The organism is Clostridium sp. Marseille-P3244, from assembly GCF_900120155.1.
Lineage (GTDB): Bacteria > Bacillota > Clostridia > Lachnospirales > Lachnospiraceae > Mediterraneibacter.
In genome coordinates, this window is the sequence record NZ_LT635549.1 from 1093186 (window position 1) to 1150716 (window position 57531).

Annotated in this window: 55 protein-coding genes, 2 tRNA genes, 1 other RNA gene, 2 pseudogenes and 1 riboswitch (2 of these 61 cut by a window edge); of the genes and pseudogenes, 41 read left to right on the forward strand and 19 right to left on the reverse strand. The window is 51.4% G+C overall.

All coding sequences use genetic code 11. The features are described from left to right. The 17 genes and pseudogenes from BQ7367_RS06930 to purD form a co-directional block, all read left to right on the forward strand. A protein-coding gene (locus tag BQ7367_RS06930; protein ID WP_072524777.1) for a translation factor GTPase family protein crosses the window boundary here: on the forward strand, positions 1-67 show its final stretch. The gene continues 2747 nt to the left of window position 1, outside the view; 67 of the gene's 2814 nt are visible here — the last part of the coding sequence; the start codon falls outside the window, past its left edge; it ends in the stop codon at positions 65-67. An 80-nt stretch (positions 68-147) separates the two neighbouring features. After that, positions 148-795 (forward strand): ECF transporter S component, encoded by a 648-nt coding sequence (locus BQ7367_RS06935; RefSeq protein WP_072524778.1) that lies wholly within the window; start codon positions 148-150, stop codon positions 793-795. Positions 796-875: 80 nt separating this feature from the next. Next, on the forward strand, positions 876-1454 hold the full coding sequence (locus tag BQ7367_RS06940) for a CD225/dispanin family protein (RefSeq protein WP_072526124.1): 579 nt from the start codon (positions 876-878) through the stop codon (positions 1452-1454). A 71-nt stretch (positions 1455-1525) separates the two neighbouring features. Next, on the forward strand, positions 1526-1930 hold the full coding sequence (locus tag BQ7367_RS06945; protein WP_235837566.1) for a DUF2752 domain-containing protein: 405 nt from the start codon (positions 1526-1528) through the stop codon (positions 1928-1930). A gap of 93 nt (positions 1931-2023) precedes the next feature. Beyond that, positions 2024-2950, forward strand: coding sequence for an orotidine-5'-phosphate decarboxylase (gene pyrF / locus BQ7367_RS06950; protein WP_072524780.1), 927 nt, complete (start codon positions 2024-2026; stop codon positions 2948-2950). 116 nt (positions 2951-3066) lie between these two features. Next, entirely contained in the window at positions 3067-3852 is a 786-nt protein-coding gene (locus BQ7367_RS06955; protein ID WP_072524781.1) for a dihydroorotate dehydrogenase electron transfer subunit, read from the forward strand. Then, a complete protein-coding gene (locus BQ7367_RS06960) occupies positions 3852-4754 on the forward strand; it encodes a dihydroorotate dehydrogenase (protein WP_072524782.1) in 903 nt (300 codons plus the stop codon). The genes BQ7367_RS06955 and BQ7367_RS06960 overlap by 1 nt, the downstream gene beginning before the upstream one ends. 4 nt (positions 4755-4758) lie before the next feature. Then, positions 4759-4914 (forward strand): annotated as a pseudogene (locus tag BQ7367_RS06965) (kinase to dihydroxyacetone kinase); the annotation flags it as partial. A 132-nt stretch (positions 4915-5046) separates the two neighbouring features. Next, positions 5047-5727, forward strand: coding sequence for an orotate phosphoribosyltransferase (gene pyrE / locus BQ7367_RS06970; protein WP_072524783.1), 681 nt, complete (start codon positions 5047-5049; stop codon positions 5725-5727). Positions 5728-5739: 12 nt separating this feature from the next. Continuing rightward, positions 5740-5889 carry a hypothetical protein gene (locus BQ7367_RS14585; RefSeq protein ID WP_200786715.1) on the forward strand — a complete coding sequence of 50 codons (150 nt, stop codon included), beginning with the start codon at positions 5740-5742 and terminating at the stop codon, positions 5887-5889. 189 nt (positions 5890-6078) lie between these two features. Then, complete coding sequence (locus BQ7367_RS06975) at positions 6079-6555, forward strand: VanZ family protein (protein ID WP_072524784.1); 477 nt, start codon at positions 6079-6081, stop codon at positions 6553-6555. Beyond that, positions 6530-6889: a DUF6142 family protein gene (locus tag BQ7367_RS06980; protein ID WP_072524785.1), complete on the forward strand. Its 360-nt coding sequence runs from the start codon at positions 6530-6532 to the stop codon at positions 6887-6889. Before BQ7367_RS06975 ends, BQ7367_RS06980 begins: the two co-directional genes overlap by 26 nt. Beyond that, positions 6889-8982, forward strand: a complete 2094-nt coding sequence (locus BQ7367_RS06985; protein ID WP_072524786.1) for an aminopeptidase — start codon at positions 6889-6891, stop codon at positions 8980-8982. The genes BQ7367_RS06980 and BQ7367_RS06985 overlap by 1 nt, the downstream gene beginning before the upstream one ends. Positions 8983-9034: 52 nt before the next feature. Continuing rightward, positions 9035-9544, forward strand: a complete 510-nt coding sequence (gene purE, locus BQ7367_RS06990; RefSeq protein ID WP_072524787.1) for a 5-(carboxyamino)imidazole ribonucleotide mutase — start codon at positions 9035-9037, stop codon at positions 9542-9544. Between the two features lie 61 nt (positions 9545-9605). Beyond that, a complete protein-coding gene (gene purM, locus BQ7367_RS06995; protein ID WP_072524788.1) occupies positions 9606-10631 on the forward strand; it encodes a phosphoribosylformylglycinamidine cyclo-ligase in 1026 nt (341 codons plus the stop codon). Then, a complete protein-coding gene (purN, locus tag BQ7367_RS07000) occupies positions 10625-11251 on the forward strand; it encodes a phosphoribosylglycinamide formyltransferase (RefSeq protein WP_072524789.1) in 627 nt (208 codons plus the stop codon). The genes purM and purN overlap by 7 nt, the downstream gene beginning before the upstream one ends. Positions 11252-11298: 47 nt before the next feature. Further along, positions 11299-12570, forward strand: coding sequence for a phosphoribosylamine--glycine ligase (gene purD, locus BQ7367_RS07005; RefSeq protein WP_072524790.1), 1272 nt, complete (start codon positions 11299-11301; stop codon positions 12568-12570). Positions 12571-12651: 81 nt separating this feature from the next. Here purD and BQ7367_RS07010 read toward each other — a convergent pair whose 3' ends face one another. From BQ7367_RS07010 to BQ7367_RS07040, 7 genes are all read right to left on the reverse strand, one after another. Further along, positions 12652-13203, reverse strand: a complete 552-nt coding sequence (locus BQ7367_RS07010; protein ID WP_072524791.1) for a hypothetical protein — start codon at positions 13201-13203, stop codon at positions 12652-12654. 39 nt (positions 13204-13242) lie between these two features. Further along, positions 13243-14580: an FAD-dependent oxidoreductase gene (locus tag BQ7367_RS07015; RefSeq protein WP_072524792.1), complete on the reverse strand. Its 1338-nt coding sequence runs from the start codon at positions 14578-14580 to the stop codon at positions 13243-13245. Positions 14581-14622: 42 nt separating this feature from the next. Further along, entirely contained in the window at positions 14623-16782 is a 2160-nt protein-coding gene (locus BQ7367_RS07020; protein WP_072526125.1) for a hydantoinase/oxoprolinase family protein, read from the reverse strand. Between the two features lie 120 nt (positions 16783-16902). Then, positions 16903-18210, reverse strand: a complete 1308-nt coding sequence (locus tag BQ7367_RS07025; protein ID WP_072524793.1) for a hypothetical protein — start codon at positions 18208-18210, stop codon at positions 16903-16905. Positions 18211-18261: 51 nt separating this feature from the next. Further along, complete coding sequence (locus BQ7367_RS07030) at positions 18262-19260, reverse strand: Gfo/Idh/MocA family protein (RefSeq protein WP_072524794.1); 999 nt, start codon at positions 19258-19260, stop codon at positions 18262-18264. Positions 19261-19486: 226 nt separating this feature from the next. Then, the gene (locus tag BQ7367_RS07035) at positions 19487-20347 is read right to left on the reverse strand and encodes a MurR/RpiR family transcriptional regulator (protein WP_072524795.1); all 861 of its coding nucleotides are present in this window, start codon (positions 20345-20347) and stop codon (positions 19487-19489) included. A gap of 66 nt (positions 20348-20413) precedes the next feature. Next, positions 20414-21298, reverse strand: a complete 885-nt coding sequence (locus BQ7367_RS07040) for an ROK family protein (RefSeq protein WP_072524796.1) — start codon at positions 21296-21298, stop codon at positions 20414-20416. Between the two features lie 223 nt (positions 21299-21521). Here BQ7367_RS07040 and BQ7367_RS07045 point away from each other — a divergent pair, with 223 nt between their 5' ends. Then, positions 21522-22226 (forward strand): N-acetylmannosamine-6-phosphate 2-epimerase, encoded by a 705-nt coding sequence (locus BQ7367_RS07045; protein WP_072524797.1) that lies wholly within the window; start codon positions 21522-21524, stop codon positions 22224-22226. Positions 22227-22338: 112 nt separating this feature from the next. Here BQ7367_RS07045 and BQ7367_RS07050 read toward each other — a convergent pair whose 3' ends face one another. Next, entirely contained in the window at positions 22339-22824 is a 486-nt protein-coding gene (locus BQ7367_RS07050) for a DUF5721 family protein (protein ID WP_072524798.1), read from the reverse strand. A 190-nt stretch (positions 22825-23014) separates the two neighbouring features. Between BQ7367_RS07050 and BQ7367_RS07055 the strand changes: the two genes are divergently transcribed. The 7 genes from BQ7367_RS07055 (at position 23015) to clpX (ending at position 31185) form a co-directional block, all read left to right on the forward strand. Further along, complete coding sequence (locus BQ7367_RS07055) at positions 23015-23773, forward strand: GDSL-type esterase/lipase family protein (protein ID WP_072524799.1); 759 nt, start codon at positions 23015-23017, stop codon at positions 23771-23773. Continuing rightward, positions 23770-24273, forward strand: a complete 504-nt coding sequence (locus tag BQ7367_RS07060) for a DUF4358 domain-containing protein (RefSeq protein ID WP_072524800.1) — start codon at positions 23770-23772, stop codon at positions 24271-24273. Before BQ7367_RS07055 ends, BQ7367_RS07060 begins: the two co-directional genes overlap by 4 nt. Before the next feature lie 53 nt (positions 24274-24326). Then, entirely contained in the window at positions 24327-25736 is a 1410-nt protein-coding gene (locus BQ7367_RS07065) for an MBOAT family O-acyltransferase (RefSeq protein WP_072524801.1), read from the forward strand. A gap of 9 nt (positions 25737-25745) precedes the next feature. After that, positions 25746-26900, forward strand: coding sequence for a DHHW family protein (locus BQ7367_RS07070; protein ID WP_072524802.1), 1155 nt, complete (start codon positions 25746-25748; stop codon positions 26898-26900). Further along, positions 26893-27663 carry a pseudouridine synthase gene (locus BQ7367_RS07075; protein WP_072524803.1) on the forward strand — a complete coding sequence of 257 codons (771 nt, stop codon included), beginning with the start codon at positions 26893-26895 and terminating at the stop codon, positions 27661-27663. The genes BQ7367_RS07070 and BQ7367_RS07075 overlap by 8 nt, the downstream gene beginning before the upstream one ends. Then, positions 27650-29611, forward strand: coding sequence for an NAD-dependent DNA ligase LigA (gene ligA / locus BQ7367_RS07080; RefSeq protein WP_072524804.1), 1962 nt, complete (start codon positions 27650-27652; stop codon positions 29609-29611). The genes BQ7367_RS07075 and ligA overlap by 14 nt, the downstream gene beginning before the upstream one ends. Positions 29612-29682: 71 nt before the next feature. Then, complete coding sequence (clpX, locus tag BQ7367_RS07085) at positions 29683-31185, forward strand: ATP-dependent Clp protease ATP-binding subunit ClpX (protein WP_442855367.1); 1503 nt, start codon at positions 29683-29685, stop codon at positions 31183-31185. Positions 31186-31220: 35 nt separating this feature from the next. On the opposite strand, the gene BQ7367_RS07090 is transcribed toward clpX, so the two are convergent. Beyond that, positions 31221-31784 (reverse strand): biotin transporter BioY, encoded by a 564-nt coding sequence (locus BQ7367_RS07090; RefSeq protein ID WP_072524805.1) that lies wholly within the window; start codon positions 31782-31784, stop codon positions 31221-31223. Between the two features lie 210 nt (positions 31785-31994). Between BQ7367_RS07090 and BQ7367_RS07095 the strand changes: the two genes are divergently transcribed. From BQ7367_RS07095 to BQ7367_RS07120, 6 genes are all read left to right on the forward strand, one after another. Continuing rightward, the gene (locus tag BQ7367_RS07095) at positions 31995-32831 is read left to right on the forward strand and encodes a DUF5685 family protein (protein WP_072524806.1); all 837 of its coding nucleotides are present in this window, start codon (positions 31995-31997) and stop codon (positions 32829-32831) included. Further along, positions 32828-33487, forward strand: coding sequence for a DnaJ domain-containing protein (locus BQ7367_RS07100; RefSeq protein ID WP_072524807.1), 660 nt, complete (start codon positions 32828-32830; stop codon positions 33485-33487). The genes BQ7367_RS07095 and BQ7367_RS07100 overlap by 4 nt, the downstream gene beginning before the upstream one ends. Beyond that, positions 33478-34011, forward strand: a complete 534-nt coding sequence (locus BQ7367_RS07105; RefSeq protein WP_072524808.1) for a hypothetical protein — start codon at positions 33478-33480, stop codon at positions 34009-34011. The genes BQ7367_RS07100 and BQ7367_RS07105 overlap by 10 nt, the downstream gene beginning before the upstream one ends. A gap of 325 nt (positions 34012-34336) precedes the next feature. Next, positions 34337-34508, forward strand: a riboswitch (FMN riboswitch). A 143-nt stretch (positions 34509-34651) separates the two neighbouring features. Next, positions 34652-35215 carry an ECF transporter S component gene (locus BQ7367_RS07110; protein WP_072524809.1) on the forward strand — a complete coding sequence of 188 codons (564 nt, stop codon included), beginning with the start codon at positions 34652-34654 and terminating at the stop codon, positions 35213-35215. A 177-nt stretch (positions 35216-35392) separates the two neighbouring features. Continuing rightward, on the forward strand, positions 35393-36088 hold the full coding sequence (locus tag BQ7367_RS07115; protein ID WP_072524810.1) for a cell wall hydrolase: 696 nt from the start codon (positions 35393-35395) through the stop codon (positions 36086-36088). A 27-nt stretch (positions 36089-36115) separates the two neighbouring features. Further along, positions 36116-36607 carry a GNAT family N-acetyltransferase gene (locus BQ7367_RS07120; protein WP_072524811.1) on the forward strand — a complete coding sequence of 164 codons (492 nt, stop codon included), beginning with the start codon at positions 36116-36118 and terminating at the stop codon, positions 36605-36607. A 655-nt stretch (positions 36608-37262) separates the two neighbouring features. Here the strand turns inward: BQ7367_RS07120 and BQ7367_RS07125 are convergent. Continuing rightward, positions 37263-38969, reverse strand: coding sequence for a S8 family peptidase (locus tag BQ7367_RS07125; protein ID WP_072524812.1), 1707 nt, complete (start codon positions 38967-38969; stop codon positions 37263-37265). A gap of 214 nt (positions 38970-39183) precedes the next feature. On the opposite strand from BQ7367_RS07125, the gene BQ7367_RS07130 reads away from it, so the two are divergent. After that, positions 39184-39864, forward strand: a complete 681-nt coding sequence (locus tag BQ7367_RS07130) for a zinc ribbon domain-containing protein (protein WP_072526127.1) — start codon at positions 39184-39186, stop codon at positions 39862-39864. A gap of 33 nt (positions 39865-39897) precedes the next feature. Here BQ7367_RS07130 and BQ7367_RS07135 read toward each other — a convergent pair whose 3' ends face one another. Next, complete coding sequence (locus BQ7367_RS07135; RefSeq protein ID WP_072524813.1) at positions 39898-40485, reverse strand: HAD family hydrolase; 588 nt, start codon at positions 40483-40485, stop codon at positions 39898-39900. 12 nt (positions 40486-40497) lie between these two features. After that, complete coding sequence (locus BQ7367_RS07140) at positions 40498-41625, reverse strand: DUF2971 domain-containing protein (RefSeq protein WP_072524814.1); 1128 nt, start codon at positions 41623-41625, stop codon at positions 40498-40500. Positions 41626-41822: 197 nt separating this feature from the next. Between BQ7367_RS07140 and BQ7367_RS07145 the strand changes: the two genes are divergently transcribed. From BQ7367_RS07145 to BQ7367_RS07175, 7 genes and pseudogenes are all read left to right on the forward strand, one after another. Then, a tRNA-Val gene (locus BQ7367_RS07145) sits at positions 41823-41895 on the forward strand. 10 nt (positions 41896-41905) lie between these two features. Continuing rightward, positions 41906-41978, forward strand: a tRNA-Ala gene (locus BQ7367_RS07150). Positions 41979-42309: 331 nt separating this feature from the next. Beyond that, positions 42310-43119, forward strand: coding sequence for a transporter substrate-binding domain-containing protein (locus BQ7367_RS07155; RefSeq protein ID WP_072524815.1), 810 nt, complete (start codon positions 42310-42312; stop codon positions 43117-43119). Positions 43120-43138: 19 nt separating this feature from the next. After that, a complete protein-coding gene (locus tag BQ7367_RS07160) occupies positions 43139-43831 on the forward strand; it encodes an amino acid ABC transporter permease (protein WP_072524816.1) in 693 nt (230 codons plus the stop codon). Continuing rightward, positions 43831-44553 (forward strand): annotated as a pseudogene (locus tag BQ7367_RS07165) (amino acid ABC transporter ATP-binding protein); the annotation flags it as partial. The gene BQ7367_RS07160 and the pseudogene BQ7367_RS07165, both read left to right, overlap by 1 nt. Positions 44554-45356: 803 nt before the next feature. Beyond that, the gene (locus tag BQ7367_RS07170; protein WP_159431633.1) at positions 45357-46982 is read left to right on the forward strand and encodes a sensor histidine kinase; all 1626 of its coding nucleotides are present in this window, start codon (positions 45357-45359) and stop codon (positions 46980-46982) included. Further along, positions 46979-47647: a response regulator transcription factor gene (locus BQ7367_RS07175; RefSeq protein ID WP_072524819.1), complete on the forward strand. Its 669-nt coding sequence runs from the start codon at positions 46979-46981 to the stop codon at positions 47645-47647. Before BQ7367_RS07170 ends, BQ7367_RS07175 begins: the two co-directional genes overlap by 4 nt. Positions 47648-47764: 117 nt before the next feature. Here BQ7367_RS07175 and BQ7367_RS07180 read toward each other — a convergent pair whose 3' ends face one another. From BQ7367_RS07180 to BQ7367_RS07200, 5 genes are read right to left on the reverse strand one after another with little or no spacing between them, the layout of a single operon-like run. Then, positions 47765-48172, reverse strand: a complete 408-nt coding sequence (locus tag BQ7367_RS07180) for an ATP-binding protein (protein WP_072524820.1) — start codon at positions 48170-48172, stop codon at positions 47765-47767. Continuing rightward, entirely contained in the window at positions 48165-49799 is a 1635-nt protein-coding gene (locus tag BQ7367_RS07185) for a PP2C family protein-serine/threonine phosphatase (protein ID WP_072524821.1), read from the reverse strand. The genes BQ7367_RS07180 and BQ7367_RS07185 overlap by 8 nt, the downstream gene beginning before the upstream one ends. Further along, positions 49796-51463, reverse strand: coding sequence for a GH3 auxin-responsive promoter family protein (locus tag BQ7367_RS07190; RefSeq protein WP_072524822.1), 1668 nt, complete (start codon positions 51461-51463; stop codon positions 49796-49798). The genes BQ7367_RS07185 and BQ7367_RS07190 overlap by 4 nt, the downstream gene beginning before the upstream one ends. Positions 51464-51479: 16 nt before the next feature. After that, positions 51480-53231 carry an MATE family efflux transporter gene (locus BQ7367_RS07195; RefSeq protein WP_072524823.1) on the reverse strand — a complete coding sequence of 584 codons (1752 nt, stop codon included), beginning with the start codon at positions 53229-53231 and terminating at the stop codon, positions 51480-51482. A gap of 19 nt (positions 53232-53250) precedes the next feature. Further along, positions 53251-53547, reverse strand: a complete 297-nt coding sequence (locus BQ7367_RS07200) for an STAS domain-containing protein (protein ID WP_072524824.1) — start codon at positions 53545-53547, stop codon at positions 53251-53253. 273 nt (positions 53548-53820) lie between these two features. Between BQ7367_RS07200 and BQ7367_RS14945 the strand changes: the two genes are divergently transcribed. Further along, complete coding sequence (locus BQ7367_RS14945) at positions 53821-56502, forward strand: ATP-binding cassette domain-containing protein (RefSeq protein WP_083588898.1); 2682 nt, start codon at positions 53821-53823, stop codon at positions 56500-56502. Between the two features lie 12 nt (positions 56503-56514). Here the strand turns inward: BQ7367_RS14945 and BQ7367_RS14445 are convergent, their stop codons facing one another. Both BQ7367_RS14445 and ssrA read right to left on the reverse strand, forming a co-directional pair. Then, complete coding sequence (locus tag BQ7367_RS14445; RefSeq protein ID WP_159431634.1) at positions 56515-56697, reverse strand: hypothetical protein; 183 nt, start codon at positions 56695-56697, stop codon at positions 56515-56517. Between the two features lie 115 nt (positions 56698-56812). Then, positions 56813-57157, reverse strand: a transfer-messenger RNA (tmRNA) gene (gene ssrA / locus BQ7367_RS07225). A 273-nt stretch (positions 57158-57430) separates the two neighbouring features. On the opposite strand from ssrA, the gene BQ7367_RS07230 reads away from it, so the two are divergent. Beyond that, positions 57431-57531, forward strand: partial view of a zinc dependent phospholipase C family protein gene (locus BQ7367_RS07230; RefSeq protein WP_072524825.1) — the 5' portion only. It continues 721 nt past the right edge of the window; only the first 101 of its 822 coding nucleotides appear in the window; its start codon is at positions 57431-57433; its stop codon lies off the right edge, out of view.

Consider the following 57531-nt stretch of genomic DNA (forward strand, 5'->3'; position numbering starts at 1 on the left):
TCTCGAAGAGGAAGATGCCAGAAAAATGGAACAGGTACGGCTGGGGGAGGATAACTGGACTGTATAAAAATATATTAACTGGACATTTTAAAATGACCAGTACGGTGCTACCATACCTGTATTGAACAGGAAAAGAGGCAGCATACTATGAAAAACAGAAAAGAAAATATTATTAAACTTGCTCAGACAGCGCTAATGGCAGCTCTTTGTTTTGTATCATTTACATTTTTGCAGATCAAGATCCCCATGCCGGGCGGTGATGCCACTTCGCTGCACATTGGCAACGCCTTCTGCGTACTTGGCGCACTGATCCTCGGAGGATGGTATGGCGGACTTGCCGGCGCGGTGGGGATGACGATGGCAGATATCCTGGATCCGGTTTATATTACAGGGGCACCAAAGACATTTGTACTAAAATTGTGTATTGGATTGATCGTGGGATTTGTGGCTCACCGTATTGCCAGGATCAATGAGAGCACGGATAAAAAATATATTTTTCGGTGGAGTACGGTCGCCTCTGTGGCAGGGCTGGGGTTTAATGTGGTCGCAGATCCTCTGGCGGGCTATTTTTACAAACAGTATGTTCTGGGACAACCGCAGCAGATGGCGGAGGTTCTGGCCAAATGGAGTGCTGCGACGACATTTGTCAATGCAGTGGTGTCTGTTATTCTTGTGGGGATTCTGTATAACGCGCTCAGGCCGGTTCTTTTAAGGGCAGGGATGATACGACCGGCAAAGGTGAAAACAATACAGGCAGGCTGCTCAACAAAAAATACAATTTTTTTACTTTTGTGATGACTTTTTGCCTCATTTAATGGTATTATTTAATGGAGTGTTATAATATTATTTTACGATGATGAGAGCGAGGTATGAAAATGAACTGTATTAAGTGTTATCAGGAGATCCCGGAAGGGTCCAGGTTCTGCCCGCACTGCGGGGCACAGCAGCCGGATCCTCAGAATTCCGGCTCAGAATCTGTGAATATGGAGCCACAGCCGGATGTTAATATCGGACCGGAAGCAGGCGCGCAGACTGCTCAGGAAAATCCATACCAGGAAAATTCATATCAGGAAGGGCAGAATGATAGTTCTCCCTATCAGAATCAGTCATATTATGGCGGGTATCAGAACAATAATTCGTCCTATCAGACACCGCCGTCCTATCAGACGGGCGGGCAGCAGCCGTCGGTCAACTGGGTGCCATATCTGGTATTGTCCATTATTTCAACTGTCTGCTGCTGCATACCGTTTGGTATTGTGGCGATCGTATATGCCGTTAAGATCAACAGCGCTGTGACAGCAGGAGATATAGAAGAGGCAAACAGAGCTGCGAGAACAGCGAAAATATGGATTATCCTTGCGTTTGTGATCGGTCTGATCGTGAATATTCTTCTGTTTATGCTATATGGAAGGCTTATATATGAATTCGGCGGAGACTGGTACTATTATTATTAATTCGTAAAATCGCAGAAAGAACGTAGGACTACATGATTCAAATCATTCAAAAAAGCAGAAAAATCCGGATCATGCTTGTAGTATGCGCAGGGGCAGTGGCAGCTGCAGGGGCGGTGTATCTATACTTTCATAACCCGTACAGTTATCCGCTGCCCTGTCTTTTTTATCTGGTGACAGGTCTGTACTGTCCGGGGTGTGGTGCCGGGCGGGCCTGTTATTCCATTCTGCATGGACGTTTTCTGGATGCATTCTGTTATAATCCGCTTATGACCTTGCTGCTTCCATTGATCGGGATTTACATCGCTGCGCGTACGACAGATTGGGCTATTACCGGAGGAAATCATATTGACAGGCTGATTAGTGTAAAACTTCTTCTAGGAGTGCTGATAGCTGTACTTGTATATGGCATCCTCAGGAACATTCCTGTATTTCCATTCACATTGCTGGCACCGGGCGGATTTGCGCAGATTTTGTGAAAATTCTGTGAACGGGGCCGTGTACCTTTTAAAAGGTACCTGTCCCCTTTTGAAGAAGTTGTATCAATTTTCAATAAAATGGAGGAAATTTAAATGATTAACAAACTGGTGGAAAAGATCAGAAAGACCGGTGCGCCGATTGTCGCAGGACTTGATCCCATGTTGAGTTATATTCCGTCTCACATTCTTGACAGAGCATTTGCGGAATACGGTGAAACGCTTGAGGGAGCGGCGGAAGCGGTTTGGCAGTTCAACAAAGCGATTATCGATAATATCTATGATCTGATCCCGGCAGTGAAGCCCCAGATCGCTATGTATGAGCAGTTCGGGATTCCGGGTCTGTCAGCTTTTAAAAAGACTGTGGATTACTGTAAGGCAAAAGATCTTGTTGTGATAGGAGATATCAAGAGAGGAGACATTGGTTCCACCTCGGCGGCATATGCGGCAGGACATCTGGGAAAGGTAAAAGTAGGCACTAAGGAGTATGTTCCGTTTGATGAGGATTTTGTTACTGTAAATCCCTATCTTGGCTCGGATGGAGTTAAGCCTTTTGTAGAAGTATGCAAAGAAGAGAAAAAGGGACTTTTTATCCTTGTAAAAACGTCAAATCCATCCAGCGGTGAATTTCAGGACCAGCTGATCGACGGCCGGCCTCTGTATGAGCTGGTAGGCGAAAAAGTGGCAGAGTGGGGTTCTGAGTGTATGGGTGATGAGTACAGCTATATTGGGGCTGTCGTAGGAGCTACCTATCCTGAAATGGGGAAGGTACTTAGAAAGATCATGCCGAAGAGCTATATTCTCGTACCAGGATATGGCGCTCAGGGAGGTCAAGGAAAAGATCTCGTTCATTTCTTTAATGAGGACGGACTTGGAGCGATTGTAAATTCCTCCCGTGGGATAATCGCGGCGTATAAGCAGGAGAATTATGCAGAGTTCGGGGAAGAAAATTTTGCAGATGCTTCCAGAGCAGCTGTGGAAGCAATGATCGCAGATATCAGAAGAGCCCTGGAAACAAAGTAAGAAAAAATAAATATATAGAATATTCTGATAATGGTGAAAAAAAGGGGTCAGGTACCTTTTAGAAAGTACCTGACCCCTTTTGAAAGAGTTATCAGAATATTCTAAAAGGAGTATATATGACAGTAATGAAAAAGGAAGCCGCGGCGGTTATTTTTCAGGAGAGAATCGCCAGGGATATTTACAGTATGTGGATTGAAACGAATGGAGCTCAGCAGGCGAAGCCCGGACAGTTTGTTTCTATGTATACAGATGATGGAACAAAGCTTCTTCCAAGGCCGATCAGTATCTGTGAGATCGACGGGGAGAATAAGAGGCTCAGGCTAGTATATCGAGTAACCGGGGAAAACACCGGTACGGAACAATTTTCTAAAATGAAACAAGGGGACAGAATTGCGGTTATCGGTCCGCTGGGAAATGGATTCCCGATCGAGAGAGCAAAAGGCCGGAGGGCGTTTCTCATAGGTGGAGGTATTGGCGTGCCGCCCATCCTGGAACTTGCAAAACAGATAAAATGTGAAAAGAAGCAGATCATCGTCGGATACAGAGACAGTGAGACATTTTTGAAGGAGGAGTTTGAGGCAAACGGTGAAGTTTATATTTCTACCGAAGATGGAAGTGTGGGTATCCGGGGAAATGTACTGGATGCCATTCGGGAGAATGGTCTGAAGGCGGATATTATTTATGCATGCGGCCCGACACCGATGTTGCGAGCTATAAAAGCCTATGCCAAAGAGAACGAAATCGAATGTTACCTGTCGCTGGAGGAGCGCATGGCCTGCGGTATTGGCGCATGTCTGGCCTGCGTCTGCCAGACGAAGGAGAAAGATCATCACAGTAATGTAAACAATAAAAGGATCTGTAAAGACGGACCGGTATTTTTGTCTACGGAGGTGGAGATCTGATGGATACGAGAATTAATATTGCCGGAGTAGAGTGGAAAAACCCGGTGACTGTTGCTTCCGGAACTTTTGGCTCCGGAGCTGAATTTGCGGATTATATGGATCTGAACAGACTTGGAGCGGTGACTACAAAGGGAGTGGCGAATATTCCGTGGTCCGGCAACCCGACACCACGGGTGGCGGAGACGTACGGCGGGATGATGAATGCTGTGGGCCTGCAGAATCCGGGGATCGATGTGTTCTGCCAGAGGGATATTCCTTTTCTGAAACAATATGATACCAGGATCATTATCAATGTCTGCGGGAGATCCACCGAAGATTACTGCGAGGTGGTGGAGCGCCTGGCAGACGAGGATGTGGATATGTTAGAGATCAATATCTCTTGCCCAAATGTAAAAGAAGGCGGTATAGCTTTCGGTCAGGATCCGCAAGCTGCCGAGGCAATTACAAAAGCTGTGAAGAAATATGCGAAGCAGCCGGTGATCATGAAGCTGAGTCCTAACGTTACCAGTATTTCGGAAATGGCGAAGGCAGTAGAGGCGGGCGGCGCGGACGCGGTTTCGCTGATCAATACGATCACGGGGATGAAGATCGATATTCACAGGAAGACCTTCGTGCTGGCCAACAGGACCGGAGGTGTGTCCGGACCGGCAATTCATCCGATTGCGGTACGAATGGTATATGAGGCGGCAAATGCAGTAAATGTTCCGGTTATCGGCATGGGTGGCATTGCCAGTGCAGAGGATGCGATTGAAATGTTGCTGGCAGGGGCCAGTGCGGTGTCTGTGGGAACGGCGAATTTTCATGATCCTGCAGTAACAGTCAAGATCATAGAAGGTATAGAGCAGTATATGAAAGATCAGGGATTTAAAAATGTAAAAGAAATGATCGGGATTGTCAGATAAGACAGACTGCCTCCTGGCAGTTGGAGATGAAGAACTGATCAAGATTCATTTTCATACAAATGAGCCCTGGAAAGTATTGGAGTACTGCGCCTCTCTTGGTGAGATTTATGATATTGTGGTAGAAGACATGGACAGACAGGCAAGAGGATTAAAAGGATAATGCGAGACAGCGGAGATGGATGAGACAAATTGGTGAATTGAAAAACACTATTGATTGTGGTAGAATTGAAAAGAATAAAACGCCGGGATCAGGAAGTATAAAAGTCCCGTATATGCGGAGGTTTTAAGAGCTATGGAACAATATAAGAAGGAATTTATCGAATTTATGGTGGAAAGCAATGTACTTAAATTCGGAGAGTTCACGTTAAAAAGCGGCAGGAAATCTCCGTTTTTCATGAATGCAGGCGCATATGTAACCGGATCTCAGTTAAAAAAGCTGGGGGAATACTATGCCAAAGCGATTCATCACAAATACGGTGATGACTTTGATGTACTGTTCGGACCGGCCTACAAGGGGATCCCACTCAGCGTAGTGACTGCTATTGCATACAGCGAACTGTACGGGAAAGAGGTCCGTTATTGTTCTGATCGAAAGGAAGAGAAGGACCACGGAGCGGATAAGGGAAATTTCCTGGGCAGCAGTCTGAAAGACGGGGACAGAATTATTATGATTGAAGACGTGACCACATCCGGAAAGTCCATGGAGGAGACCGTGCCGAAGGTAAAAGGGGCGGCGGATGTAGAGATTGTCGGACTCATGGTATCTCTGGATCGTATGGAAGTCGGCAAGGGAGGAGAAAAGTGTGCTCTCGCTGAAGTGAAGGATCTGTATGGATTTGACACGGCTGCCATTGTTTCAATGAAAGAAGTTGTCGAGTGCCTGTACAATAAAGAATATAAAGGAAAAGTTGTCATTGATGATACATTAAAAGCAGCGATCGATACATACTATGAAACATATGGGGTAAAATAGGAGGCGCGTCTTATGGAAAAAGCATACCTTGCGATGAAAAACAGCGGTGCGGGAAGTATCGTAGTCGGGATTGTCGTTTTAGTGGTCGGGATCACGGCGGGAGTGCTTTCCATTATTAGTGGAGCAAGCCTGCTGAAACATAAAAGAGAGATCACATTCTGACAGAAGGACAACTTTTAAGGGGACAGACCGGGAACGGGTCAGTCCCCTTTTGAACGAGAATTGTGAACGGGGTCGTCCACTTTTTAAAAGGTGCCTGACCCCTTTTAAATGAATATTCAGATAATTTTGTTAAAAGGTGCCTGTCCCTTTTTATTAAAGTTATCTGACAATTCATGAAGGAGTATTATTTTGAGCACTAAGAAAGCCAGAAGGATCAGAGGACTTGGTAAGGTCCTGTTTGTATTGTATATTCTATTTTTGATCTATTTTTTATGCCTTGCGGAATGGTATGGAAGGGAGGGAACCTGGGAGGAATTCCACTATAATCTGGAATTGTTCCGGGAGATTAAAAGATTTGTAACCTATCGGGAGCAGCTTGGCACGGCTGCCGTGTTCGCCAACCTGGCGGGGAATATCCTGATCTTTGTCCCCTACGGATTTTTTGTCTCGATGGCCAGCAGAACAAGAGGATTTTTTAAAACATTGTTCTACAGCATGGGACTGAGTCTGGCGGTGGAGATTGTACAGCTGTTTTCGAGAGTCGGAAGCTTTGATGTAGACGATATCCTCCTGAATACAATCGGAGGAGTCGCAGGATATATTATTTTTTCAATATGCAATCAAATAAGGAGAAGATATCATGGGCGGAATCGGAAGAAACGCTGATAAAAGGAATGGGAAAAGGAAAGAGAAGAGAACATACGCCAGGAATGGATTTAAGCATTCTCATATGGGGATACTTTCCTGCTGGTGCGCGGCAGGCGCATTTGCGATTCTGCTGGGCTGCATCGCATGGGCGTTTGTATCCGGAGGCGAGGCGGCGGGCATTATAGGAGGGCTGGCGATCGTCTCTGTTATCCTGGCCGGTTTTGGACTGAGGTGGGCGATCCGGGGATTCCGGGAGCGGGAGAAAAATTATCTGACCTGCAAGATCGGACTTCCGTCCAATGCGGTCGCTCTGATTTTCTTTCTTGCAATTTTTATAGGAGGCCTGAGCTGATGCGTGCAGAAGAAATCCAGAAAAAAAAGAATGAACAATACAGGGAACGTCATGAACTGGCAGTAGAACGGCTGGAACAGATTGGGACGGAAAGGACCGTCCCGGAAGAGTATCTGGACTATTTTCAGAAAACGGCCGCCTTCCTTCTGAAACTGGAAAATGTAAGACAGATGATCGTAAGCGGCCAGTGGGAGCAGCTCTCCCTGGAAGAAATGCAGAAGATCAATCGGGATCTCTACAGCGATATCACCGGGGCGGATTATAAAAAAAGCTACGGGAATCCGGCATATGCCGCCGGCCGGTTCGGCCTGGAGACAGGCCGGCTCCTGAGCCTTCTCTATGCGGAGGCGCGCGCAGGCATTCCCTGGTCTTTTGAAAACAGGATCGATTATCTGACGATCCTCAGTGAACTGTTTATAGAGGTATACAATTATTTTGAAAACTGTCTGGAAGAGGGGAACGGACCTGAGAAAGACCGGATCAGGCACATCATTTACTGGTATGCCAGCGACTACTGCGACGTGTTCCTGGCGGACCGGGTGCTGGAGCAGATCGATCCGGAATACACGTTCGCCGCAGAGCTGATCGAAAACAGCGACCTGGACGATGACAGGTATCTGTACCGTTTCGGGGAATCTATTACGGAGAATGAGCTTGGGACGGCTCGCCATCTGCGGACGCTGCCGGAGGAAACGCTTCAGAAGATGGCCGATGTCTACACGGAAGGCTACCGGATCGGTTTTATCAACACCGGAAAAGACCTTTCCAGGAAATCAGTGGTTAACATCCGGTATTCCCTCGGATTTGAAAAGGTGATCCGGCTGGCTATTGAGAATTTCCGGAAAATGGGACTGAAGCCGGTCATTTACCGGGCAGCTTCCAGTGTGATCACAAAGCGGGAACATCACCGGATCGGATACTGTGGGGCGGCGGCCAACCCGCAGTATGACTATGACCACCGGCAGGATCAGGCTCTGTTTATGGACAAACGATATATTGAGCGCAGACTGGAAGTCATGCGGACCGTCTATGAGCAGAATCGGGAGCTGACGGCGCAGTTTGCCGGACCTGCGGTGATGGAGACGTTCGGGGAAGCCCCCTTCTCGCCTAAAACCGTGAAGGAAGCTCCTGCATATACACCGGAGCTAAGAAAGCTGGCACTGGAGTATGACAGCCGGTCGGGGCAGCTGACAAATGAATATATCAAAGGAGAAGAGCGCAGCTTTACCATCGTGGCTTATCCGGTACCGGAGATCGGACCGGATTACCCGGAGATATTCAATCAGGTGATCCGCATCAATACTCTGGACGCAAAGCTGTACGAAAGGGTCCAGCAGACCATGATCGATGCCCTAGATCAGGGAGAATACGTTCATATCAAAGGGGCAGGACCAAACCGTACAGACATGAAAGTGATGCTGCATCCGCTGAATGATCCGGCCAGAGAGACAAAGTTTGAAAACTGTGTGGCGGACGTAAATATTCCGGTGGGAGAAGTGTTCACTTCCCCGGTGCTGGAAGGGACTTCCGGCACGCTCCATGTGACCCGGGTGTATCTGGAGGGCCTGCAGTACCGGGATCTGGAACTGGTCTTTGAAGACGGGCGGATCACGGACTACAGGTGCGGCAATTTTGACAGCGAAGAAGAAGGACGCAGGTATCTTTCTGACAATGTCCTGAAGAATCACAGCTCTTTGCCGCTGGGCGAGTTTGCCATCGGGACCAACACAACGGCATATGTGACGGCAAAGAAGTTCGGCATTGAGGACAAGATGCCGATCCTGATCGCGGAGAAGACAGGCCCTCACTTCGCCGTGGGAGACACGTGCTATTCCTGGAGCGAGGATATCCGCGTGTACAACCCCAACGGAAAAGAGATCATAGCCAGGGACAACTCCGTCTCCCTGCAGAGAAAGACCGACATATCGAAAGCCTATTTCCACTGCCACACAGATATAACCATACCTTATGAAGAGTTAGAAGAAATAAGTGTAGTGACAAAAGAAGGCAAACACATTATACTAATAAAAGACGGGAAATTCGTACTTCCGGGGACGGAGGTCCTCAATGAACCATTGAACAGAATGTCCTGATTATCCAATTACTATGGTTTATTACGATAAACGCTTCAAAGGAGGAAATGAAATGCCAAAAGTAGGAATCGTCATGGGCAGCGACTCAGATCTGAAAGTGATGAGCAAGGCGGCTTCCATGCTGGAAAAACTCGGGATCGACTATGAGATGACTATCATCTCTGCCCACCGGATGCCGGATGTCTTTTTCGACTGGGCGAAGTCGGCAGAGGGAAAAGGGATCAAGGTGATCATCGCCGGAGCAGGAATGGCGGCCCATCTTCCGGGAATGTGCGCTGCGCTGTTCCCGATGCCGGTGATCGGTGTGCCCATGTCAGGCAAGAACCTGGACGGCATGGACGCGCTTTATTCTATCGTACAGATGCCCCCGGGAATCCCGGTAGCCACAGTCGCCATCGACGGCGGGATGAACGCTGCCATCCTCGCGGCCAGGATCCTGGCTGTGTCGGATGAAGAAGTACTGAAGAAGCTGAAGGATTATTCCAGAGAGATGAAAGATACGGTGCAGGCGAAAGCGGACCGTTTAAATGAGATCGGATACGAGGCGTATCTGAACAACTGACCAGTAACTGTCCCCCGGCGGCACGAAAGTCCGGCAAGGGGAAGGATAAGGAGAAAAGAGTATGGATTATAAAAATGCAGGTGTGGATATCGAAGCCGGATACCGGTCTGTAGAGCTGATGAAAGAGCATGTAAAAAAGACCATGCGCCCGGAAGTCCTGGGCGGGCTGGGAGGATTTTCCGGCGCGTTTTCCCTGGCAAAGATCAAGGAAATGGAAGAGCCGGTGCTGCTCTCCGGTACGGACGGATGCGGGACAAAGGTGAAACTGGCGATGATCCTGGACAGACATGACACCATCGGCATTGACGCTGTGGCCATGTGTGTGAACGATATTGCGTGCGCCGGCGGAGAGCCTTTATTTTTCCTGGATTACATTGCCTGCGGGAAGAATGAGCCGGAGAAGATCGCGGCCATCGTAAGCGGGGTGGCGGAAGGCTGTCTTCAGTCCGGCGCGGCTCTGATCGGCGGCGAGACGGCGGAGCATCCCGGTCTGATGGAAGAGGATGAATACGATCTGGCAGGGTTTGCCGTAGGCGTCTGCGACAGAAAGGATATGATCACCGGAGAGGATCTGAAAGCCGGGGACGTGCTGATCGGAATGGCCTCTTCCGGCATACACAGCAACGGATTTTCTCTTGTGAGAAAAGTATTTAATATGAAGCGGGAAGCTCTGGATACATACTATGACAGTCTGGGGTGCTCTCTGGGTGAAGCGCTGCTGGTGCCTACCCGGATCTATGTAAGGGCGCTGAAAAGCATCCGCAGGGCGGGCGTGACGGTGAAGGCCTGCAGCCATATCACAGGCGGAGGCTTCTATGAAAATGTGCCCCGTATGCTGAAAGAAGGTACCAGGGCAGTGATCCACAAAGACAGTTATCCGATCCCGCCGATCTTCCAGATGCTCTCGGTAGACGGAGACATCAAGGAACAGATGATGTACAACACGTTCAACATGGGGCTGGGAATGGTGCTGGCTGTGGATGAATCCGATGTGGACCGCACCATGGAAGCAATCCGGGGAGCGGGCGAGATGCCTTATGTGGTCGGAAAGATCGTGGCAGGAGAAAAGGGAGTGGACTTATGCTGAACATCGTGGTGATGGTGTCCGGCGGCGGGACGAACCTTCAGGCCATCATCGACGGCGTGGCCGGTGGGACCATTACAAATACAAAGATCGCGGGAGTGATCAGCAACAATAAAAATGCATATGCCCTGGAGCGGGCGGAGCAGAACAATATTCCCGCCCGGTGTGTTTCCCCGAAAGATTTTGAAGACAGGGAGGCGTTCAACAGGGCGCTTCTCGAGACGGTAAACAGTTTTCATCCGGACCTGGTGGTGCTGGCGGGATTCCTTGTAGTGATCCCGGCCACGATGATCGAAGCATACCGGAACCGTATGATCAACGTTCATCCGTCCCTGATCCCGTCGTTCTGCGGGAAAGGATATTACGGGCTGAAAGTCCATGAGGCGGCTCTGGAGAGAGGAGTGAAGGTGACGGGCGCTACCGTCCACTTTGTGGATGAGGGGACAGATACCGGACCGATCATCCTTCAGAAAGCGGTGGAGACAGAACCGGGGGATACGCCACAGATCCTTCAGAGAAGGGTGATGGAGCAGGCAGAGTGGAAGATCCTGCCCCGGGCCATTGACCTGATCGCCAATGGCAAGGTACATGTGGAAGACGGCAAAGCAGTAGTTGAGCCATAGACACACGGTCTTTGGACCGTGAGATACAGTGGAGGGATTGAAACATTATGAAAGTACTGATCGTAGGAAGCGGAGGAAGAGAGCATGCCATCGCGGCCAGCGTGGCAAAGAGCCCCCGGGCGGACAAGATCTACTGTGCCCCCGGAAACGCGGGCATCGCGGAGTTTGCGGAGTGTGTGGACATCGGTGCCATGGAGTTTGACAGACTGGCTGCCTTCGCGAAGGAGAAGGAGATCGACCTGTGCATTGTGGGGATGGATGATCCCCTTGTAGGCGGACTGGTAGATGTCCTGGAAGAGGCGGGGATCCGCACTTTCGGCCCCAGGAAAAACGCTGCCATCCTGGAAGGATCCAAGGCGTTTTCCAAAGACCTGATGAAGAAATATCATATTCCCACAGCCGGGTATGAGAACTTTACTGATCCGGACAAGGCGCTTGCCTACTTGGAGACAGCTTCCTTTCCTATCGTTCTGAAAGCGGACGGGCTGGCTCTGGGTAAGGGCGTGCTTATCTGCCAGAACCTGGAAGAAGCCAGAGAAGGTGTCCGTACGATCATGCTGGATAAAAAATTCGGCTCAGCCGGAAATGAGATGGTCATAGAAGAATTTATGACCGGCCGGGAAGTCTCGGTGCTTTCTTTTGTGGACGGAAAGACCATCAAGACCATGACAAGCGCGCAGGATCACAAGCGGGCGGGAGACGGGGACACCGGCCTGAACACCGGCGGCATGGGGACGTTTTCTCCCAGCCCCTTCTATACAAAAGAGGTGGAAGAATTCTGCGAAAAGAACATCTATCAGCCGACGGTAGACGCTATGGCGGCGGAAGGACGGCCTTTCAAGGGCGTGATCTTTTTCGGCCTGATGCTGACGGCCGACGGCCCGAAAGTGCTGGAGTATAATGCCCGTTTCGGGGATCCGGAAGCGCAGGTGGTGCTGCCCCGTATGAAGAACGATATCATTGATGTGGCGGAGGCGTGCATTGACGGAACGTTGGATCAGATCGACCTGCAGTTCGAGGACAACGCGGCGGTCTGCGTGGTGCTGGCGTCCGACGGATATCCGGTAAAATATGAGAAGGGATACCCCATCACAGGACTGGATGAGTTTCAGAAGCACGAGGGGTATTACTGCTTCCATGCCGGGACAAAATTTGAAAACGGTCAGATCGTGACAAATGGAGGCCGAGTTCTGGGTGTTACCGCAAAGGGAAAAGATCTGAAAGAAGCAAGAAAAAACGCATACGCGGCTACAGAGTGGGTGCAGTTTGAGAATAAATATATGCGTCATGATATCGGAAAGGCTATTGACGAGGCGTAAAAATCAGAGGGACAGATAAAAAGATATGAAATAAGCCGGGAAACGGGGAATTGTTCCCCACTTCCCGGTTTGTTTATTCCGCTATTCATTTCCATCCAGGATCATCGGCAGACGCCGCAGGTTAAGGATGTCCCGGACAAATGCGTGGGCGGACAGTTCGCTGACCGCGTAGAACGGCTTTCGAACGGTGAAGCCCAGGACTTTCCGGATGACAGGAAAGTCTTTTCCCACCATACCGATCCTGCGGAACTCCAGAGCGTGGAAGAATTCGTGCCAGAGAAGCATGTCCCGCACAGCTTCATGATTGCAGGGAAGGCCAAGCTCTTCCAGACGGCCGGAGGAGAGAATCTGATTCAGCCCGTCTTCGTACACAGTGATAGATCTTACAGAATCATCATAATGCGCCCGCATGAGGCGGGTCCCGACGAGACCTCCTTTTTCGATCTGCATGGAGATCTTCAGCTCTTCCGCCAGTCCGGCAAGGTCCTTCCCTTTATAATCCACAGCTGTTTTCTCGCCGATGGAAAGAGCCTGCTCCGCAATGGACAACAGTTCATCATCGGTGAAAGAGCCGGCTTCTTTCCGGCCTTTTAAAAAGTTTACACAAAGTGTGAGGTCTCGGGGGTCAGTCATACATTCTCTCCTTTTTTAAAAATTGGCTGATCAGGAATTTCATCCCAGATAGGCATTTTGAGCGCGCAGCTGATCCTGCAGCTGTTTGACGTCCAATTCATAAAAAGGAACGTCCTTCGGACGCAGGGCCGCTGCCAGTCCGGCGGCATGCCCCAGGCCCATGGGGCAGGGCGTTGACCGCATGCTGCTGTTGGCCTCCATGGTAGCAGAGACGCACCGGCCGGCTACCAGGAGATTGTCGATCTCAAAGGGAAGCATTGTCCGGTAGGGGATGCCGTAGGCGGGAACTTCAAACTGCGTGAAACCGGCGCCGTCAGCCTGATGGAAATCAATGGTATATCCATATACCATGATATTATCGTCAAACATACGGCCTTCCTTCAGATCTTCTGCCGTCAGAATGTAACGTCCCTGTAAACGGCGTGTTTCACGGATGCCGATCACACTGCCGACCCGGAACAGGCGGGCGTTTTCAAATCCCGGTATATAGCGCCGCATCAGCTCGCTGACCTGGAAAACCTGGCGCAGTCCTTCGGTTTCGGCATATGAGAGATCATCAGTGCTGGTTCCGTCGATCCCGATCAGTCGGGTGGTGTTGACAGTTGCAATATCATCCCGGAATCCCCGGAAGAACAGGAGACGGTCTCTCTGGATATCCAGGCCCATTTCCTTTTTTCCTTTTTCCCACAGGGAGAAGAAACCGGAAATACACCAGGGAAGTTTATCCAGCAGTTCAAAATGAGTCCGGAAGTGGAATTCTTCGTGGTGTTCCTGCATATATTTACGGATCTGTTCAAAATCTACATTTTCCATACTGAAACACATGGTAGCCGGCTGCATTTTTCCGTTTCCGTCTTTCCCTTTTTCATATGCGCAGCCGGAGTAGGTCATAAGATCGCCGTCGCCGGTAGCGTCGATAAAAGAGTCTGCCGTGATACGGATTTCACCGTCTTTGCCGGCAGCCCGAAGGGCAGTGATCTGCCGGTTGTCCTGTTCTGTTCCGAAGATGAATGTATGGAACAGGAGGCGCACGCCGGCTTCCCGGCACATCTCTGCCAGCAGAAGTTTGAGATATTCAGAGTCAAAGGGAGTGACGGTAGCGGTCTCTCCCATGGTATCTGTGACATGGCCGGGGGAGCGCCCTGCCTCTACAAGCCGGTCCACGATCTCCTGCGCGATCCCGTATACAAGCTGTTTTCCGTCGGCTTCGTGGAACGTCATCCAGGGAGTGACGAGGGCAGATGCGGACATGCCGCCCAGACATCCATACTGTTCCACCAGGAGGACGTCCTTTCCGGCGCGGCCCGCGGCAATGGCGGCACAGACGCCAGCCGGCCCGCCGCCGGCAACAACGATTTCAGCGTGGTATTCTTTCATGATAGTTCCCTCCTTCTGATTTGTTTCTCTGTTCTGTTTCTGCTAATTTTTCGGGCGGACGATCAGGATCACCGTCTCATCGGAAGCCAGAGCTTTGGCCTCCACTTCTGTCAGAGCGGCCAGCTGACGTACTTCGCCGATCCCCTTCAGATCGATGAGCTTGCTGCCTGCCAGGAGAAATACGTCCGGAGCCCGTTCTCCGCTTTCGTCATATACGGCATATTCCCGTATGATATCGTACGCGGAACTTAGCAGTTCTCCGGCGGCAGCGTTGCGTACTTTCGCGTTTTTCAGGTTCAGCTTTATTACGCCTTTGTTGTCGATGACGCATGCCGGCTCACTGGATCCTTTCAGGAAAGAGAAAAATCCCCGTTTTTTTGGTTTTGACGTATAAATATGGAAAAAGCGGTTGTGAGCGGTCTCGGATACGTCGGACGCGTCGCAGGAGAGGGCGGCGGCCGCAGTCTGTGCCAGCTCCTCCGGGGATAGATCCTGCTGATCCAGATCTTTGCGGACCAGTTCTGTGGTTCCCATGGCGATGGCTCTTACCCGGTTCAGCGCGGCATCGATTTCTACGTCTACTTCGATGGTTTCCGGGTTGGCACCGGACTCGATCGCGCGGTTCTCCGCCTCTGAGCGGATGCGCAGCAGATCTTCTTCTGTAGGATTGATAATGGTACGTTCCACTACGTCCCGGACCATTGCCAGCGCGGCTCCGATGGTTGAGATGACAGGAGCGTTCTTTGCCAGCTGGCACTTTACCTTCATGTGTTTCGCCAGGGCATAGATTACTGTGGAAGCGCCCCCGCCGCCTCCTGTCAGCGTCAGGATGGACGGATCCAGATCATAGTCTTTCATTAAAGAACGGACGACCTGTTCATTTTTGGCAGAAGCCAGGGAAAGGATATCCTCCGCGGCTTTTTTCGGATCCATATTCAAAAATTCACCCAGCTTTTCAAACCCTGCCCGGGCAGCTTCCTGATTGCCGTAAGCATAGTCGCCTTCCTTCACATAGCCCAGGTAATTGGCGGCGCAGCTCATGGTGATGGCATATTTCTTTCCGTCTGTTCCGCGGATGACCACATATTCCGGCTGGTCTTCCGGAAGCGGGCGGATCAGTTCGACGGTTCCGCCGCGGAGCACGTCAGGGCTGGTATAGACACAGTAGCCGCAGTTCGCGATATGGGCGCTTCGGGGACCGACATCCGTGATCCGGTCTTTTCCCACACGCACCATACTTCCTCCTCCGATGCCCACCGTGCGGACGTCCAGGGAGGTTACATAAGTCTTGTGTCCTCCGATCTCCGCGTAGCTGACCATAACTTTGCCGTTTTTTACGGCGGAGATGTCTGTGCTGGTGCCTCCGACTTCCAGAAAGATCCCGTCGGAGACTCTTTCATACATCAGAGCGCCGGCCACCCCGGCGGCAGGACCGGACAGGATGGTGAGGATGGGTCTTTTTTTCATTTCGTCCACCTTCATGACACCGCCGTCGCAGCGCATGATCATAAGTGGAGTGGATATTTTCGCGTCGATGACGGACTGTTTTGTCATCTCTGCGGTGCTGACCATTTTCGGAAGGATGCTGGCATTGATGGCGGCTGTCCGGGTACGGGCCTTCAAGCCGTACAGTTTGGAGATTTCATGTCCGCCGGTGGATTCGATTCCTTTTTCTTCGCACAGTTTCTGGATGGCCAGCTCATTGTCCGGATTGTCTACGGAAAAGGCCTCGCTTGCCACGATAACTCTGGAGCCTGCGCTCAGGAGGCGGGTGAGAAGAGAAGCAGCCTCTCCGGCATCGACTCCCTTTGAAGTGTCAAGAAACACAGATTCGGTATGTATGGCCTTGCCTGCGCTGACCGGGATCTCTCCTAAAACAGTGTCAGATTTTGCCTTGACGCCTTCTACACCTGCACCCATTCCTATGATGCCTACAGGGGCTACGTCGCCTTCCAGGAGAGCGTTGGTGGCCTGGGTCGTTCCATGGGCGATAAAGCTGATCTCTTCCGGAGCGATCTTCCCTTCCTCCATAATGCGCAGCAGGGAGTCGACGACGCCCTTCGCCACACCTTCTTTCGCGCTGTGGGTCGTGGGGATCTTGATGGAGCTGATGATGGAATGGTCAGCTGAATCAATAGCGACGGCATCCGTAAAGGTGCCGCCCACATCAATTCCGATTCGGATTTTCCTGAGTTTTTCCATATTTATGATACCTCTTTCTTCATGCCATTTTTCATTCTGCAGTGGAGGCAGAGCTCTGTTTTCCGGCAGATCCGGCCTGGAACAGCGCCAGCGGCCGGATCTGCCGGACAAATCATTTTACTATTTAAATACAGGGAATACAATGGTTCCCAGTATAACGCCGATCAGAGCGGTCAGCCATGTAAACGGCAGTGTTCCGAGCTGGATCCTGACCGGACTGGTGTTGGCGGCGCCGGCTGTCCATACCACCTGCGAAGATGTGGCGTCTGAAACGCCGGTCACATAGTCATAGGCCATGAAGGATGACATCAGTACCGGGACGGAAAGCGTGCTGGCTGCCATGACTTTTGCCAGAGCAGCCCCCATTCCCCATGGGTTCATAGGACCGCGGTACTGGGTGAGGACCGGGCCGAATACACCGAACAGAAGGATGAAGCCGAACACGGAAGTCGGCGTGATCGCTCCGATGATCTGGCCGATCGGTTCGGAGAGTTCCGGACGCTGTGTGACTGTGACCAGGATACCTACGCCGAACATCAGGACGACTGTGAGCGCGGTGGACTGGAACCCGTCGTAGCATGCGCTGGTGACGATGCTGAATCCGCCTTTGAATTTTGTCTTGTACTGGGTCGTTACGATCGCGTATACGATCCCGATAAAGAAAGCGATGGAAACCTGCTGCAGCTGGAAGACCAGTACGAGTACTACCGGGATTACCGGAGTCAGAAGGGAGATAAGAGGAACTTTCTTATACTCCTTTTTCGCGCTGTCCGGAGCGTCCGCGGCCCAGCAAAGCATTTTTGGTTTCTTTGTACATCCGATCAGGATAAATATGACTGCGATGATGATAGCCGGGATCACGAACTTCCATGCGAAGGAAGAAACCGTCTGCATGGTGATCAGAGATTCCTCACCGTCAAATGCGAACAGGTTGACGAAGAAGGTCCATCTTGCCGCGTTGAACGCGTATCCGATAAAGCATCCCATGAGGAGAATGCCGCTGGCCACGACCTTTGGCACGCCCACTGAGAGGAGGATCGGGATGATGATCATACCGATCATGATGATCGCGCCGGTTCCGGTCATTCCCATAAAACATACGGCAGTGACGGCCAGGCATACGAGAGCCACTACGATCCGGTTTTCGCCGGCCAGTTCTACGGCGCGGCGGACAATATTTTCCGCGATTCCGGTCTTTTTAATAACATCGCCGAAGATTCCGGCAATGATGATCGGAACATAGGATCCGCTCAGAAGAAGCAGTCCGCTTTCTATAACCTGGGGAAGTTCTCCCAGCGGGATGCCGCCGACGATCGCGAGGAGAATTCCCATGAGGGGCAGCGCGATCAGCGTGGGAATCTTGTTGGCCACCATGAGGGCCACCATAATAATAAAGAGTACAATAATAGCAACAACGATAAAACTCATAAAGTTCACCTCGATTTTGAATAGTTCATTTCCTTTATGCTGCAGTAAAAATTATTCAACAACGTCTACTTCCCGGCCTTCTTTAATGGAGCGCTCGATGGCGTCTACCACACAGAGCGCCTGATAGGCTTCATATGCGGAGATCACAGGTTTTTTGCCTGTCTCGATGCAGGAGACGAAACTGCTGATCTCTTCTTTGAGATCTCCTGCGGGAGCGCCGTTTACATAAGGCCAGTGGCGGGAATCCGGATATAGGACATGTTCAGCTGTTACAAGACGTACGCCTTTGTCGCAGGCATCGATATAGGCTGTCCCCTTTGTCCCTACCAGTTCCATCTGATCGTCGATAATGGTCGGAGAAGTCTTCGGCAGTGTCCAGCAGGCCTCCATACATGCGACTACTCCGTTTTCGTAAGTAACGAGAGCATAGATCACATCATTCATGCCATATTGTTTCAGCGCTACGCTGCGGCTTTTGGCATAGACTTTTACCGGCCGGCTCTGGAGGAACCAGTTAATGTAATCAATATCATGGATCATGACATGCATGCTCAGATCAGAAGCGCCGATGTAACGCATGGGGCCCGTGATGGGACTGTTGCGGCGGCAGTAGAGGTGGATGAGATCTCCAAGCTCTTTATTCTCGATCGCTTCTTTTACTGCGCAGAAGCGCGGATCAAACCGAAGCAGATGTCCTACCGTGAATACTTTTGGATACTCTTTTGTTAATTCATAGAGTTCCCGTCCCTCTGACAGCTCCTTTGCGATAGGCTTTTCCAGAAGAATGTGTTTCTGGTGCTCGACAGCAGTTTTTACCACGTCCAAATGCATGTTGTCAGGAAGAGTGATGCTTACTGCGTCGATCTTCGGATCCGCCAGAAGCTCGTGATAATCCGCATAGCCGGCGCACTGGAATTCCCGGCAGGCCGCTTCTCTGCGATCCTGGTCTGCCTCACAGACAGCGCTAAGCTTCACACCGGGCAGACTCGCGTAGATCCTGGCATGATGCGTTCCCATCTGGCCAAGACCGATGACTGCTATGTTCAGCATAATCAATTTCTCCTTTTCTTGTTTGATTTGTAAAACATGTTTCTTTTCGCAGATCCAAAAGATCTGTTTCTGATTTCCGCCTTCTGATCTGATATTATCATACGAGGTATGAAGATTCAATAGATTTGAGAAAAATTATTTTAAAATATTAAAATAAAAAGAAAATTTTTTTAATATGAAATAAAAAAGAGCAGACAACTAAAAGATTTGTCTGCTGATCTGGCAATTAGTATATTTTATCTGTCACCGCAGAAGAAGTCTTTTCTTTATTAGCGGCTGACAGACTGTACTGACGTTTGAAGAACTCGACATAGAGCATATCCAGAAGATACAGAAGGGAGATCTGCGCGGTGACCGATCCGCCCTGAAGAGGTCCTTCATTTGATCCGCAGATAAGGACTACGTCAGCATAATTTGTCAGCGGAGATTTCACATAGCGGGTCAGAGCAATGACAAAAGCCCCTCCTTCTTTTGCCAGCCTCGCGCATTCTACAGAGTCCTTCGTAGAACCGGAAAAGGAGATGATGACGGCCACATCCCCGCTCCCGAGGAGAGAGGCCTCCATTGCCTGCATATGTGCGTCCAGCGGGCATTTGGTTTTTGGAGTGATACGAAGAAAGCGGTTGTATGCTTCCAGAGCGGACAACAGTGAGGAACCGACGCCGAGGAAAAGGATCTGACGGGCATAGATCAGTGCGTCCACGGCTTTTTCAAGATGTTTGATATTCAGGAGACTGTAGGTTTCATTCAGACTGCTGATGTTTGTGGTGAGCAGTTTGTTCGTAACATCCGTCAGACTGTCTGATATATTGATCTCGCTGTTGATGCTCCAGTTCTCCTCTGATCCGCTGTTGGAAAGAGCGCGGACGACCGCCATTTTAAAATCCTGATAACCTTTGAATTTCAGCGTTTTACAGAAGCGGAACACACTTGTGTCCCCGACACCGCATTTCTCTGCCAGGTCAGAGATAGAAGTATTCAAAACTTCCCTTGGATATTTTAGTACGTATTCAGCCACTTTTTTCTCAGCCTTTGTAAAGCTGTTATTCAGAGTCCTTATTTTCGAAAAAACATCAGCTTCAGCCATGAGGAGTTCCTCCTTTTGGTCAGGTTACTATCATAATATTATCATGAATTGTTTCCAAAGTATATGTTACTTTATCATTTTGCGGGCCAGTTCAGCGGATCCGTAGAGCCCGGCACTGTTTCCCAGCATGGCGGGAACAGCCCGGACGCCGCGATAGCTGGGGATAACGGCATTCTGCAGCCTGGATTCGATTTCCGGAGCCAGCCAGGGCACACTCATGACACCTCCGCCAAGGATGATCCTTTCCGGATCAAACAGATGGGTGAGAGAGACAAGACCGAGAACGATCTCATCCAGCCAGTGAGATATAATCTTCTGAAGATCCGGGTGAGCGTTTTCCTGTGCGGCGAATATCTTCCGGCCGTCGGTCAGCTCCGGCATGATCTGTGACACCGCCCTGACAAGCGCGCTTGTAGACGCGTACTGCTCATAACATCCTTTTCTTCCGCAGGTACAGACAAGGCCGTCCGGATGTGTGATGAGATGGCCGAATTCTCCCGCCCGGTAACCGCATCCGGTGATCAGATGTCCGTCGGAAAAGACCGCGCCTCCGATCCCTGTCCCCACTGTCATACAGAGAAAATCGGAAACGCCCTTTCCGGCGCCATAAAAGGCCTCACCGATGGCAGCGCAGCAGACATCATTTTCTACGGCCGCGGGAACATGGAAACGTTCTTCCAGCAGGCGCCGCAGCGGAGTGCCTGTATAACCGGGAATATTTTCATTGGCATAGATTATAGTTCCGGATCTTGGATCCACCTGACCCGCAGTACTGATTCCGATGCAGTCAAAGTGAGGAAACTGTTCGATCTGCGTGAAAAGACATTCCAGCAGGATATCGGCACCCTGCTTTCCATCCAGAGACAATTCCCTCCGGTCGATACAGAGATCGTCCTTCCAGTATGCGAATTTTGTAGCGGTCCCTCCGATATCTGCTGAGAGTATATTCATGACAGAAAATTCCTCCTGAAAGTTTTCTATGATAAAATTCTAGCACACACAGGAGACAGTTACAATAAAAAATGAAAATTTCTTTTTTTATATTGAAAATAAAAGAAATCTTGTTATAATAAAAAACAAACAGTGCCTCTTTTCGAAAATTCATTGAAAACCGCCTTCTGATATATGAAATGAATTTGATTTCCGTCTGATAATAATTATTTGAGGTGCTTTTATGAGGAAACAAGACAACAAAACTATACTGCAGCATCTTCAGGGACGCCTGATCGTATCCTGTCAGGCACTGGACTTTGAACCGCTGCACAGTTCGTTCATTATGTCCAGAATGGCATATGCGGCGGAACTTGGGGGAGCAGGGGGGATACGGGCAAATACGGTGCCGGATATTCAGGCGATAAAAAAAGAAACTTCTCTTCCCATCATCGGGATCATAAAAAAGGATTACCCCGATACGGATGTCGTGATCACGACAACAGAACGTGAAGTGGACGCCCTGGCAGAAGAAGGTGTTGATATTATCGCGATGGACGCGACCTTCCGGACAAGACATGACGGGGAAACACTGGAGCATCTGTTCCAAAGAGTCCGTGAAAAATATCCCCGGCAGCTTTTTATGGCAGACTGTTCTACGTATGAAGAGGGGGTCAACGCGGAAAATCTGGGATTTGACATTGTCTCTACAACTCTTTGCGGATACACAGATTATACACAGGGAAGAGAACTGCCGGATTATCAGACCGTGGAGAAATTTGTGAAAGAACTCCACTGTCCCGTTATAGCGGAGGGAGGGATCTGGACGCCGGAGCAGCTGAGAAAGATTATGGATTTCGGGGTCCTGGCGGTTGTGATCGGAACGGCGATCACAAGGCCGATGGAAATCACCCGGCATTTTGTGTCCGCGTTAGATATGACTGAATAATTTATAACAGCAGATACGGACGCCGAAACGGCTGCCGGGACGACTGCCTATGCAGGCCTGGCAGCTTTTTCGCGTGCGGAAACAAAAGGAAAATACAGGACCCGAGGTCCGTTCAGATGCGTTCCGCGTCGATCCCTTTCCGGAGGAAAAATTTTTCTACCATTTCATCCCATGCGTGTTCTAATGATTTATCCATGGTAAATGTCTGAAAAGAGGTACCTGTTACACAGGATAACTGCCTGCCGTCATAATGAATATTCAGGTATAACCCCTGTACGTCCTCCGGACGGACAGCCGGGGAAGAACGGAGTACCAGCTGTTCTATGCTTTTTCGGGAAAGGCTGAAGACAAACCGGAAGCTTAAAGGTGTCCTCCTGCCTTTTATGATGGAAAAACAGTATTCCCGCACATTTTTCCAGGGAGAATATTCCGGAAGATCCATTCCCGTATCAAAGAAATCTTTTTGAATCAGCCCATCTATGTGAAAGGTGTTGAACGTCACGATCTCTGCTTCTATGAAGGAGAAACTGTCAAAAGTCTCTGAAAGAAGCAGCTGTGACATGAATCCTTTTATGCTGGTAAGTGAAAATGCGATCATACTTATGCTCCTTATGCGGACAGATCTTACGTCATTCTATTGTATCATAAAATGAAAGTGGCGTCATTGACTTTTAAGTACAAAAAAAGTATTATTATAAACGTATAGTGGCGGAATATTGCCACATGCTGATAACAGCAGATAAGATGACAGTCCCTTTACAGAGGATAACAGAGAGATGGATATATAGATGAGAAAAAAGATAAATAACAGCATCAGGAGACAGGTCCTGGTCCTCGTGTGTGTCGTGGCTATTGTCGTGATCCTTGTTTTTTTCGTCCGCTGGATCGGCGGCCTGCTGGGCGGAAGGGCCGATACTTCGGCGGGGCTGGAGTATATCAGGCAGGAAGAGGCAGGAGATGTTTCCGCGATTGAAGAGAAGATAGATCTTCTTGAGGAACAGGACAATAATGGCGAGGATACCCGGAGCCTGAAGGAAAAATTTACAGGAGCGGTGGTGGTTGGAGACTCCATCGCCGAAGGACTATCCGTGTATGATGTGCTGAACGCTTCCAGTGTAGTTTCAAAGATCGGTGTGCATCTTGATGAGCTGGATGATCAGATCAGTCGGTTAAAAGAGTTAAAACCGGGCGTTATTTTTTTGGCTCTGGGTATGAATGACGTGCCGGCTACAAACGGAGATACAGAAGCGTTTGTGGAAGAATACGGGGCTGTACTGGAAAAGATCCGGGAAGAAGTCCCAGACGCCCATATTTTTGTGAATTCGATCTTCCCGGTCCAGGACAAGGCAGTGGAAGAAGAACCGGCTCTGGAGAAAATTTCGGATTATAACAGCGCTCTGGCAGAACTGTGTGATAGAGAGCGTATCGGATTTATCGACAACAGCAGCCTTGTGGCAGACGGGTATTATGAGGAAGACGGCATCCATTTTAAGGCTGATTTCTATCCTGTCTGGGCGGAACATATGGCGGAGGTGGCGGCGTTATGAGCAGACGCGATTTCAGGGGAGAAAGCGGGCCGGTGGTCATCCGGATCATGAAGTATGTGATCCTGCTTCTGATCCTGGCTTTTATTGTCCTTCTTCTGCTGTACGCCAGCGGGAGCAGCAAACCTTTTCAGGAAGTGGAGGCCGCGGTCAGCCAGGCTTTGGATAAGAGTGAACTGACGGAACAGGAGCCTTCTTCATTTAAGAGAAATTTCGGGTTGAACGCTGCGGATTATTCGGGAGTCATGTACTATTCCTCCGAGGCAGCGATCTCGGCGGAGGAAGTTCTTCTGGTCCGGGTGAACAGTGAGGATCAGATTCAGGAGGTCAGAGACGCCATCGAGGAGCGGATTCAGTCAAAGAAGGAAGATTTTGACGGATACGCGCCGGAAGAGGTGAAATTGTTGGAAGATGCCAGGCAGAGTGTGAGAGGGAAGTACATTTTCTTTGCGGCATCATCGAAAGCGGACGAGTATCTGGATGTTTTTAACAGGAATCTTTAAAGTCCACCGGGTACTTCTGAAAAAAGGTCTGTGAATAGAGAGGGAAGAGACAGATGTTATTTAGCAGTATTACATTTTTATTTCTGTTTCTGCCGGTGGTGCTGGCAGTTTACTATATTGTTCCGGACAAAATAAAAAATATTGTCCTGCTGATCGCCAGCCTTTTCTTTTATGCGTGGGGAGAACCGGTCTATGTTGTTCTTATGATCCTGTCCATTCTCTTTAATTATTTCTGTGGGCGGGATATTAAAAACAAAGAAGACGATCCCAGAAGAGCGAAGCTCAGTGTGGTTTTTGCCATAGTGGTAAATGTTCTGATCCTCGGATTTTTTAAATATTATGGATTTCTGGTAGAGACATTGAACGGCCTTTTGCCGGTAGACATACCATATCGGGAACTTTCTCTGCCCATCGGGATTTCTTTCTATACTTTTCAGGCGATATCCTATGTACTGGATGTATATTGGAAAAAGGCGCAGGCCCAGAAAAATATTCTGTATTTTGCGCTTTATATCAGTATGTTCCCGCAGTTGATCGCAGGTCCCATTGTGCGGTATGCGGATATTGAGACCCAGCTCAGGCACAGGAAAGTTACTTCTCGCCGGCTGGGGCTGGGGGCTGTGTATTTTATCACAGGACTGGGCAAGAAAGTTATCATCGCCAATACAATAGGAAGCGTGTTTGAACAGATTTCCTCTGTGCCGGCCGGGAGTCTCTCGATCCTGACAGCGTGGCTGGGAGTATTTTCTTACGCGTTTCAGATCTATTTTGATTTCAGCGGATATTCTGATATGGCCATCGGACTGGGACATATGTTTGGATTTACGTTCAAAAAGAATTTTGATCATCCGTATATTTCCAGGAGCGTGACGGAATTCTGGAGAAGGTGGCACATTTCTTTGAGTACCTGGTTCCGGGAGTATGTCTACATTCCGCTGGGTGGAAACCGATGCTCTGTCTCCAGGAATATCTTCAATCTGATGGTAGTCTGGACGCTGACCGGTATGTGGCACGGAGCAGCGTGGAATTTTATTGCCTGGGGCGTGTATTACGGAGTGATCCTTGTTTTGGAGAAATATGTATGGGGAGCGGCTGTGGACCAGATGCCGGGTGTTGTGAGACATATATATGCAGGAATCCTGGTTCTGGTGGGATGGGTATTTTTCTTCAGCCCCAGCCTTGGATATTCCCTGCGTTATCTGGGGGCCATGATCGGCGGCGGAGCGGGGGTCGTGGATTCGGAAGGAATCTTCCTCCTGCTGACACACTGGCTGCTATATGTAATTGCTGTGCTGGGATGCTCGATGACCGGTTCCCGGCTGATCGACCGCATGATCCGTCTCTTTCGGGGGCAGAGAGCACAGGCTGTTGCTACGGCTGCAGTCTATATGGGAATCTTTATTATATCCGTCGCATTCCTCGTGACAGATACATTTAATCCGTTTTTATATTTCAGATTTTAGGTGAAAGTTATGGAGCGCAGAAAAAGAAGAAGGAGAACAGAGAGCCTGGTCGGAATCCTGTTTATACTGTGTCTGTTCCTGGGGCTTGTCGTAAATATTTTAGTTCCTGACAAGGAGAAATCCGAGGAGGAGAACCGCATGCTCGAAACAAAGCCGGGATTGAGCATGAGCACAGTCATGTCCGGAGATTTTATGGAACAGTGGGAAGAATATATGAGTGATCAGTTCGCCGGGCGGAATCTGTGGCGCAGTTTTAAAGTGGGGCTGGACCGGCTGGGCGGAAGCAGGATGGAGAACGGTGTCTATATTGGAAAAGACGGCCAGCTTCTGGAAGATATACAGGTGCCGGATCAGGATCAGCTTTCGGAAAACCTGGACGCGATCAAAAGCTTTGTGGAAAAGTATCCGGATATCCCGGCCAGGATGATGCTGGTGCCTGATGCCGCCTGTGTCCTTGGTGACAGCCTGCCTGCCTTCGCTTCGGTGGAAGACCAGCGGCAGATGTTCAGCCTGGTCCAGAGGGGGCTGGGAGATTCTGTGACATGGATCGACGCCTTTTCAACATTGAATAAATATAAAAATGAGAAGATATACTATAAAACAGATCATCACTGGACGACTCAGGGAGCCTTCTATGTGTTTCGGGAAAGCGCTCAGGCATTGGGGATTGACGGGGATGTATCCGATGATTTCGTATCTTATACGGTGACGGACAGCTTTAACGGAGCGCTGGCCTCCAAGAGCGGTGTCGGGCTCGGTGAAAAAGAGCAGATCGATATCTATGTACCCGCGGAGGGGGACGATGATGTGATCGTTAATTATGTGGATGAGGCCAGAAAGACAACGTCTCTTTATGACTCATCCAAGCTGGAGACAAGGGATAAATATGGAGTCTTTCTGGGAGGAAATACATCTGTCTTAGATATAAAGACCGTATCTACCAGTCAGAAGCGTCTCCTGGTGGTGAAAGATTCATTCGCGGACTGCTTTATCCCCTTCCTCGCGCCTTATTACAGGGAGATCATTGTTGTAGATCCCCGGTACTACAGCGGTACGATGGATGACATCATGGAGACATACAGGATCACGGAAACGCTGATCCTGTACAGTGGGAATACATTTCTTTCAGATAATAATATAAGCGGAGTGTTTGCGGGTGAGTAACCGGATAAGGGAAGAATTTTTGCAGAAAAAAGAACCAATACGACTGAATAAATACTTAAGTGAGGCGGGCGTTTGTTCCAGAAGGGAGGCGGACCGCCTCATTGAGAGCGGACGTGTCACAGTGGATAATGAGCGGGCTACAACAGGAATGCGCGTACTGCCGGGACAGATTGTGCGGGTTGGCAAACGAGTCATATCCAGACAGGACGAAATGATCCTGCTGGCGGTAAATAAGCCAAAAGGCATCGTATGTACAGAGGAAAGGCGGGAGAGGAACAGCATTGTCAGATTTCTGGATTATCCGGTGCGTGTTACCTATGTGGGACGTCTGGACAAGGATTCCCGGGGATTGCTCCTTATGACCAACAACGGTGATATCATCAATCGGATGATGCGTGCCGCCAATTATCATGAAAAAGAGTACCGGGTGACTGTGGACCGGGAGATCACGGAGGAGTTTCTAAGACAGATGTCTCAGGGTGTCCCCATCCTGGATACCGTGACCAGGCCCTGCAGAGTGAATAAACTGGGGAAATATACCTTTTCGATTATCCTGACCCAGGGGCTGAACCGCCAGATCCGGAGAATGTGTGAGACTCTGGGGTATGAAGTGAGAGACCTGGTGCGGGTCCGGATCATGAATATCCGGCTGGGAAGCCTGAAGGAAGGACAGTACCGGAAAGTGACGGATGAAGAGCTGGAAGAGCTGTATGAGATGTTGAAAGAATCGCCGGGAGGATATGGACAGGATGGCAGAAAATAGTAAGATGAAACGAATGAAAGAGCTGGTGGATATCCTGAACCGGGCCCGCCGCGCCTATGAGCAGGAAGACCAGGAGATCATGAGCAACTATGAATATGACCGGCTCTATGATGAGCTTCTGGATCTGGAGCGGGAACTGGGGACAACACTGGCCGCAAGCCCCACCGCCAATGTGGGATATGAGGTCTTAAGCGAGCTCCCGAAAGAGCGGCATGAGAGTCCCATGCTCTCCCTGGACAAGACCAAGGATGTGGAACGTTTAAAGGAATTCCTGGGGGTCCAGAAAGCTATGATTTCCTGGAAACTGGACGGACTTACGATTGTACTTACCTATCAGGGCGGAACTCTTGCCAAGGCAGTTACCCGGGGCAACGGTGAGGTGGGCGAGGTGGTCACCAACAATGCCAGGGTGTTTCGCAATATCCCCCTGCATATTCCTTATCAGGGGGAACTTGTGCTGCGGGGAGAAGCTGTGATCTCCTACAAAGATTTTAAGAAGATCAACGAAGAGATGGGGGATGCAGACGCAAAGTACAAAAATCCCAGAAATCTTTGCAGCGGTTCTGTACGTCAGCTCAACAATGAGATCACCGCCAGGAGAAATGTACGGTTCTATGCGTTCAGCCTGGTAAGTGCGGAAAATGTGGATTTTCATAATTCCAGACTGTACCAGATGCAGTGGCTGAAAGAGCAGGGATTTGACGTGGTGGAGAATCATCCGGTGACCCGGGATACGATTGAGGATGAAGTTTCCTGGTTTGCCGCCCATATCGAGAAGAATGAAGTGCCCTCAGACGGACTGGTGCTGGTCTATGACGATATTGCCTACGGACAGTCTCTCGGGACGACGGCAAAGTTTCCGAGAGATTCCTTTGCGTTCAAGTGGGCAGATGAAGTGAAGGAGACAACCCTTCTGGAGATGGAGTGGAGTCCGTCCAGGACCGGGCTGATCAACCCGGTGGCTATCTTTGAGCCGGTGGAGCTGGAGGGAACTACGGTGAGCCGGGCCAGCGTCCACAACATCAGCATCATGGAAGAGCTGGAGCTGGGCGTGGGGGACAGGATCACCGTGTACAAGGCAAATATGATCATCCCCCAGATCGCGGAAAACCTGACCAGGAGCGGGGTCAGGGATATCCCGGGGACCTGTCCGGTGTGCGGGGGAGCTACCCGCATTTCCATGGAGAACGAGACGAAGACGCTGTACTGTACGAATCCCAGATGTCAGGCAAAGCATGTGAAGGCGTTTGCCCTGTTTGCAAGCCGGGACGCCATGAACATAGAAGGGCTTTCCGAGGCCACTCTGGAGAAATTTATCATGAACGGCTATGTGAAGGATTTCACCGATATCTTCCATCTGGACCGGTATGCGGATGAGATCCGGAATATGGAAGGGTTTGGGGAAAAGTCCTACGAAAACCTTCAGGGCAGTATCCGAAATGCCCGGAACACCACTTTGCCGCGGCTTGTATACAGCCTGGGTATCCCCAACATCGGGATTGCCAACGCAAGGCTGATCTGCCGTGCTTTTGACAATGATCCGGAGCGTGTCATGAACGCCAGGACAGAAGAACTGGATGAGATATCCGGTATAGGGGAAGTGATCGCCAGAACTTTTGCAGATTATTTTGCTGACGAAGAACACAGGGAAATCTTCCGCCGTCTGCTTGATGAGGTAGAGATACCGAAAGAAGGGATCACCGAGGACAGCGCAAAATTCCAGGGCGTGAATTTTGTTATTACGGGCAGTGTGGAACATTTTGCGAACCGGGCAGAGGTGAAGGAAGAGATCGAGAAGCGGGGCGGCAAGGTGACAGGAAGTGTGACTTCCAAAACCAGCTATCTCATCAACAATGATGTGAATTCCACTTCCTCCAAGAACAGAAAGGCCAGAGAACTGGGAATCCCTATTATATCTGAAGATGAATTTATCCGGATGCTTAAGTGATGAACGCTGTTTTCATAGAAAGTTCATTTGTATAAGCAGTGTAAGTGTACTATAATGAGGAAGTAAATATTATGCAGAGAAGGGATGAATTTATGTCAGACCATGATTTTATTATATTAGACGAAGAAGAAAAAAAGGACGCCGGCGGAAATGCCGGAGCGCCGGAATCTCAGGACCCGGATGAAAAAAAAGAAGTCGCTCCTGTGGAACATGACGAAAAGGATGACGGGGAGGATGAGTATGAGAAGATCTGTTTTATCTGCCATCGTCCGGAGAGCGTTACAGGGAAGATGATCGATCTTCCAAACAATATCACTGTCTGTCCCGAGTGCATGCAGAAGAGTTTTGATGCCATGACCAGCGGCGCGGTGGATCTGAACCGGCTGATGAACATGCCTGGGGTACAGTTCCTTAACATGTCTGATCTGGAGAATATGCAGCCAAAACAGCAGAAGATAAAGAAGAAAAAGGAGAAGCCTAAAGAGTTCCATCAGATCAATATCCGGGATATCCCGGCTCCTCACAGGATCAAGGCGAGACTGGATGACTATGTAGTCGGACAGGAGTACGCCAAGAAAGCAATGTCGGTGGCAGTTTACAATCACTATAAACGGGTTGCCACAGATACGATGGACGATATTGAGATTGAAAAGTCGAATATGCTGATGATCGGTCCTACGGGAAGTGGAAAGACTTATCTGGTCAAGACCCTGGCCAGGCTGCTGGATGTACCTTTGGCCATTACGGATGCCACGTCTTTGACGGAGGCGGGATACATAGGCGATGATATTGAGAGCGTAGTATCCAAACTGCTGGCCGCGGCGGACAATGATGTAGAGCGGGCGGAACAGGGGATCATCTTTATTGATGAGATCGATAAGATCGCGAAGAAGCATAATTCCAACCAAAGAGACGTAAGCGGGGAGTCTGTACAGCAGGGAATGTTAAAGCTTCTCGAAGGCAGTGAGGTGGAGGTCCCGGTGGGGGCAAACAGCAAGAATGCCATGGTGCCTCTTACGACGGTGAATACAAAGAATATTCTGTTTATCTGCGCGGGAGCATTCCCGGATCTGGAAGATATTATCCGGGAGAGACTGAAGAAAAAGACATCTATGGGATTCAACGCGGAGCTGAGAGATAAGTACGAGCATGACAAGGATCTTCTCTCCAAGGTGACAGTGGAAGACCTTCGGAAATTCGGCATGATCCCGGAATTTCTGGGAAGACTTCCGATCATCTTTACCCTGAAGGGGCTGGATAAGGATATGCTGGTAAAGATTCTTAAGGAGCCGAAAAACGCGATCCTGAAACAGTATCAGAAGCTTCTTGCCCTTGACGAGGTAAGACTGGAGTTTGATGACGGTGCCCTGGAGTCCATTGCGGAGAAAGCGATGCAGAAAGACACAGGGGCCCGGGCGCTGCGCGCGATCATCGAAGAATTTATGCTGGATATCATGTATGAGATCCCGAAAGATGACAGTATCGGTGAGGTGATCATAACCCGTGAATATATCGAAGGGACAGGAGGGCCGGTTATCCGGCTCAGAGGGCAGGAAGTCCCGATGTTGGGATAGAATGTCTGCAAGAGTACAGGAACGCTGATCTGTTCCTATACTCTTTTAACGGCAGCCTGCAGTTTTGGACCCAGAACTGCGGCTGCTATAATTTTGACTGTGTCGCCCGGAAGATATGGGATTACTCCCGCGGAAAGAGCGGCAGAAAATGGAAGTCCGGACTGTACTCCCAGCCATACAGTGCCGAATATATAGCAGACAGCGGTGCCCAGTATCATACCGGCGACTGCCGCCAGTGAGCTTCCAGGGCGCGATTTCATCAGAAATCCCTGGATGAGGGCAAGAAAAATAAAACCGACCAGATATCCTCCTGTGGGACCGGCAAGTTTACCCAGGCCTCCGCTGAAAGAGGAAAAAATGGGAAGTCCCACTGCCCCCAGGATAAGATAGGTGACGCAGCTTACAGTCGCCAGTTTCATACCCAGTATATAGACTGCCATATAGATGACAAGATTTGACAGAGTCAAAGGCACCGGACTGACCGGGACCGGGATAGAGAACGGGGCTGCGATACAGATAGCTGCAGTCATCAGTCCCATCAGAGTAAGTTGTTGCGTGCGTGATATCTTTCCTGCGGCAGCAGGCGTCTGATCTGTCATTGCAAGGACCTCCATGAAATAAACTTTTCACAGGATTGAGTATACTTCTTAGAAGACAAATTGTCAACTTTATCTTGATTAAAGTTGACAATTTGGACGCCAGTTAATAAATATAATTCTGTATTCACAAAAAAATAATAAACAGTCTGTGCCATGCGTGTTATAATAGCACCACGACACGAGTGGTCTGATGTTGACAGGAGAGACAGTATGTTTGGCTATGTGACGATCTGTGAACCGGAGCTGAAAGTAAAAGATCTGAAAAAATACAGAGGATACTATTGCGGATTATGCCGGACGCTCAGGGAAGAATACGGCTTTATGGGACAGATGACGCTGACATATGACATGACATTTGCAGTGATCCTGCTCACGTCTCTTTATGAATCTTCTGTAGATACAGAGCTTCACCGGTGCAAAGTTCATCCCGTAAAGCGTCAGATGATGCTGAGAAGTGAGATGACTTCGTACGCGGCGGCTATGAATGTTCTGCTTGCGTATTATCATATGAAAGATGACTGGGAGGACGAGAGAAAGGTATCCAGCTTTTTGACGAAGGGGATGATCCACAGGAAAGCTGAAAAAATCATCAGACAATATCCGCGGCAGAGCAGAGTCATCCAGGACGCGCTCAGGGAGCTGGCTGTCTGTGAAAAGGAAGAAAGCACGGATCTGGACAGGACGGCGGGATGTACCGGAAGACTGATGGAGGAACTTTTCGTATATCGGGAGGATATATGGGAGAAAAATCTGAGAAAAATGGGATTTTTTTTAGGGAAGTTTATCTATCTTATGGATGCCTATGAAGACCTTTCCGAAGATATCGAGAAGGGAAGATACAATCCGCTGAAGCAGATATGCAAGGAGGATGGCTATGAAGAGAAGATAAGGCAGATCCTGTGTATGATGATCGCTGAGAGCACGGCGGAATTTGAGCGCCTTCCGTGTCTTATGGATATAGACATTTTACGGAATATATTGTATGATGGTGTCTGGAATCGTTATAATAAGATACAGATGAAGAAAAGAGAGGAACAGAAACAATGAATAAGAATCCATATGAGGTGCTCGGTGTATCTCCGAACGCGTCAGATGATGATATAAAAAAAGCGTACCGTGATCTTACGAGAAAATACCATCCGGACGCGAATGTAGATAATCCGCTGGCTGATCTGGCAGAGGAAAAATTCAAGGAAGTGCAGGAAGCCTATGACACGATCATGAAGGAGAGGTCTTCAGGAGGCGGATATTCGTATGGCGGGTCCTCCTATGGAAATTCGGGAGGCTACGGCGGGACAGGCGGATATACACAGAGCGGACAGATTGATCCCCGTCTTCAGGCAGCGGCCAATTATATCAACAGCCGGCGTTTCAGGGAAGCGCTCAACACGCTGGACCAGGTTTCAGAGAGATCTGCTCTGTGGTACTATTTAAGCGGGTGCGCCAATGCCGGGATGGGAAATAATGTACTGGCAAGAGATCATGCGGCCCAGGCGGTTAATATGGAGCCGGGCAATATGCAGTACAGACAGCTTCTGAATCAGCTGGAGTTCAGCAGCAGGAGGTACCAGAACAGTCCTTATGGAGCCGGATACGGTATGGGCGGCGGCTCTTCCTGCGGCACCGGAAATATGTGCTGTGATCTCTGTATCGCAGATCAGCTTTGTGAATGTATGGGAGGAGATCTTTGTTCATGCATGTAAAGGCAAAGACACTGGCGTTCAGCGGTCTGCTCCTGGCGCTGACAATCGTATTTATGGCTCTGGGCAGCATCATAGAAACGAGCACACTGTTCCTGCTGGCAGCGGCTTCCTTTTTTGTGGGGATCGTTATCCGGGAATTCGGTCTGAAGACAGGAGCGGCATTTTATATCGCCGCAGTCCTTCTCGGTTTTATTACAGCCCCCAATAAATTTTATGTCTTTACTTTTGCGGCGATGGGGTTCTATATCTGGGGGATCGAGGCTGTTTGGAGGCTGCTGGAAAAGCGGCCACAGATGCCGAACCGGCGGATCATTTTCTGGATATCCAAATATATCATTTTTAATATTGTATATATTCCAGTCGTACTGATTTTTCGTAATCTGCTCTTTTCCATGTCAGTATCGGGCGTGGTCCTACTGGGAGTGATCGCGGGAGGACAGATCGGCCTGCTTATCTATGACAGAGCCTACGAATATGTTCAGGGACATATGTGGGGGAAAATGAGAGGAAGATTGTTGGGATAATTGTGAAAAAACTGTGAACGGGGCCGTGTACCTTTTAAAAGGTACACGGCCCCGTTCACAGTTTTTTCACAAGTCTGCAAAAGGAAAGAGCCACGTCGCCGTGGCTCAAAGGGGGAAAAAGTTTATGAAAAAGTGTTCTTCATTTAAGAACAAGTATAGTATAAATAATAGTTGTGTAAAAAATGTGATGAACTTTTGAATGGAATATGAACAATTCGGCAAGAAAATGTAAAATGGCTATCGCGGTTCCCGGGAAATGTCAGAACATAATGAAAAGCCCTTGAAATCTGACTGGCGAGGAGTTATAGTAGTATATAGAAAAGGAATAGATCTTCGGGGTCGGGTGCAAGTCCCAACCGGCGGTATAGTCCGCGACCCGCCTGACAGGCGGCTGAACCGGTGACTTTCCGTATCTTCCAGGCAGAGAATCCTGAGAAGATACCACAAAGGAAAGAATTCCGGTACCGACAGTATAGTCTGGATGAGAGAAGAGATATACTTATCGAAATGTAAAGTTTCATAAGCGGTGTCACAAAAGATCGTAATACAGCCCCGGACTTCAGTGTCCGGGGTTTTTTTGTGGCCGGCTCTCCTGGAAGGCTTCCTTTTTAAAGACTTGATTAAAAAAGGAGAAAGAAAAATGACAGAACGAACAGAACAGAAAAATGTAACATCTGGAAAAACTATCAGGCTTGTGAAAATGGGAGTTATGGTGGCAATCTCGGTTGCCCTGGTATATCTTATACATTTTCCTATCTTTCCGGTAGTTTCTTTTCTGGAATATGATCCGGCGGACATTCCGATCCTGATCGGAACTTTTGCGTTCGGACCGCTGGCGGGGATCGTGCTGACAGTGGTGACGTCAGTGATCCAGGGACTTACAGTAAGCGCAGGAAGCGGGCTGTACGGTATCATCATGCATGTGATTGCCACAGGTGTGCTGGTTGTGGTATCAGGACTGATTTATAAGAGAAAGAAAACGAAAAAAATGGCAGTAGCAGGTCTGCTGGCCGGAATGGCTGCTATGGCGGTTGTCATGATGGGTGCGAATATGATCATTACACCGATTTTCATGGGTGTACCTGCGAGTGCCGTCTGGGGGCTTATGCCGTTTATTGTCGGATTTAATGTGATCAAAGCGGGGATCAATGGGGCAGTTACATTTATCTTATATAAAAGGATCGCGAATTTCCTTCGGAAATAAGGCGGACAGGTGAAAAACGGCGGTGTGAAATAAAAAAGTTGACAAACGGATATACTTATATTACAATGGCTGCTGTAACATTTTTGTAATATCTGTAATAAATATGAAAATAAGGACATATATTTTAAAAGATGTCTGTAAAGATATTGCAATAATTATCAGGAGGAATATAAGTATATGAACCAAAAACAGAATAAGCGATTTGTTTTCTGTCTGTATGCATCTGCGGCAAGTATTATGGTGTTGACAGGTTTTAAAGGGATCGACAGAGAGCCCTATGCCGATGCCGCTCCTGCTGTCCAGATGGTTTCCGACAATACGCCGGAGTGGGAGTTCCCTCAAATTGTGGACGAGATCCACGGAGGTGTGCTGGAAGATGTAAAGTCAGCGGCTAAAGATGCCCATGCGGCATATCTTGAAAAGATAGAAGAGGAAAAAGCCGTGGCCGAAGCACAGCGGATCGCAGAGGAAAAAGCGGCGGCCGAGGCCCGGGCACTGGCAGAATCCCAGGCGGCACAGGCCGCCTCTTCAGAGAGCGTTTCCGTTTCAGACCAGGAACTTCTTGCCGCACTGATCTTCTGTGAAGCAGGTAATCAGCCATATGAAGGCCAGGTGGCCGTGGGAGCGGTTGTCATGAACCGGGTTAAAAGCGGTCTGTATCCAAACACAATTTCTGAAGTTATCTACCAGTCAGGACAGTTTACTCCGGCGATGACCGGCTGGCTGGATTCTGTACTGGCAAACGGCGGATATACCGATTCTGCCATGCAGGCGGCAGCAGACGCTATCGCGGGCAGCAATCCGGTTGAGGGATGTCTTTATTTCAATACCGGTGGCGGTGGACTTCAGATCGGAGACCACTATTTTCATTGATATTATCAAAAGTGCAGAGGAGAAATTATGGCAATCAGGATCAGAGAGTATGAGCGGGCAGATGCGGAAGCTGCATCTGCACTTTGGGATCAGGTCGTGGAGGATGGAAATGCGTTCCCTCAGACAGAACTGCTGACGGAAAAGACCGGGGACATTTTTTTCAGGGAACAGTCTTTTACCGGTATCGCTTATCAGGAAGAGGATGGCGGCATCGTCGGGCTGTATATCCTTCATCCCAACAATATAGGACGATGCGGACATATATGTAATGCCAGCTATGCAGTCAGGAGAGACAAGAGGGGGCAGCACATCGGAGAACTTCTGGTAAAGGACTGTATGAGCAGAGCAAAAGAACTGGGATTTCGGATTCTTCAGTTTAACGCTGTGGTCAGCAGCAACACATATGCCCTGCGTCTTTATAAAAAACTGGGCTTTGTGCAGCTGGGGACGATACCGGATGGGTTTTTAATGAAAGATGGACATTACGAAGATATTATCCCCCACTACAAAGTGCTGTAAATCCGAGTTTGCCGGGGTGATTCAGAAAACACCGGAGAGGGTGGATAAAGTTTAGGAAATAGGAAAATGCCGGTATCGGAAAACCGTATTCTGCGGCAACAGAATGGGTGTCCACGCCTCCGTTCCGGAATCCGGGAAAACATAAAGGGACTTAAGCTCCACCTAAAAGCAAGACAGGCCGATGGGCAACTCACTTTGTTCAGACAATCCCATCGGCCTGTCTGACGGCGGAGACTTAGTCCCTTAAGTTTTTCCTGCGGATTCCTCCAAAGTCGTCGGTCCACCTATCTGCCGCCGCAGAAAGGTTCTCCCGACCGGTACTCTTTCCCCCTGCGCTTCGTCCATCCCTTCCGGTGTTACGATTCATCCCCCGCCAATCTCGCGATTAGAAAGTAAGACGAAAGAGGAACGATAACGTTCCCTCTTCACATTTCCGTTCAAATCGCGAAATTGTTGAGGGGAAGGAGCGCGGAGCCGGGGGAAGGAAGAGGTGTCCATCGAGGGCCGTGCAGCAACGCCGGCATTTTGGGCGCGTTTTTTGCGCCCTTATGTGCCGCTGCGTTGCAGCCCCGAGCGAAAGCGTGCCCGAGATGGATATCCTCTTCCTTCCCCCGGCGGCCACATCCATCACCCCAACAATCTCAGATTTCCTGCCTCACAGCCGCCTCATAGTTTCAAAGGTGTTATAGAGATTAAGCTGTCCATATCCCCATTCCCGGTTGGGATACTCCATTATTTCCGGCCGTATCGCCCCGAGGATCAGAAGGCTTTTGATCTGGAAAGAGTCCACACCCGGAACTTCCTGAATATAGATCAGCCACTCCAGCATAAGGGCCACTGCGCCCGAGGTGATCGCGGCAGATACACAGGAGCCGGAACGGGAGGAGAACCGGCTGCCGGGAAGAGCACCTGTGACATCAATGCCGGGGGCGGTGATATCCGGATTCATACGCTGTGTGCGTGTGTATCCCCGGCCTGACGCGGAAGCCAGTCCGTCGGTATTTCCATTATAGTAAGAAACAATGACAGGGCTGTCGGTGTTGGCCGGATTTGTTAATGTATAGTAAGGATCCGATTCCAGAAAATATACTTCCCCACTGAGAAATTCTGTAAGAGGCAGCCACATATGAAAGTTTCCGTCAATAACAGTCAGAGGCTCAACAATAATTTTCCATATGCCGGCCGCCGGAGTGTCGAAACGGAAAAAGATCAGTTCGGAAGTACTCTTTTCTACCAGAAGCCGATAATCTACAGAAACTTTCGTGCGCTCAAACAGAAAATCGATTTCTGCGCTGGCACCTGCCCGGAAGGGTATCCGGGAAGTATTTTCACCAGACGGAGAGATAAGAGAAATGGACAGGATATTGGGGATTTCTGTCCAAAGCTCAAGAGAAAATCCGGGCACATTATCACCCACACGTAGTTCCACTGTCTTTGTGTCATTTTCATTTTCGATGACATTATAGTAATGATGCCGTTTGTCTGCTTCATTTCCTACTCCGATCACGGTAATATGGTTTGCACGTGTACTGTAACCTTCAATAAGGAACGAAAAAGGCAGCGTTCCGATGTGTCCTCCCATACTGGAGCCGACGGTGACACACAAGACCAGGGGGAGATCAAGAGAGTCGGCAAGGTCATTCAGATATTTGAGCGCCAGGATCAGATCTGTTTCCTGGTAACATACAGCATCCTCGGAGATAAAATAATAATCTCTGAGATATTTTTTTGCCTGCTTTAATTTAACCATGGCGATCGCGGCTTCCGGCGCGGCTCCCAGAAACTGTTCACCGGGCTCGCCGGATCCGGCGGCCAGACTGGCTACGTATGTGCCGTGTCCGGTATCATCGACGGACGGTAAGATCGAAAGAGGATCTTCAGATTTCAGAGCAGTATTGATCTGCGCTTCTGTAAATTCAGAGCCATAAGAAAAATTTTGCGGGGGCGTGCCGGACTGGACAGTCTGATCCCAGATTGATACAATGCGGGTCGTGCCGTCGAGATTGCGGAAGATGCTGCTGGTATAGTCTATGCCGCTGTCCATAAATCCGATGAGGACCCCTTTTCCCTTAAGTTGAAGGGTAGGATAATTCTGGATAGGCAGGATACCGGTCTGATTCAGTGTTTCCATGCTGATAGGGGCGAAACATTTCGGGACGGAATTGTAGGAATATCTGGAAAGGCTGATCGGATCGGCGGCTTCGGCGGGAAGATAGATACACTTGTATCCGAAGCCGGCATCCTGTTCACAGCGTTCACTCTGCATGATACTGTCAAAAAACGGGGTTCTTACATGGTTTCCTATAAAATCCCGGTAATCTTCAGACAAGATCTGTGCCCGGCATATATTTAGATCGGTCATTTTGTTATCCTGATAAGAGTTTTAATAATATTATGAAAAAAACAGAAGAAGTATGCACAGCTAAAAAAAGTATAAACTTGTTCCGCGCAAGGTTGAAGTTGCGGGATAAACGGGTATAATGAAAATATGTCAGAATATCGGAAAGGGACAGCAGACGCCCCGTCCGGTGCTCCATATGTCCAAAGAGGACAAAAGAAGAAGGGAGAATGATAAGATGAAAGAATTTTTTGAAGATTTGGGAAAGCGTCTTGGCGAAACAGCGGAGACAGTGACCAGCAGGGCAGGGGATGCCATTGAGATTCAGCGCCTGAAATCCCAGATCCGGGGACTGGCAAGAGAAAATGCCGTAGATCTCATGGAGCTGGGCCGTGCAGTTTATAACAAATATAAAGCGGGAGAAAAAGTGGAAGAGCAGGCGCAGGGTCTCTGTGACGCGATCCGGGACCGGGAGGAAAGTATCCGGGGATATGAGAAAAAGATCGCCGGTATCAAAGGCGCCTCTGAATGTTCGGGCTGCGGGAAGATGGTGGCGAAAGATATGTCCTACTGTCCGTACTGTGGAGAGAAGGTTGCCGACGCAGATACTGCGGGAGAGCAGGATCGGGAAGAAGCAGAGGAGGAAACTGCCGGAGAGTATGCGGACAGCGTAAAAGAGAAAATGGCTGACGCGGCGGAAGATATGGCGGAAAAGGCCTCTGAAGCAGCGAAGAAAATGGGAAAAGCCGCGCAGAAAGCTGCACGGAAGACGGGCGAGATGGCCGGAAAAGCCGCGGAAAAGACCGGAGAAGCAATGGAGAAAGCCGCGGAAAAAACCGGGGAAGCAATGGAAAAGGCTGCCGAAAAAATCGGAGACATGGCTGATAAGGCTTCAGAAAAATTGAATAAAAACGGATAAAATCCGTCAAAAGTTATGAAAAGCCGCCTTAGATCAGAAGTCTATGGCGGCTTTTATTTCGTCTGTACTGCCTGTAAATATGATGCCGTCCATGCCCAGGGCCCGGCCTCCTTCGATATTTTCCTCAAGATCATCGACAAAGAAGCATTCTTTTGGATTCAGGGAATATGTTTCAAAAAGATATCTGTAGATTCCCGGTTCAGGTTTTACCATTTTCAGCGGTCCCGAGAACACGACTCCGCTGAAATCTTTCAGAATATCTTTCCATGCGGGCCATTCGGCAAAATATGTGGAGGCATTTGAGAGAAGATAGACGGGAATGTTTTTCCCGTGCAGTTCGTCGATGAAATCCAGTGTATCCTGCATAAGTACCATATGTTCCGGCCAGCATCGGAAAAAGCGCTGTACAGTGTCTCTTAAACGCTCCGGAACAAGGGAGGTGATCCGTCTGGCATTTTTCTCATAGTCAAGGCCTCTGTCCAGATCTGCCCAGTTCGCGTATATGAGAGGATAGAGAAGATCGCAGTCCTTTTTTGAAGGACAAAACTGTTCCAGCATATATCTTCCGTCAAATTTTCCGATCACATTTCCGAAATCAAAGACTATATTTTTATATTTCATGATATTCTCCTCCTACCATCTGATGTCGTGTTTTGAAATACAGATGTCGAAAGCACTGTCCTTTTTCAAAAAACTGCAGAGGACCTGTTTGTATACAGGCACTGAGACAGGGATCCGCTTTGTGGCCGGTGACAGGATAACACTCTGGATCTCACCGGACAATAGAGCATCGGATCCGGAACCGAACCGACATTCTGTAAAGGGCTTGACAAAAGCTCCAAAGTCATAGCTGACAGTCGAAAACTGTTCTTCCGCCCTCTGGTCTACATCATAGTGAAAAAATACGATCCTTGTTTCTGATTCATTTTCAAATGTCCTGGGCTTATATCTGGCGGACAGAATGAGCATAAAAAGGTCGATGTCAGCCTTGAATTTCAGAGAACTGTTTGTGATCAGCTCTCTGTTGCGGATAAAGATTGTCCTGTAAAAATCGTTATCAGAAGAGATCTTATAATACTCTTCAAAAGTTTCTCCGGCTGCTTTCGGGGAACGGAGAAGGTAATTGACCGTCACCACATAGCTCTCTATGTATGAATCCACGAAAGATTCCAGATCCACTTTCCCGTCTTTTCTGTTCTCGTGGAGATATGTACTGTACGGAGTCCCTTCATTGTTGGCTGAGGCAAACAGCCGGATATCAGACAGAGAATCCAGGGGAAGGGTGTTCAGATTTTCCTCCAGGTCGATATAGTCGATTTTCGTATACGCAAGGAAATCATAAGCTTTCTGACATAAATTTCCCGCCATTGCATGGAGCAGAGAATCCTGATCGAAACCCAGACAAATGCCATTGTTTCCATAGTAATTCCACATGGGCAGAGAATCTCTGGCATCGGTAAGAGAAAATACATACAGCGGAATATGATCATATACATACTGAAGGTAATCGGCAAGAGGATATTTTTTTATCAGTGCTTCCACATCTTCCGGATAGCGGTTGGAAAAGCTTTTCACATTGCCAAGATAATGCTCTACATCCAGATGGAAGGTCTTTGTCTCAATGTACTTTTTGACGATGCCGTAAAATGCCCTGCAGTCATGCGGATCATTCATAAAATCTGAACGAGTCATGCGGATACACTGATTTTTAATGATCGATTCAAAGCTTTGAACACTTGTATAATGATACAGACTGCCCATATCTGCCACCTCATCATATGTACCGGAAAAGTTCCGGAGGGTTGATAAATTCTAATTATTTCCTTTCAAATTGTAAGCGATTATACAGGGAAAATCAAGTCCGGTGCAGGGAGAAGATGGCTTTCATCATTTTTCGCTATTTTGTTTATTTTGTCTATACATTTCGGATAATTTGTGTTATAATAATACCCGGTCGCGGAAACATAGCTCAGCTGGGAGAGCGCTCGCCTGACTAGCGGGAGGTCATGGGTTCGAGCCCCGTTGTTTCCATTTTGATCGTGGGGTATTAGCGCAGTTGGGAGCGCGCAACATTCGCATTGTTGAGGCCACGGGTTCGAATCCCGTATACTCCATTACAGGCTCCGTTGTGACGGAGCTTTTTTGATACAAAAAAACCGCGTCTGCAGGACAATGCAGACGCGGTTTTCTTGATCTTAGAGGGCACTGTCGGAAACCGACTTGAAAAACTATCAGATGATCCTCGAGTTTAAATTTCCATAGTTTGACATAATATCAGCCATCTCCTCCTTGGTGAACTTTACAATTGTGTAAGGTTCGCTGTTTCGGCGGTATGTATAGTAAAATTATACTGACAGCGGCTGGGTATTAGCCTGACGCCGCGGTTCCCGGCAGGGAAAGGACTACGGCCCGGACGGGCTCCGGGTGGAAGGCAAAGGAGGAAGTATGCGCTCAAGGAAAAGAATTGCACTCAGGCTGCTCTGCATGCTGGCGACGCTGGGTATGCTCAGCGGCTGCGGCAGAGAGGCGGAACGCGAACTTGATATGGACGACTGGCAGTCCTGGAGAATAGGAACGCCTCTGGCCTGGAGCTCGGATTACTACCTGTCTGAGCAGGTGCGCGTTCCAAACCTGTACCTCTACGACAGCATCGGTGACAGCATTATGGCGCTGCGCTTCGGCTATGTGGACGCCATAGCTGTGGACGCCCTGTACGCCTACAGCATGGTGGCAGAGTACTCTGACCTCAGGATTCAGCCGGAGCCGATAGGAGAGGACTCGCTGGTGGCCTATATCACCAATGGACGCCGGGACATTCTAGAGCAGATGAACGGATACATACCGAAGTTCAAGGCCAGCGAGGCCTATGCCGATCTTGTCGGGCGGGCCAACGCCGAAGAGTTCGTTCCCGATACGGATATACCCGAGATAACGGACGGCGAGGTGCTGCGCGTAGCTATAAACACGGGCGGCAGCGGCTATCCCTACACCTACTACGACTTTGTAAGCGGTGAGCCGCAGGGAGTGGACATAGAGTTCATAAAACACTTCGCCGCGGAGTACGGCTACACGATAGAGTGGTTCGACAGCAGCTGGGACGCCTGTTCCCTGGCCATAGCAAACGGTGACGTAGACGTCTTTGTGTACGCCATTTCCCTGTACTACGCCGGGGAGGTGGAGGCTATGGGTACCTGCCTGCACTCGGATCCCTATTTTAACCTGGATTTGGTACTGGTAACACAGAACAAAACGTGAGACGGGAGGGGAATACACAATGGAACTGATTGAATACCTGAAAAGATCCATCTACATGAATCTCATCTACGAGGACCGGTATATGCTGATACTGTCCGGATTGTGGGTCACACTGCTGCTGACCATATCCTCTTTTGTGCTGGGCACCATGCTGGGTATGGCTTTTTGCGCGGGAAAGGGGAGCCGGAACAGGGTGATCCGGGGCATTTGCAACACGGTCACTGCCCTCATGGTGAAGCTGCCGCCGCTCGTGCTGCTGATGGTCTTCGCCTACCTGATACTGGCCGATACCAGCTTCAGCGCTGAGACGATCGCCATTATTACCTTTACGCTCAAATGTGCGGCCCACCTCTCGGAGATGTTCCGCTCGGCGGTGGACTCTGTGGGCGTGGGGGAAATCGAGGCGGCGCGGACCCTGGGCTATTCCAAGTGGCAGGCGTTTTTCCGGGTAGTGTTTCCGCAGGCCCGGCACCAGGTGATGCCATTGTACAGGACACAGTTCGTACTGACCATGCAGGACACATCCGTGGTGAGCCTGCTGGCGGTCCAGGATATGACCAGGGCGGTCACGGTCATAACCTCACGCACCATGGATCCTATAATTTCCCTTGTGATAACCTCGGTTGTCTATCTGCTGCTGGGCTATATCGCCAACCGCATGCTGAGTCTGGCAGACCGCAGCAAGCATCTCACATACAAGGAGGTGGCGTGATGTCAGTCATACATATTGAGGGCCTTGCCAAGAGCTTCGGCAGCAACCTGGTGTTTCAGGACATAAATGTGGACATTGAAAAGGGAGACTGTATCTCCGTTATCGGTCCATCCGGCTGCGGGAAGAGTACTTTCCTGCGCTGCATCAACCTGCTGGAGCGCCCCAGCGCGGGCAGAGTGTACATAGACGGTCAGGAGATTACCGCCAGGGGTGCGCCGCTGGACCAGATACGGCGCAAGATGGGAATGGTGTACCAGACCTTCAATCTCTTTTCTCACAAGACTGTGCTGGAGAATGTCATGATGGCCCCCATGCACCTCCGGGGCCTGTCCAGGCAGGAGGCCATGGAGCTGGCGATGGACTGCCTGGGCCAGGTGGGCATGGTGGAACGGGCCGACTACATGCCATCCCAGCTCTCCGGCGGTCAGAAGCAGCGCGCCGCCATAGCCCGCTGCATCGCCATGAAGCCGGAGATTATCCTCTTTGACGAGCCTACCTCGGCCCTGGATCCCACTATGGTGGACGAGGTGCTGGCGGTCATCCGGCGGCTGGTGAACCGGGGCATGACCTGTATCATAGTCACGCACGAGATGAATTTCGCCCGGGCCATCAGTTCCGGGGTCATATACATGGACGAAAAGGGCATCTACGAGATGGGCCCGCCGTCACAGGTTTTCGACGCGCCCAAGCGGGAGCGGACGAAGGCCTTCATAAACCGGCTCAAGACCTACCGGCAGACTGTCACCGAGCGTGACTTCGATATCTACGGCCTCAACGGCGCCGTTGTAGAGTTCTGCCGTCGGCAGTTCGCTTCAGAAAAGCAGATTTACCGGGTGCAGCTTGTGCTCGAGGAGCTGCTTATAAACATCATGCTCCCACAAATGAAGGGCGAGCGCATCGCCATAGACGTGACCGTGGAGTACAGCATGAAGGACAGCACCCTGTCGGTAACCGCTTTCGCGGACCAGGACTTCTCCATGGAGCTGCAGGGGGAGGACAGCCTTTCGCTGGACATGCTCAAGGCGGTCTGCACGAATATCGTCCGCGAGGGAAACAGCGTACGGCTCTGCCTGTAAGCAAGCTGGCTCCGCCACAAGCTGGCTCCGCCTGTTGAAAAGCGGAGGATGAAAAGCTATAATTGTCTCATACAGCGCCGGCGCGTGCCTGGCACAAGCGCCGGTGGAGACAGATGGAAGGAGGTGCGCGCCAGGTGCGGAAGGACAAAGCCCAAAGGCGTTGCTTGCAGTGGCTTATCCCGGCGGCCACCGTGGGGCTGGTCGTGATGATGATGCAGCTCTTCCTCGGCAGGATGCCGGGGCAGCTCCGCACGCTCAGCCCGGTCGACGGCGTTCTGGACATCACCGGCGTGGATTTGTCCCGGGAGGTCGTAAATGTCCAGAACAACTGGGACTTTTACCCCGGCGTCCTTTACACCTCCGAGGACTTCGCCGCCGGAGAGGCGACAGCAGACTCCGGGGACGGGAGCAACTCCCAGTACGGTACATACCGCCTCGTCATCAAGGCTTTGCCGGAGCAGTATTACACCCTCTGTTCCTACTCCATCGACTATAGTACCCGGGTGTTTGTAAACGGCGTGGAGGCCGCTTCTTTCGGCACAGTGGCAGACAACGCCGATGGGAGCGTGCCCCGCATTGGCTATATGACCATCCCGCTCTACTCCGGGGAGACGGGGGAGATAGAGATAATATATCAGTTTTCCAACTTCGTCCACCGGGATGGCGGCTTCATACAGCCTACCTACCTCTCCGCGCCCCAGAACATGGAGGAGTTCAAGGCGGGGAATGCTCTGGTTTCGCTGAGCATCAGCGGCGGGCTGTTGGTGCTTTTCATGTACTTCCTGCTTTGTGCCGCGGTACAGAGGCGCATTTCTTTTCTGCTTCTGGCCGTCTGCTGTATGATGATGGCGCTGCGGGATCAGAATTTTCTGGTTGTCCACGCCCTGTCGCCGGACACCTCCTGGTATTTTGCCTATCGTGTTTTCATGGGCGTGACGAGCCTGCTGCCGGGGCTGGTGCTCTTGCTGCTTGGGAGCATGTACCGCGGCGCGGTCAAAAAGCTCCCGGCTCTTGTACACACGGCTGTCATGGTAATCGAGGCGGTTCTTATCGCCGTCGTGCCCACGATATGGCTGGTTACGGTGTGCGCGGCCGCGTGGTGTTGTGCCCTGTTTTACCTTTTGTACCTTGCGTGGAGCATCGTCAGATATTATATTCGCCGGAAGACGTTTGATGCCGCAGACGTGCTGACGGTGTGCGGTGCGGCGGTCATTATCATCTCCATATTGCTGGAAGCACTTTTCGTAAACAGCAGCTCGGCTGTCAGCCGCTATGGGATAATGCCCTGGGGCATGCTGGTGTTTGACCTGCTCATGGCGGCGGCAATCAGCCTGAGGGTCAGAGCGCAGGAGATTGCCCTGGCCGAGAGCCGGAGCCACGGCGAGATGCTCGAGAGTATGAACGCCATGAATCTGGACTTCCTGCACCAGGTCGCCCACGAGCTGAAGACGCCTTTAACAGTGATTTCCGGCTATGCTCAATTGACTGGCCTGCAGATGTCCAGCGGCAATATCAGCAGCGAAACGCCGGAGAATCTGAGGGTCATACGCAACGAGGCACTGAGACTGTCGGACATGGTCACCAAGCTGCTGGAGTTCTCCTACGGCAGGACGAGCGAGGCCAAGTTCGCTGCGGTCGAGGTGGGACCTTTGCTCGACAGCATCCGGGCCATCTGTACGCCCATGTGCCTGAAAAACAACAACAGCCTGGAGATAAAAGGCAAAAACTGCCCGGACATATACGGCAGCGCGGAGATGCTGCTGCAAATCTTTATAAACCTGGTGACCAACGCCAGCCGCCACACACAGGACGGACTGATAACCATCAGTGCCACGGACCGGGAGCGCCAGGATTGCGTGGTATTCCGGGTGGAGGACACGGGCAGCGGCATAGATCCGGAGACACTGCCGCATATATTTGAAAAGGGCTACAGCGGAGACGGAAGGAGCGGACTGGGCCTGGCCATCTGCCGGGAGGCGGTGGAGTCCCACGGCGGAAGACTGGAGGTGGAGCGCACCGGTCTGGAGGGTACGGTGTTCGCATTCACAGTGATGAAGAGGGAGGCGCAGACATGAGTACGATTCTCCTGGTAGAGGACAACCCCCATATTATGAAGATAAACGCCGAGACACTTACCATGTACGGTTATGAGATCCTCCAGGCCGCCACGGCGCGGGAGTGCCGTCAGGCTCTGCGCTGGCACCCTGTGGATCTGGTGGTACTGGACATAATGCTGCCCGATGGGGATGGCGTGGAGCTGTGCCGGGAGCTGAAGGAGCAGTATCACGTCCCGATCCTGTTCCTGAGCGCTCTGGGTGAGAGCCGTGACGTGGTGGAGGGCCTGAGAGCGGGCGGTGACGACTACCTGACAAAGCCCTACGACTTGGAGGTACTGGTCGCGCGGGTTGAGGCCCGGCTGAGGCAGGAGAGTATGAAGAACCGGTACATCAAATATGGCAGCCTTCGGCTGGACACCTTTTCCGGCTGCGGATACCTGGGGGACACGGATTTGCAGCTGACGCAGAAGGAATTCGCCGTGCTCCTTCTGCTCGTGCGCAATGCGGAGAAGACCGTCTCCAAGCAGCAGGTGCTGCGTGAGGTATGGAACATAGACTCGGAGGATGACAACCGCGCTCTATGGACGCTTATTTCCAGGCTGCGGCGCAAGCTTAACAGCGAGGAGTCGCGCATCGAGATCTCCTCCAAACGCGGGGATGGCTACACGATTGAACAGATATGATGCCCGGGCGGCAACTACTTGATAAACGCGCTGTATGCCGAACGGCACGTCCGGTGGCGCACGAGGGGAGAGAAAATCTCCCCTGTTCGATGTCTGCTGAGGGAAAGGACGCGGCGCCTATCCCTTTTTCCGCAGGGTCAGGATGTTTTGCCCGTTGCGGTACTCGTATTCTATCTCGTCCATCAGCTGCTTCGCCATGTATATGCCCAGTCCTCCAATTTGGCGCTGCCCGGCGGGAAGCGTCACGTCCGGGTCTTTGCGCTCGAGAGGGTTGAAGGGGCGCCCGCGGTCGGCGAAGCCGACTGTTATCCTGAACGGTTCGCTTCCGGCTTCGCAGTAGACACTGACGTTTCCCTCCTCCGGATGGTAGGCGTAGCGCACTATGTTGACGAAGATCTCCTCTACAGCCATGTCCACCTGCGTCATGAGCTTTGCGGTGCATCCGGCGAGCTCCATCTGTCCGTCCACAAACGCGAGCACTTTATCAAGGCTGTCCAGAGTTGCTGTCACGGTGATCTCAGCCATTTTCGTCCCTCCTATAGTCCGTGTTTATCCTGAGCAGCAGCATAGTGATGTCGTCAGCTTGCTCTGCCCCGCCGGCGAAGGCGGCAATATCCTGATGCAGGAGCGCAAGCTGCTCGTCGAGCGGCCCATCTTCCGGTTCTGATTCGTTGAAGAAGGCTTTGAGCCGGGCCTCGGAGTAGAGCCTGCCTGTTGGATCAAGCGCCTCGGTGATGCCGTCGGTGTAAAGAAAGACGCGGTCACCCGGCCGGAGTACAATCTCCTGCTGCCTGTAGCGCATGTCCTCCAAGCCTGCGAGGACGAAGCCGCGTTTGCTGGGCAGCCAGTCGTAGAGCTGCCCGTCCAGGGCGGCCAGCGGCGGGTTGTGGCCCGCATTGACGTAAGTAAAACGCCCTGTGGAGAGCTCCAGAATGCCGAGAAAGGCGGTGACGAACATGCCGGCCTCGTTGTTCTCACAAAGCTGGTTGTTCACAGTCTCAAAGACTTTGCCGGGCTCCATGCCGGTCTGAGCGTGGTTTTTGATGAGCGTCTTGGCTATGACCATGAAGAGCGCTGCCGGAACTCCCTTTCCCGACACGTCGGCGATGACGACGGCCAGATGGTCAGCGTCCACGAGAAAGAAGTCGTAGAAATCGCCGCCCACCTCGCGCGCCGGGGTCATGGTGGCGTAGATGTCGAACTCGTCACGCTCAGGGAAGGGCGGGAAGATGCGCGGCAGCATGTCGGCCTGAATCTGGGTAGCCACGTTCAGCTCTGCGCCTATGCGTTCTTTCTCTGCGGTGACGGCGGTGAGGTTTTCCACATACTGCACGATGTCCGTCTCCATCTTGCCTATCGCCCGGGCCAGAGTGCCTATCTCGTCTTTCTTGCGGATCTGTTCCAGCAGGTCCAGCCGCGCCACGTTGTCTACGGCGAAGCGCCGGGCTTCACCGGCGATGGTGAGGATAGGGGATACCACCTGGCGGCGCAGGAAGAAGATGTAGGCCAGCAGGAAAAGCACCACGGCCAGAGCCGTTATCCCCATGACGTTCCAGACATAGGTGCTTCGGGCGTTCTCAAGGGCGGTCATGGCCTTTTCCACACCCAGGAGCGCTACAATTTTCCCAGAGGAGTCCGCGATGGGTATGGCGGCGGTAGTATGCGCGCCGGAGGCCTCGGTGTAGGAGTAGAAGTAGACCGCGCTGCGCTCGCCGGTAGTCATCATTTTCTCCACTTCCTCCTGGTAGTTCGGGTCCATGTCCTTAGCAGTGTAGCCCAGTTCGTAGCGTGTAAAGCCCGTGTCCGGGTGTACAGAGTCGAAGATGTAGGTGCTGGTGGTGTAATCGTTTGAGAGCCGGGTCACATAGATGATATAGCTGTCGGTGGAGACCACCAGGGCGTCCAGCCGGGTCTGGATTTCCAGATAGGCCTCGTCAATGTTTCCCGTCTCCAGGTAGTATTCCAGCCGGTCGGAGTCCAGATAGGACTTGGCAGTTTCCGCGATCTCATAGGCAGAGCGGTTATACTCGTCTTCCAGCACCGTGGTGAACTCCCGGTATCCCATGTAGCTGATGGCGGCGCACAGCAGCATGCACAGCAGCAGCACGCCGGTGATAAGCTTTATGGAGAGTCCTGTGAGCTTTTCTTTCATGTTTCCATCATTCCCTCGAATTTATCTGCTTCAGCGGCAAAATATTTCCTGGCCGCCTCGTCATGCAGTATCTGCACGGGCTTGTACTGTACCATTGTCCGGCCGCTGCGTGCCAGAGACTCCTCATAGCGCTGAAAGCTGCCAAACGACAGAGAACGCACGCGTGGCGGCGCTATGTCTCCCATGGAGCGGCAGCCTCGATAGCCGGGGCTCACCGCCTGCAGGCAGTTGTCCAGCAGGCTTTCCGCTCCCGGCTGCAGGGGCCCTTCGATGTAAAAGAGGTACCTGCCCGGCCGGGCGGAGTAGTCCTCCTGGACACAGAATGCGGCCTGCTTGCCTGTACGTTTTTGAAAGAGTTCCATAGCCGAGCGCAGATGTTCGGTGTTGAGCTTCTCGTCAGCCACGTTCAGGGCCTGGTTGAGCCTGTAGCAGAAGCGCACTACCGGGGCTTCGGCGAAAAAGCCCACGATTTCCAGTACGTCCCGCATACGATAGCGGTAAAGCCCGGAGTGGTTGGTAAAGACCAGCTCGTAGCGCTTGCCGGCCTCCACCTGCTCTATAGTCAGGGCCGTGCCTGCCTCGTCTGAGACGGGCAAAAACTCGAAGAAGCCGGCTTCCGGCAGCAATATGTAGGCGTCCGGGACGCCGACCCCTGCCGCTATGCTGAGAAAACCCTCCGAGGCGCCGTAGATGAAGTGGTGTATGGGTACGGATCCGGCGTAGAACTCCATGGCGCGGGTGTATACGGGGAAATTTTGTCCGCCGATGCCCAGAATGTAGCGGATGTCCGGCCAGATACGCCGTACCATGTCCCCGGGCTGCCGGTTTATACTGAGGGGGCGCAGCTCCGCGGCCCGCTGCGGATTGGGCGGCAGCCAGAGCCGCAACTTATGCCGCCAGGGCTCGGAGAGAGGGATGCCCCCGTCTACGGTGCCCTCTGCCATGTCCCGCAGCAGCAGCTCCCAGTGTTCCCTGATGTAGTCCAGAACACCCACCACGCGGTGGAGAAAGACACTGTGTATGGCGGTCAGCCTGCGTTCGGCCAGGGCGAAGCGCACCTTTAAATATGTCAGATCCTCCACTCGCTCCGGGAAGAGGACTTCTTTGGGCACACAGTAATCCGAGACGTCAAAGCCGCCGTCACGGTCCAGCCACTGGTACAGAGAGGCAGAGCGCACGCCGCAGAGCTGTCCGCCGGGAAGCTGCGTCCTGGCGAACTCGCCCACATGTAATATCTTGCCAAAAAGAGCTTCCGGGGGCAGCTGAGGGAAGTGATCCCTCACCATGCCGTAAACGCCCCAGTGTATATAATCACGGTGGACGGCCATGTCCGTCTCGGTCACTGGAACGTATTTGGGCGTGCCGGTGCTTCCGGAGGTGATGGCAAAGTAGACCGGATCCTCGGCCGTTAACTGGCACTTTTCGCCGGAAAGGATGGCCTCAATGTAGGGCTCGTAGTCCTGATACAGGGAGAGCGGTACTCTCGACTGAAAGTCAGACGTGGAGCGTATCTCAGAGAAGCCGAAGCGCTCTCCGTATGCTGTGCCGCTGTTTTGACGCAATATATCCAGCAGCTGCTCGCGCTGAATCTGCCGGGCTTTATCCGCAGCCCGACGCAGCCTTTTCATGGCTGCTGTTCCCTGAGAAATATAGTCCATGTTCATGTGGTTCTCCCGTAACTCAGAACAAAAGCTGTAATGTATTTACACCGAAGGTACGCTGGTACACTGCCTGCGCCATCATGCCGGAGATGAGCTGTATACCCAGATACTCCTCATCGCGTGAGCCGCGCATGTCGAAGGGGTTGTAGGGCCGGCCGTCATAGCGGATGCGGATCCCCATGTTTCCCTGCACAGAGAAAGCGCGCACGTCGAAGCGGACGGCGCTGCCGGTGTTGGCGCGGACAATCATGGTCATGACCTCCTCGATCGCCAGAGCGAAGCGCATGACCTGACGCGGTTCCATGCGGTTATCCCTGCAAAATCCGGCTATCTTATCGCTTGCTGTGCAGATATCCTCGTCGTTGCCGGACACAGAGAAATTCAGCACCCGCCCGCTTCGCTCCAGTGAGCGGTCCATCAGAAGGCAGCGGGTCCGCTCCGGGTGCCACGCATGGTACAGGGACACGGCGAGGTACCACGCACCCAGCGTGAACAGTTCACTGAAAAGAAGAAACCACCACGGACTCATGCCGAGATCAAGGGCCGCGTACAGGCTCACAGCGGCTGCCAGGAACACGCGGCAGAAGATGATGGCGTTGGCCCAGCGCACATGCCCGGAGATGTTGTAATACCCTGAGAGGACGCTGCATCCCAGGGCCGGGAACATGCCGACAGCGAGACAGGCCATGGCAAAGCTCAGCGAGCCGGACGGCAGGCCGTAGGCCAGCGCGACGGCATCCGCTCCGGGGATGATTACAGCCGCGCCGGCTGCGCAGCACAAAAGTCCTGTGTGCACCTCACGCCTTATAAGCAGCGAGGTACTGTCGTTGTCGCGCTCCCCGGCGTATATTCCCAGCATGGCCGAGGCGGCCTGCGGCACGCCGTCTACAACCGCCATGGAGAAGGCACTGATACAGTTGACAGCGGTGAACACTGCCACGAGCTCGCTGCCGCCTGCGCGCATCAGCAGGGCGTTCACCGTCAGTACGCGCAGGGTCTGCAGGAGGTTGTTCAGCGCGGAGGGGCTCCCGGCCGCGGCAATATCCCGCCATTCGCTCCGGCCTCTGATGCAGGCGCAGCCCAGATGAAAGCCGCTTCCCGGCCCGCACAGCCAGAAAAAGCCCAGAGCGCAGGCTGCAGCCGTGGCTATAACACTGGCCCAGGCAGCGCCCGCGACGCCCATGTCCAGCAGGTACAGAAAGACGAGGTCGAGCGCCACATTCCCTGCGCTCATCACCAGCATCATCCGGGCCACCAGCTTTGCCCGGCCGTCCATGCGCAGAAACCAGAACGGGATGTAGATGAGTATCTTCGGCAGTGAACCTATAAGTGTGACGGAGGTGTACTCCCACACCAATGGCCGTATGTCCGCGTCCGGGCACAGCAGCGCGGAGAGCGGACGGCTGAACAACAGGCCCGCCGCCGTCATCAGGCCCGCCGCCGAGAGGCAGGTCCAGAATGCCGTGTGGTAGAGCCGCTGGCTGCGCTGCTGCTGGTGGCGGCCTATGGCTTTGGAGGACTGAATAGCGGCGCCGGAGACCAGAAAGGAGCCTATCACACACAATATGAGGTACACAGGCACGCACAAACTTATCGCGGACAGGCCGTCTGTACCTATCCGCTGGCCTACCAGTATGCCGTCCACCAGTATATTGATATTCTCACTGAGAATGGACAGAACACAGGGCGCAAGCGCGCGATGAAAGGCCCGGCGCAGAAACGCCTCGTCCTGCCTCAGGCCGCCGCCGGCCTGTACCGCCGTGCCGTCCATGGGTGCTGCTTTCCGCATATCAGACGATAGTCAGAATGTCCACAAAGCCGGTTATTTCAAAGACTTCCATTATGGTCTCACCGACGTTATGTATGGTCATCCTTCCCTGTCTGTTCATGGCCTTCTGTGCCGCCAGCAGGACCCTCAGCCCGGCAGAGGATATGTACTCCAGACCGGATAAGTCAAGGTCCAGTTCCGTGACGCCGGAGAGTGAGTTCTTGAGCTCGGCCTCCAGCTGAGGGGCCGTGTTGGTATCCAAACGTCCCTCAAGGGCAATGTTCAGCACGCCGTTTTCCGCAGTTTTTGTAATGGTCATGACTGTTTCCTCCCATCAATTTTTCTGACAGCGGACCGGGACGTTTCTCGTGGATCTCTGGCCGGTCCGATGGATTTTTCGCAGAATATACCGCCTCTATCTTATCATTGAAATGCCAAACGCCACGGCAACCTTACAAAATTGTAAAGTAAGCGGCCTTGCGTAGCGGGTATGGTATATTCTTTCTGTATGGCTCTCGAAACGTCGCTGACGTTTTGAACCGAAAACACATGACGCCGCTCGCGGCTTTACAGTAGGAAAGGAGCAATCAGCTTGAAATTTGACAGCACCTGGAAAAAAAGAACCCTTGGCGCACTGCTCGGCGCTCTGTGCCTGACCCTGACCGCGTGTGGCAGCGGCGGCGAAGACTCCGGCACGGAAAGCAGCGGGACTCTGGACCTGAATTTCTCGGACGTCATAATCGCCGCCGAGGTGGGCACAACCACCGAAAGCGACGCCCGCAGCGCATATCCGGAGGCACAGATCGTGTATGTAAACAGCGCCACTGACGGGCTGCTGACCGTCACCTCGGGGAAGGCAGACGCTTATGCCATGAACCTGACGGCCTATGAGAGCAGCGTCGAGCCGCAGAGGAGCGACGTGACGCTCCACCCCGACGGTGTCGTAGGCGAGGGCGGAGACGTGGTGGTAGGCATCAGCCCGGTGACGGAGCTTCCGAACGCGGCAGAGCTCATAAACGGCTTTATCGCCGAGATAAAGGCCGACGGTACACTCGACGACATGAACCGCCGCTGGGAGACGGAGCACGACTATACCATGCCGGATATCCCCGCTCCGGAGAACCCGGAGTTCACAATAAAGGTGGGTACTACCGGTGCCGCGGAGCCCTACTCCTTCTATCAGGACAACGAACTGATGGGTTTCGACCTGGAGCTCATGTACCGCTTCGCACTCTGGTGCAACGCTGAGCTGGTCATCGAGGTCTATGACTGGTACGGCATCATGCCCGCCTGTACCTCGGGCAAAGTGGACTATATCATGTCAAACCTCTTTGCCACGGAGGAGCGGCGCGAGGCCATGGACTTCTCGGACCCGTATAAGGAGGTACGCACCGTCATGGTCGTCGCCAGCGCCGGTACAGCAGAGGAAGAGAGCTTTTGGGACGGGATCGTGTCCAACTTTGAAAAGACCTTCATCCGTGAAAACCGCTGGCAGATGATACTCAGCGGCCTGTTGGTGACGCTGGAGATTTCCGTGCTGTCGGGGATTTTCGGTACGGCCCTGGGCTTCGGACTGTGTCTGCTGCTGCGCAGCCGCCGACGGGCGGTGTCCGGCACGGCCGAGGTGTTCTGCAGGATCATGGAGGGCGTGCCGAATCTGGTGGTGCTGCTCATCGTGAACTTTGTCATCTTTGCCTCCAGCAATATAGCGCCGGTAGCCGTGGCGGTTATCTCCTTCTCGGTGATTTTCGCCGTGTCCGTGGCGGGTACGCTCAATACCGGCATTAACGCCGTGGGCGGCGGGCAGTGGGAGGCGGCGTCTGCCCTGGGCTTCGGCAGGGCCGCAAGTTTTGTCCGCGTGATTCTGCCCCAGGCCGTCCGTCATGTACTGCCGATATACAAGAGCGAGGTCGTGGCCCTGATAAAGATGACTTCCATCGTCGGCTACATCTCCATCCAGGACCTTGCCCGCGCCGGGGACCTCATACGCAGCCGTACCTTCGAGGCCTTTTTCCCGCTGATAGCCACGGCCGTTATTTACTTTGCAATATCCTCGGTCGTTGCGGCGGCCATCGGGCGGATTGAAGTGCACGTCGATCCGCGCTGTATGCCGCGGAGGCTGCCCAGAGGCGTGACCGAGGTTGAGAGTACGGCCGTCTCGACTGCCCCGGAGAGGAGCTTTGAGAGCGGCGAGCTGATAAGCATAGCACATCTCAAGAAAGTTTTCCCCAACGTCACTCCGCTTACGGATGTGAACGCCTCCATACACCGGGGTGAAGTCATCACCATCATCGGCCCCTCCGGCACAGGCAAGTCCACTCTGCTGCGGTGCATGAACCGGCTGGAGGATCCCACCGAGGGCGCCATATTCGTTCACGGAGAAAATATCTGCGATAAAAAGGCAGATCTCAACTCGCTCCGGCGAGGTATGGGCATGGTGTTCCAGCAGTTCAATCTCTTCGATCACCTGACCGTCATTGAGAATATCATGCTCGCGCCCACCCTGATCCGGAAGGTGCCGAAGCAGGAGGCCTATGAGAAGGCTATGGGGCTGCTGAAGGCCGTAGGCATGGCAGAGAAAGCGCTCAGTTATCCCGACGAACTCTCGGGAGGTCAGAAGCAGCGCGCGGCAATCGCCAGAACCTTGGCCATGGAACCGGAGATCGTGCTCTTCGACGAGCCCACCAGCGCCCTGGATCCCACGATGGTGGGAGAAGTACTCACTGTCATCCGGCAGCTTGCGGCCCAGGGCCTCACAATGGTGATAGTCACGCACGAGATGAAGTTCGCGCGGGACGTCTCCACCCGGGTCTTTTACATGGACCAGGGCGTAATCTACGAGGACGGAACTCCGGAACAGGTTTTCGAGCATCCGCGTCAGGACCGTACGCGTGCCTTTGTCCAGCGGTTGAAGGTATTCTCGATAACGATCACCAGCCCGGACTACGATTTCATCGCTGTCACGGAGCAGCTCCAGCAGTTCGGCGAGAAGCAGCTCATGCCACGGCGGCGCCTGGACAGCATGCGCCGCGCCTTCGAGGAGATTTGCGCTACCAATATCATCCCGCGCAGCGCGGGCGAATACGAGCTGCGCATTACCGCCGAATACTCCGAGGAGACCGGTAAGGCCAGGATGCGCTTCGTCTGGGGAGGGGAGCCGTTCAATCCGCTGGAAGAGGGCGAAGAGCTCTCCGTGAAGCTGCTGCGGGGTTACTTTACCGAGACGGAGTACCGATACGAAAACGGTGAAAACTTCCTGAGCGTCTGCCTGTAAAACAGTCTGGTCTCAGAGCTGCTGTCTTAACCGAAAAAGCGCGGCAAGCCGGCTTTTAATGGCTTGCCGCGCACATTTTGCCACCTGGCGCGGTTCCATCACCGCTTTTAGGAGATTATCAACAACTTTTGCCCAGCTGCACACAAAAAAATCAGCATCAAATTTCTCAGATGCTGATCTTCCCTGTAAATCCACGTTTATGAAAACTTACTCGAACCCATCGAGTTTTTGCCAAACAGTCCAAGTAAGGCGCTTTTTGTGGAGTTAAGCCGTCAATATCCGAACACCCGGTGTTCGGATAGCGCCTCGTTAATGGACCTGGCGGGAATCGAACCCGCGTCCAAAAACCTATCCCATGTACTTCTACTATCATAGTCAGTTCTTTTTCATTCCCTCTGCCGCGTGAAAACTGACATCCCTGCGGTTTCAGTAGCTTCATAATACGCCTGACAGCTCAAAGCTTTGCTGTCATCGTTTCTCACATGGATGATGCCGGAACTTTGAGGTGTGAGTGCCCCAGAGGCGGCATGCAGCATTTAGGCTGCAGCTAATTCGTAATTATCGTTAGCGTTTAATTTTAGGTTCGCGATTTGACGCATCAGCCTGCGGATAGCTTCTCCATCTTCAAGATTCCTGTCGAAACCAGTACAAGCCCGGAATATAAATGCAGCAAAGCTGCCCGGATGATAGAATGCGTATATCCTGAAAGCAGATATCCACACAACATATAATATATGCCGGGACGATGAAAAAGTCAATGGTTTTACCAAAGAAATTTCTGACGATTTTATAGAAAATTTAACAAAATCTACAGAAATTTAACATTCAAAGCATCCATATATCTGGATTTTTTGTGTCTGTTGTGTGATAATAAATAGCTGAGAGAAAATACTGCCCTTTTTGCAGGGCCTGGAAAAGAGGAGTATATATGCCGACAACATACGCACATTACAAATTTGGCAAAGAAGTTATAGGCGCCCTTCCCCGTCCGCTTAAAAGTTCCATAGAGAATAACCGGGAACTTTTTGA

Bases quoted from the DNA above. Each gene is read 5' to 3' on its own strand.
- purM (WP_072524788.1), top strand. From the start codon at position 9,606: ATGGATTATAAAAATGCAGGTGTGGATATCGAAGCCGGATACCGGTCT.
- BQ7367_RS07190 (WP_072524822.1), bottom strand. From the start codon at position 51,463: ATGAACATGGACTATATTTCTCAGGGAACAGCAGCCATGAAAAGGCTG.
- BQ7367_RS07095 (WP_072524806.1), top strand. From the start codon at position 31,995: ATGTTTGGCTATGTGACGATCTGTGAACCGGAGCTGAAAGTAAAAGAT.
- BQ7367_RS07065 (WP_072524801.1), top strand. From the start codon at position 24,327: ATGTTATTTAGCAGTATTACATTTTTATTTCTGTTTCTGCCGGTGGTG.
- BQ7367_RS07015 (WP_072524792.1), bottom strand. From the start codon at position 14,580: ATGAAAGAATACCACGCTGAAATCGTTGTTGCCGGCGGCGGGCCGGCT.
- BQ7367_RS07090 (WP_072524805.1), bottom strand. From the start codon at position 31,784: ATGACAGATCAGACGCCTGCTGCCGCAGGAAAGATATCACGCACGCAA.
- purE (WP_072524787.1), top strand. From the start codon at position 9,035: ATGCCAAAAGTAGGAATCGTCATGGGCAGCGACTCAGATCTGAAAGTG.
- BQ7367_RS06960 (WP_072524782.1), top strand. From the start codon at position 3,852: ATGGATACGAGAATTAATATTGCCGGAGTAGAGTGGAAAAACCCGGTG.
- BQ7367_RS07180 (WP_072524820.1), bottom strand. From the start codon at position 48,172: ATGGCTGAGATCACCGTGACAGCAACTCTGGACAGCCTTGATAAAGTG.
- BQ7367_RS07120 (WP_072524811.1), top strand. From the start codon at position 36,116: ATGGCAATCAGGATCAGAGAGTATGAGCGGGCAGATGCGGAAGCTGCA.
- BQ7367_RS07160 (WP_072524816.1), top strand. From the start codon at position 43,139: ATGGAACTGATTGAATACCTGAAAAGATCCATCTACATGAATCTCATC.
- BQ7367_RS07185 (WP_072524821.1), bottom strand. From the start codon at position 49,799: ATGAAAGAAAAGCTCACAGGACTCTCCATAAAGCTTATCACCGGCGTG.
- BQ7367_RS06935 (WP_072524778.1), top strand. From the start codon at position 148: ATGAAAAACAGAAAAGAAAATATTATTAAACTTGCTCAGACAGCGCTA.
- BQ7367_RS07045 (WP_072524797.1), top strand. From the start codon at position 21,522: ATGAGGAAACAAGACAACAAAACTATACTGCAGCATCTTCAGGGACGC.
- BQ7367_RS07020 (WP_072526125.1), bottom strand. From the start codon at position 16,782: ATGGAAAAACTCAGGAAAATCCGAATCGGAATTGATGTGGGCGGCACC.
- BQ7367_RS14585 (WP_200786715.1), top strand. From the start codon at position 5,740: ATGGAAAAAGCATACCTTGCGATGAAAAACAGCGGTGCGGGAAGTATC.
- BQ7367_RS07055 (WP_072524799.1), top strand. From the start codon at position 23,015: ATGAGAAAAAAGATAAATAACAGCATCAGGAGACAGGTCCTGGTCCTC.
- pyrE (WP_072524783.1), top strand. From the start codon at position 5,047: ATGGAACAATATAAGAAGGAATTTATCGAATTTATGGTGGAAAGCAAT.
- BQ7367_RS07105 (WP_072524808.1), top strand. From the start codon at position 33,478: ATGCATGTAAAGGCAAAGACACTGGCGTTCAGCGGTCTGCTCCTGGCG.
- BQ7367_RS06940 (WP_072526124.1), top strand. From the start codon at position 876: ATGAACTGTATTAAGTGTTATCAGGAGATCCCGGAAGGGTCCAGGTTC.
- BQ7367_RS07115 (WP_072524810.1), top strand. From the start codon at position 35,393: ATGAACCAAAAACAGAATAAGCGATTTGTTTTCTGTCTGTATGCATCT.
- BQ7367_RS07155 (WP_072524815.1), top strand. From the start codon at position 42,310: ATGCGCTCAAGGAAAAGAATTGCACTCAGGCTGCTCTGCATGCTGGCG.
- BQ7367_RS06985 (WP_072524786.1), top strand. From the start codon at position 6,889: ATGCGTGCAGAAGAAATCCAGAAAAAAAAGAATGAACAATACAGGGAA.
- BQ7367_RS07110 (WP_072524809.1), top strand. From the start codon at position 34,652: ATGACAGAACGAACAGAACAGAAAAATGTAACATCTGGAAAAACTATC.
- BQ7367_RS07030 (WP_072524794.1), bottom strand. From the start codon at position 19,260: ATGCTGAACATAGCAGTCATCGGTCTTGGCCAGATGGGAACGCATCAT.
- BQ7367_RS07100 (WP_072524807.1), top strand. From the start codon at position 32,828: ATGAATAAGAATCCATATGAGGTGCTCGGTGTATCTCCGAACGCGTCA.
- clpX (WP_442855367.1), top strand. From the start codon at position 29,683: ATGCAGAGAAGGGATGAATTTATGTCAGACCATGATTTTATTATATTA.
- BQ7367_RS07200 (WP_072524824.1), bottom strand. From the start codon at position 53,547: ATGACCATTACAAAAACTGCGGAAAACGGCGTGCTGAACATTGCCCTT.
- BQ7367_RS07050 (WP_072524798.1), bottom strand. From the start codon at position 22,824: ATGATCGCATTTTCACTTACCAGCATAAAAGGATTCATGTCACAGCTG.
- BQ7367_RS06955 (WP_072524781.1), top strand. From the start codon at position 3,067: ATGACAGTAATGAAAAAGGAAGCCGCGGCGGTTATTTTTCAGGAGAGA.
- purN (WP_072524789.1), top strand. From the start codon at position 10,625: ATGCTGAACATCGTGGTGATGGTGTCCGGCGGCGGGACGAACCTTCAG.
- BQ7367_RS07035 (WP_072524795.1), bottom strand. From the start codon at position 20,347: ATGGCTGAAGCTGATGTTTTTTCGAAAATAAGGACTCTGAATAACAGC.
- BQ7367_RS07125 (WP_072524812.1), bottom strand. From the start codon at position 38,969: ATGACCGATCTAAATATATGCCGGGCACAGATCTTGTCTGAAGATTAC.
- BQ7367_RS07060 (WP_072524800.1), top strand. From the start codon at position 23,770: ATGAGCAGACGCGATTTCAGGGGAGAAAGCGGGCCGGTGGTCATCCGG.
- BQ7367_RS06945 (WP_235837566.1), top strand. From the start codon at position 1,526: ATGCTTGTAGTATGCGCAGGGGCAGTGGCAGCTGCAGGGGCGGTGTAT.
- BQ7367_RS07135 (WP_072524813.1), bottom strand. From the start codon at position 40,485: ATGAAATATAAAAATATAGTCTTTGATTTCGGAAATGTGATCGGAAAA.
- BQ7367_RS07025 (WP_072524793.1), bottom strand. From the start codon at position 18,210: ATGAGTTTTATCGTTGTTGCTATTATTGTACTCTTTATTATTATGGTG.
- BQ7367_RS07195 (WP_072524823.1), bottom strand. From the start codon at position 53,231: ATGGACGGCACGGCGGTACAGGCCGGCGGCGGCCTGAGGCAGGACGAG.
- BQ7367_RS07070 (WP_072524802.1), top strand. From the start codon at position 25,746: ATGGAGCGCAGAAAAAGAAGAAGGAGAACAGAGAGCCTGGTCGGAATC.
- BQ7367_RS07140 (WP_072524814.1), bottom strand. From the start codon at position 41,625: ATGGGCAGTCTGTATCATTATACAAGTGTTCAAAGCTTTGAATCGATC.
- purD (WP_072524790.1), top strand. From the start codon at position 11,299: ATGAAAGTACTGATCGTAGGAAGCGGAGGAAGAGAGCATGCCATCGCG.
- BQ7367_RS07010 (WP_072524791.1), bottom strand. From the start codon at position 13,203: ATGACTGACCCCCGAGACCTCACACTTTGTGTAAACTTTTTAAAAGGC.
- BQ7367_RS07175 (WP_072524819.1), top strand. From the start codon at position 46,979: ATGAGTACGATTCTCCTGGTAGAGGACAACCCCCATATTATGAAGATA.
- BQ7367_RS06980 (WP_072524785.1), top strand. From the start codon at position 6,530: ATGGGCGGAATCGGAAGAAACGCTGATAAAAGGAATGGGAAAAGGAAA.
- ligA (WP_072524804.1), top strand. From the start codon at position 27,650: ATGGCAGAAAATAGTAAGATGAAACGAATGAAAGAGCTGGTGGATATC.
- pyrF (WP_072524780.1), top strand. From the start codon at position 2,024: ATGATTAACAAACTGGTGGAAAAGATCAGAAAGACCGGTGCGCCGATT.
- BQ7367_RS07130 (WP_072526127.1), top strand. From the start codon at position 39,184: ATGAAAGAATTTTTTGAAGATTTGGGAAAGCGTCTTGGCGAAACAGCG.
- BQ7367_RS07040 (WP_072524796.1), bottom strand. From the start codon at position 21,298: ATGAATATACTCTCAGCAGATATCGGAGGGACCGCTACAAAATTCGCA.